Raw genomic sequence first — 56,201 nt, 5'->3', positions numbered from 1 at the left:
TTCGACGGCACGTAATTGGCGATAAAACCGGCGCGGAATATCCCCATCGCCAGCTGCAATACGCCGGCGATCAGGATCGATGCCAGCAATATTTCAAACGCACCGAGTTTGGTAATCGATGCCAATACGACGGCGGCCAGGCCGGCGGCCGGCCCGCTGACGCTCGTGTGCGAGCCGCTGATCAGCCCGACGATAATACCGCCGATAATCCCGGAGATTATTCCGGAAAATAATGGCGCTCCGGAGGCAAGCGCAATGCCGAGGCAAAGCGGCAAGGCGACGAGAAACACCACGATGCCCGCGGGGACATCGTACTTCAGGTTGTTGATATTCATGGCGACACGCGTTCGAAAGATGAAACCCAGTCGTGACGCGCCAGCCCCCATTCCACGGCTCTTCAAGAATCCTTGGCGTATTTATTCGTGGTGGCAGTGCCGCCCGACTGATGGGGCACTGCGCCGGCATGAATGGCTTGATGGGCGACCGAGATTATTGTCCAGCTCGCTTTACCATGACGGATAAATGTCACGGCTTTCCATCGGCGGGACACAATATAACATGCGTTTTTTGCGCCGCGCAATCGGATATTTGGTCACCTTTTTGAGGAGTATCAGTTTCCAAACTCTACAATTTAACGTGGAGATATTTTAATTTTCAATCAGAAATCCGGTACCCAGCAAATATGCGGCCTCGCAAAGGAAATTCATCGGATGAATAACGCTCATCACCGATGAATATGACGAATAAAAATAAATAAAGTTTGATCGGCCGGTCACGCGGGCGCCGCCAGCGCTTCGCGACCGCTGGCGCATGACCGCGGCCGCGCTGCGGGCGGATCGGACCGCCCACAAAAAACGCTTGCCAGTCACAAAATCAGTGTTATAGTTCACTACAACACCAGACCATTACATCACCTGGAGGACCCATGTATGTGGAATGACAACGCGCCGATCTACCGCCAGCTGAAGGAGCGGATGGTCGGCATGATGCTCGACGGCTTGCTCAAGCCCGGCGACGCCCTGCCCTCCGTGCGGCAGGTGGCGGCGGATTACCAACTGAATCCGATCACCGTGTCGCGGGCGTATCAGGAGCTGGTCGATGAAACCTTGGTAGAAAAACGAAGGGGGTTGGGTATGTACGTCACTGAAGGCGCCGTCGAAAAACTGCTCGCCAGCGAACGCGAGCGCTTCCTGCGCGAGGAATGGCCGGCGATGGTGGAACGGATCCGCCGGCTCGGCCTGAATCCTGAGCAGTTGCTGCGCGCGGCGCAGGGAGGTGCGGCATGAGCGCCGTCATCACCGCCCGCAACCTCGTCAAGCGCTTCGGCGGCACGACCGCACTGGACGGCACCAGCTTCGACGTGCAGGCGGGCCGCATCGTCGGCCTGATCGGCCCGAACGGCTCCGGCAAGACGACGACGTTGAAGGCGCTCTTGGGCCTGTGCCAGTTCGACGGCGAGCTGTCCGTGCTGGGCATGGACCCGCGCACGCACCGCGACGCGTTGATGAACGACGTGTGCTTCATCGCCGACGTCGCGATCCTGCCCCGCTGGCTGAAGGTGAAGGATGCGATCGACTTCGTCGACGGCATCCACCCGCGCTTCGACCGCAGCAAGGCCGAGCGCTACATCGCCGCCACCAAGCTGGCGCCGAACATGCGCGTGAAGGCGATGTCGAAAGGGATGATCGTGCAGCTTCACCTGGCGCTCGTGATGGCGATCGATGCGAAGCTGCTGGTGCTCGACGAGCCGACATTGGGCCTGGACATCCTGTACCGCAAGCAGTTCTACCAGAACCTGCTGGAAGACTACTTCGACGAGCACAAGACGATCGTCATCACGACGCACCAGATCGAGGAAGTGGAACACATCCTCACCGACGTGCTGTTCATCCGCGACGGCCGCATCACGCTGTCCGCGTCGATGGATGAGATCGGCGAGCGCTACACGGAAGTGATGGTGCACCCGCACGCGGCGGCCGCGGCAACGGCGCTGCGGCCGATGACCCAGCGCACGGTGTTCGGCAAGAGCGTGATGTTGTTCGACGGGGTGTCGAAACAGCAGCTTGAAAACCTTGGCGAACTGCGCACGCCCAGCGTGGCGGACCTGTTCGTCGCCAGCATGAAAGGGAGCTACGAATGAAAACGATGAAATGGCTGGTCCGCCGCGAGGTGTGGGAACACAAGGGCATGCTGGCCTGGGCGCCGCTGGCGGTCGCCGCGCTGATGCTGGTGTTCGTGCTGGTCGCCGCGATCAAGGGCCACGGTGCCACGCTGCAGTTCAACGACGTGCAGATTGAGCCGGACATGACGGTGCAGTTGGGCGCCCGGCAGCAGCAGGCCATGACCGACACGATCGCGACCGTCTTCCCCGTCGGCGCGATACCGCTGTACGCGACGCTGGGCTTCATCGTGTTCTTCTACAGCCTGGGCGCGCTGTACGACGAGCGCCGCGACCGCAGCATCCTGTTCTGGAAGTCGCTGCCCGTGTCCGATACGGCCACGGTGCTGTCGAAAGCGCTGCTGGCGCTGGTCGGCATACCGCTGTTCATCGTGGCGGTGGAACTGGCCACATCCCTCGTGATGCTCGCGATCATGCTGGTGCTGCTGGCCACCAAGGGCGTGTACCTGTTCGGCCCCGTGCTGACGCACCCGCAGTTCTGGCTGGGCCCATTGAAAGTGCTGTCGCTGCTGCCCGTGTATGCACTGTGGGCGCTGCCGGCCGTCGGCTGGCTGCTGCTGGTGTCGGCCTGGGCGCGTTCGAAGCCGTTCCTGTGGGCGGTCGGCGTGCCGCTGCTGACGATGGCCCTGCTGGCGTGGGCAGAGAAAGGCCTGCGGCTGGGCATCGATTCCGGATGGCTGGTCCAGAAGTTCATCGGCCGGCTGCTGATCAGCGTTGCACCGGGCACGTGGCTGATGGCGGACAATGTCATCCACCGCGCCCGCGATCTCGACATCGCCGCCAATGTGCGTGGCCCGGTGGCGGCGTCCGACCTGATCTTCCAGTCGTCGTGGGCGGCCGTTGCCACGCCGGAAACGATCATCGGCGCGCTGGCGGGCATCGGCATGATCGCCGCGGCGATCTGGTTGCGCCGGCGCCGCGAAGAAACGTAAAAGCTCAGCTGTAAGGCCAGTCTTACATGACGATCAGAGGTGCACCGATGCCGCACGCCGGCATCGGTTGAGATAATGGCAACCATTCACCAACGCCCGGCCGCTGGCCGCGCGTTGGTTCTTGCTTTAAGGATGGTTCCAACAATGAAAATAGTCGACCAACGCTACCTGGCGGACCGCAACCGCTACTGCACCGAGCCGTGCCTGCTGGCCATTCTCGACCTGGGTCACCCCGTGACCGCGGCGGACATGCAACGCCTGCGCGGGGAATTGAAGAACGCCCTGCCCGGCCTGCGCCAGGGCCGCAGCCTGATCGGCGTGGTAGGCGAAGATGCGGACACGCCGGATACGGGCCTGCAGCTGGCCCGCCTGATCCAGAGCGTCGCCATCGAACTGCATCGCCTGACGGGCGACGACGTGATGGTGGGCTTTGTCGGCCGCGTGCCGAAGATGGCCGGCCGCTACCGGCTGATCCTGCCCTTCCGCTGCGGCACCGTTGCGCACGCCGCACTGACGCTGGCTATCGACCTGGTCGGCGCGTTGCTGGACGGGCGCACGTTCGCGCTGGACGAAGGCCTCGCCGAACTGCGCCGCATCGCGGCAGCCAACCTGCCGCCGGCGCCGCCGGACAACGCTATTCGAATTGCCGCTTGAACTCTTCGAACTGCTCGGCCAGCGCCGCGTAATCGGCGCGCAACTGCTGCACCTCCAGCTCCAGCTGGGCCACGCGGTCGCCGCGCGACGCGCCACCCGGCGCCACGGCCGCCGTGCCGTAGCCCGCCTCTTCCCGCTGCAACTGCACTTCGCCGCCCAGCAGCTGGCCGTAGCGCGGCTCCTTCGTGCCGGGCGCCAGCGCCAGCTTCGCGACGAGCGGCGGGTATTTGTCGATCAGGAACTGCAACGCCTGCTCGACGTCCGCCACCGACTTGAATTCATGCAGGCGGCCCGTGCGCGTGCGGATCTCGCCGGCGGTCTGGTGGCCGCGCAGCATCAGCACCGTCAGCACGGCCAACTTGTCCTGCTCCAGCGACCACTTGATGCGCATCCGGTGCTCATACTTCGTGACGCGCGCGCCGGCGGCCGTCACCGCATTGACGAGGCGGCGCTCGGTCAGGCGCGCCAGCACGTCGGCCACCGTGTCTTCCGAGATTTGCATCACGGGATCGCGCGACGACAGCTGGTTGCAGCCGTTCGTCAGCGCGTTCAGCGACATCGGGTAGTTATCCGGCGTCAGCGCCTCCTTCTCCGCCAGCACGGCGAGCACGCGGATCTCGAACGGATCCAGTACGTCGTTGTTCTCCTCGGCCATCATCACCTCTTTTTTTAGTCGACCAGCTTGTTCAATTGGGCGGGATCGGGCTTGCCGACGGCCTCGATGTCCCCGCATTGCAATCCGTTTGCCTTCAAGAGCGCGACGATGCGCTCGATCTGCTGTTCCTGCGCGGCGGCGTGGTTGATCAGGCCGTGCAGCGCCTTCGACAGCGGATCGTCGCCGTTCGGCGTGACGCCGTACGCGGCGAACAACCTGTTCGCAGTGCCTTCGCGTTTCTGCACGATCTGGGCCGGATTGCCGACCGCGGTGGCGCCCGGCGGCACGGGCTTCAGCAGCACCGCGTTCGAGCCGATCTTGGCGTACTCGCCCACGGTGAAACCGCCCAGCACCTTGGCGCCCGCGCCGACGATGACGCCCCGCTCCAGCGTCGGGTGGCGCTTCGCCCCCTGCTCCAGCGACGTGCCGCCCAGGGTCACGCCTTGGTAGATCGTGCAATCGTCGCCGATCACGGCCGTCTCGCCGATCACGACACCGAAGCCGTGGTCGATGAACACGCGCCGCCCGATCACGGCGCCCGGGTGGATCTCGATGCCGGTGAAGATTCGCGCCAGGTAGCCGATGTAGCGGCCCAGCCACTTCATCCGGTGATGCCAGCACCAGTGCGCCCAGCGGTGCGCCACGATCGCATGCAGGCCGGGATAACACGTCAGCACCTCCCACGCATTGCGGGCGGCGGGATCGCGCTCGATGATGGCGCGGACGTCTTGGCGCAGGTAGCGGAACATGGACATCACGGTCGTTGTGGAAACAACCATGGTAGCGCATCCGCTCCCATATTGCAGGCGCCCCGCCGGATCAACCTTCCTTGGCGATGCGCTGGCGGCGGGCCTCGTACAGGCAGACGCCCGACGCGACCGACACGTTCAGGCTCTCGACCGAGCCGAACATCGGAATGCTGACCAGCTGGTCGCACGTCTCGCGCGTCAGGCGGCGCATGCCCTCGCCTTCCGACCCCATCACGAGCGCCGTCGGGCCCGTGAAGTCGGCTTCGTACAAGCCCTTGTCGCCGTCGTCGGACGTGCCGATGACCCAGATGTCGCGCTCCTTCAGCTCGCGCAGCGTGCGCGCCAGGTTCGTCACGGTGATGTAGGGCACGGTCTCGGCCGCGCCGCTGGCGACCTTTGCGGCCGTCGCGTTCAGGCCCACCGCGCGGTCCTTCGGCACGATCACGGCATGCGCGCCGACGCCGTCGGCCACGCGCAGGCAGGCGCCCAGGTTGTGCGGATCGGTGATGCCGTCCAGGACCAGCAGCAGCGGCGGGCCGTCGATCGCGTCAAGCAGCTCGTCGAGATTGCGGGCCAGCGCCAGCTGCGACGCGAACGCGATCACGCCCTGGTGGCGGCGCGTGCCGACGATCTTGTCGAGGCGCGCGGCATCGACCGGCATCACGCGGACGCCGGCGGCCTTCGCGTGGGCGATCAGGTCCTTCATGCGGCGGTCGTCGCGCGTCGCGTCGACGAAAATCTCCTCGACCGACGAGGCTTCGTGGCGCAGGCGCGAGGTCACGGCATGGAAGCCGAAAATCATTTTGTTCTTGGACATGGTACTTGGTTCTTATGCGCGGAGCGGCTCCGCAAAGGAAGCGCCGCGCGCCGGGAAGCCCGGCCGCGGCGCGGGGATATCATCGTTTCTTCTTGGCCTTGCCGGCAGCCGGCGACTTCGCGGGTGCCTTGGCAGCCGACTTCGCGGCGGTCTTCGCCGTCGTCTTCTTGTCGGCGCGCTTGGCCGGAGCGGCCGCCTTCGTGCGGCTCTTCGGCTTTTCGTACTCGACCTGCGGCAGCAGCGAGATCGACGGCGCCGGGCCGGAACGCGGTGCCGGCTCGTCGCGCCGCGCCGCGCCCTTGCGGGACGTGGCGCCTTCGTTGCCGCCCGGCGCCGCACCGCGTGCGCCGCCCTTGCCGGCGCCACCGCGACCGCCGCCCGAACGGCCGCGGCGCGGCTTGGCGTCGTCCGCACCGAACTCGTCGGACTCGAACGATTCGTAGGCACGCTTGCCGCGCGGCGGCGCGATCGCATCCGTCTCGCTCGGCGCCAGGCGCAGGTCGATCTTGCGCGACTCCAGGTCGACGCGGACGACCTGCACGGTGACGCGATCCGTCAGCTGGTAACGCTTGCCGGTGCGCTCGCCGCGCAGCTCGTGGCGCGCGTCGTCGTACTGGAAGTAGTCGGCACCCAGGTCCGTCACGTGCACCAGGCCTTCGACGAACAGCTGGTCCAGCTGCACGAAGATGCCGAACGTCGTCACGCCGGTGATGATGCCGGAGAATTCCTCGCCCAGCTTGTCCTGCATGAAGTAGCACTTCAGCCAGGCCTCGACGTCGCGCGACGCTTCGTCGGCACGACGCTCGTTGGCCGAGCAGTGCACGCCCAGCGCGTCCCACACGGTCATGTCGCGGGCCGCTTTCGGTTCCTTGCCCTCGGCCTTGTCCTTCAGCTGCTGGCGGCGCGTCGCGTTCGACACGGTGGTGTTCAGCACACCCTTGTCGGCGATCTTCGGCTCGTACTTCTTGCCTTGCAGGATGGCCTTGATCGCGCGGTGCGTCAGCAGGTCCGGGTAGCGCCGGATCGGGCTCGTGAAGTGCGCATAGGCTTCGTACGCGAGACCGAAGTGGCCGATGTTGTCCGGGCTGTAGACGGCCTGCTGCATCGAGCGCAGCAGCATCGTCTGCAGCAGGTTCGCATCGGGGCGCTCCTTGATCTTCTTCATCAGCTCGGCGTAGTCGCGCGCCGCCGGCGTATCGCCGCCGCCCAGGGACAAGCCCACCTGCTTCAGGAACTCGCGTACCTGCGTCAGCTTCTCTTTCGTCGGCGCCGCGTGGATGCGGTAGGTGCCGGGGTGCTTGTGGCGCAGCAGCAGGTCGGCCGCGCACACGTTCGCGGCCAGCATGCATTCCTCGATCAGCTTGTGCGCATCGTTGCGCGTGCGCGGGATGATCTTCTCGATCTTGCCGGCCGGGTTGCAGACGATGTACGTCTCGGTCGTCTCGAAGTCGATCGCGCCGCGCTCCAGGCGCGCCTTCTGCAGCGCGTGGAACACGGCGTACAGGTTCTGCAGGTGCGGCACGAGGTGGGCGCGTTTCGCCGCTTCCGGGCCCTTCGTGTTCGACAGGATCGCCGCCACTTCGTTGTACGTGAAGCGCGCGGCCGAGTGCATCACGGCCGGATAGAACTGGTAGGCCTTGATGTCGCCGGTGGCCGTGATGACGGCGTCGCAGACGAGCGTCAGGCGGTCCACGTTCGGGTTCAGCGAGCACAGGCCGTTCGACAGCTTCTCCGGCAGCATCGGGATCACGCGGCGCGGGAAGTAGACGGACGTGCTGCGTTCCAGCGCGTCGGTATCGAGCGCATCGTTCGGCTTCACGTAGTGCGACACGTCGGCGATCGCGACGATCAGGCGGAACGCATTGGTGCGGCCGATCTTGACGGGTTCGCAGTACACGGCATCGTCGAAGTCGCGCGCATCCTCGCCGTCGATCGTCACCAGGGGCACGTCGCGCAGGTCGACACGGTCGCCCCAGTCCTTCTCGTGCACGACATCGGGCAGCTTCTTCGCCTGCGCCAGCGCGCTTTCCGAGAACATGTGCGGCACCCCGAACTTGCGCACCGCGATCTCGATTTCCATGCCGGGATCGTCCATGTCGCCCAGCACCTCGACGATGCGGCCGACCGGCTGCTTGAAGCGGGCCGGCTGCTCCGTCAGTTCGACGCTGACGATCTGGCCGCTCTTGGCCTTGCCGGGCGTGCCCGTCAACAGGATGTCCTGGCCGATGCGCTTGTCTTCCGGGGCCACGATCCACACGCCGTTATCCTTCAGCAGGCGGCCGATGATGTGGGTCGTGCCACGCTCCACCACTTCGACAATCGTGCCTTCAGGCCTGCCGCGGCGGTCGTAACCCGTGACGCGGGCCAGCACCTTGTCGCCATGCAGCACCTTCTGCATCTCGCGCTCGGACAGGAACAGGTCGTCGCCCGGTTCGTCCGGGATCACGAAGCCGAAGCCGTCACGGTGCGCGGAGACGCGGCCGGCAACGAAATCGGAATGGTCGGCAAGCACATAGAAGCCGCTGGCGTCGGAGCGGATCTGGCCGTCGCGCTCCATCGCGCTCAGGCGGCGCGTCAGCACCGCGTGCGATTCCGGATTGACTTGCAGGGACAGCGCGAGCGTACGCAGGTCGAGCGGCGCATTGGCACTGCGGAAGATGCCGAGGATTTCCTCGCGGCTGGGAATGGTGTGGATCGTCTGGTTCAAAACTGTTCTTTGATCTTATTAGGAAGGTCTGGGTCTATGGTGAAGGTGGCAGCGTAGTGTACCGGAGGTCCGTCGGTTTGCCTAACGGGTGCCAATCGGAACACTTGATGCGCGCAGATCAGGCGGATGCAAGCTGCCCTTTGACAACTGCCAGGATTGCTCTATAATTCGGTCTCTCGCAGCGATGCGGGAGTGCAGTAAAGAGTCGATGTGCAGTGTGGAATGAAAGTTCATCTGGCGCAAAACTCTCCAAAGCACTATAATAGCAGATGCAGTGCCCACGTGGCGGAATTGGTAGACGCGCATGGTTCAGGTCCATGTGCCGCGAGGTGTGGGGGTTCGAGTCCCTCCGTGGGCACCACTCTACCGGATATGCAAAGAATGGCTCCGATCGAAAGATCGGGGCCTTTTTTTCATTTCCAAAGGCTCCGTCGAAAGTTCGGGGTCTTTTGTCCTTTCCCCAAAGGCTCCGATACCAAGATCGGCGCTTCTTTTCGTTCCCGCTGTTTTTTCATTTGCGTGGTTTGGCCCCGCCCTTTTGCGACGACGGCGCCGTCGGCAGCCTTTACGCCTGCCGCCATCCGCGCTGCATGCGCATGCACGCGCCCCTCTGGCGCCACGGCCGCGCACGCTTCTTGCCTGCTCCCTGTCGTCCAATCGAAGGGAGTTCGCCATGAAAACCATGCTTTCCGCACTGACGCTGATCACCGCAGCGGCCGCCGGCAGTGCCGATGCGGCACCCGTGTTCAATTTCCAGTTCATCCCCGGCACCTCCGCCGAGGCGCAACAAGGGTTCCTCGCCGCCGCCGCACGCTGGTCCAGCCTGCTCGACGACGACGTGACGATCAACATGACGGTCGGCTTCAACCCGCTCGATCCCGGCATCCTGGGCCAGGCCCAGTCGGCCCGTCAGCTGTACAGCTACAGCACCGTGCGCGACGCGCTGGCGGCCGATGCCAAATCCGCGTACGACGCCACCGCCGTCGCTCACCTTCCCACCGGCGGCAGCTTCGGCATGCTGCTGAACTACACCGCCAACAACCCGAACGGCATGGGCAGCCCGGTGCCGTATGTGGACAACAACGGCAACGCCAACAACACGAACCTGCGCATCACGACGGCATCGGCGCGGGCGCTGGGCCTGGCCACCGCGCCGCAGACAATCAGCGGCTGCATCGGTTCGTGCGACGGCTTCATCCAGTTCAGCAGCAACTACACGTTCGACTTCAATCCGAACGACGGCATCGATGCCGACGCGTTCGATTTCGTCGGCGTGGCCGCCCACGAGATCGGGCACACGCTGGGCTTCATCAGCGGGGTCGACATCCTGGACTACAACTCCACCGCCCCCGATTTCTACAACGACGATGAATTCACCTACGTCACCACGCTCGACATGTTCCGCCATTCCGCGCAAAGCACGGCCAGCGGCGTGATCGACTGGACCGCGGACGAACGCGACAAGTATTTCTCGCTCGATGGCGGCGCGACGCAGGGCCCGCTGTTCTCCACCGGCGTGACGCATGGCGACGGCCGCCAGGCCAGCCACTGGAAGGACGACCTGTTCATCGGCCTGATGGATCCGACCGCCGGCATGGGCGAGCTGCTGCAGATCTCGCAGAACGACGTGATGGCGATGGACGTGATCGGCTGGGACGTATCGCCGATTCCGGAACCGTCGACGGCCGGCATGCTGGCGGCCGGGCTGATGCTGCTGGGAGGCCGCAAGGTGCGTAAATCGAAATTATTTCGCAAAAGCACAAAATGACCATTGACGGATCCGGTTTCGTTCTTTAAGATGCGTGCCTTCTGTTGCTGAACACCGCAACGAAGTAAAGAAAACAGGGCCCACGTGGCGGAATTGGTAGACGCGCATGGTTCAGGTCCATGTGCCGCGAGGTGTGGGGGTTCGAGTCCCTCCGTGGGCACCACTCTACCGGATACGTTGGAAAAGCCGTCGGTTCGCAAGGACCGGCGGCTTTTTCATTTGTGGTTGGGCGCACGCGGAACCTGCTGCGCGTTGCAGGGCCGGCCTGCGGTGCTCCGCAGCGGCGGACCGGCCGTACCCAAGTACGGCTGCGCGCCTCGGCCACCCCTGCTGCCGCTCGCGACGGTTCCGCGCGGCCCAGATGCGACGTTATTTGCCCGTCGCGCCACCTGGCTTGTTGATGGTCTACACTAGACTGTAGGACCCATCCGATGAACCAGCCACCCCTTTCCGACATGCCGCACACGATCCTGATCGTGAGCGCCGCCGAGTTCCCCGCGCTGGAACAGGCCCTGGCACGCGCGGGCTTTCGCGTCAGTGTCGTCAACCGGGGCGACACCGCCCTTGCGGCGATCGCCCGCGACGGCGCCGCCGCGCCCGACCGCGTCGCACTGGTGCTGCTCGACGCGGCGCTGGCCGGCAGCGCGAAGATGGAGCTGTGCGCCCCGCTGGCCGACGCCGCGCCGGTGCTCGTGATGTCGGCGGCACCGTCCGACGAGGAACGGGAACATGCGCTGCGCGCCGGCGCGGCCGGCTACCTGCGCCTGCCCTGCGCGCCGGGCGACGTGGTGGAAAAAGTCACCGTCGAACTGACGGCGCGGCATGCCTGGCTGCCGGCCCACGACGCCGGCCCGCTCGATACCGGCACCCTCGAAGTGAACTATCACGCGCTGCTGGCGGGCTCGCCGGATGCGATCATCCTGTTCGACGCCGCGGCCGGCCTGCCGGTCGACGTCAACCGTAACGCCGAGCGGATGTTCGGCCGCGGCGGCGACGAGTTGATGCACATGCACTTGACGGACCTGTGCCCGCCGCGCCAGCCGGACGGCACGCCATCGGAGCAGCTGGTGGAGACGCTGGTGGCACGCGGCCTGTCCGGCGACATCCGCATCTTCCCATTGACGTTCCAGCACAGCAGCGGGCGCCACATCGACGGCGAGATCCGCCTCGTCGTGCTGGAGAAAAACGGCATGCGGCTGCTGCACATGCGCGTCGCGGACGTGACGGGCCTGCGCATCGCCGAGGCGCTGCGCATGGGGCAGAACCGGCTGCTGGAGATGATCGCGCGCGGCGCACCGCTGGGCGACATCCTGGACAAGCTGCTGCGCCTCGTCGAAGGCCAGGCGCCGGGCCTGGTGTGCACCGTGCTGCTGCTGGACGACGACGGCGCCACGATCCGCGGCGGCGCCGCGCCCAGCCTGCCGCCCGAATTCATCGCCGCCCACGAAGGGCTGCGCATCGGCCCCGAGGTCGGCTCGTGCGGCCGGGCGATGGCGTGCCGCGAAGCGGTCGTCGTCGCCGACATCCGCACCGACCCGCTGTGGCAGGACTATCGCGAACTGGCCGAGCGCCACGGGCTGCGCGCCTGCTGGGCGATGCCGATCATGACGGACCGCCACACGGTGCTCGGCTCGTTCGCGATGTACTACCGCGACGTGCGCCTGCCGCGTGCCGACGACGAGCGGCTGATCGGCGTGGCTGCGCATTTGGCCGGCATCGCGATCGAACGCACGCGGCGCGAGGCGGAACTGGCGCGCCACCGCCACCACCTGGAGGAACTGGTGGCCGCCCGCACGGCCGAACTCCGCGCCGCCAAGGAGCGCGCCGAAGGGGCCAGCGTGGAACTGGCGGCGGCGCTGGAAGACTTGCGCAAGACGCAGGACGAACTGGTGCGGCGCGACAAGCTGGCGGCGCTTGGCTCCCTGGTGGCCGGCGTCGCCCATGAACTGAACACGCCGATCGGCAACAGCCTGACGATCGCCAGCGCGATGAGCGAGCACCTGGCGACGCTTCGCCAGCGCTTCGATGCGGGCCTGCGGCGCTCCGACCTGGAACACTACCTGGAGCATGCGGCGGAGGCGGACGACGTCGTCGTGCGCAACCTGCGCCGCGCCGCCGCGCTGATCACGAGCTTCCGGCAAGTGGCCGTCGACACGGCCAGCTCGCAGCGGCGCCAGTTCCGGCTGGACGAATTCATCGCCGAACTGGTGCTGCCGCTGTCGGCCGGCACGCCGCCGCCCCGGCCGCGCGTGGTGCAGGACGTGGTGCCAGGCCTCGTGATGGACAGCTATCCCGGGCCGCTGGGCCAGGCCATCTCGGCGCTGTTCGAGAACGCCGTGCTGCACGGCCTGGCGGGCCGCGACGACGGCGTCATCACGCTGGCCGCGCGCGCGGGACGGGATGGCACGATCGAATTGACCGTGGCGGATAACGGCGCCGGCATCGCCCCCGAGCACCTGGAGCGGGTGTATGATCCGTTCTTCACGACCCGGCCCGGCGCCGGCGGTTCCGGCCTTGGCCTGCACGTGACGCACAATATCGTCACCGGCGTGCTGAAAGGCCGGATCGCCCTCGACAGCCGCCCCGGCGCCGGCACCACCTTCACGCTGACCCTGCCCGCGATCACGCCCACCACCACAACGGCCTCCGCACCCCGATGAAGAAATTGAAACATGTCCTGATCCTGTGCGGCCTGCTGGCCGCGGGAGCCGCCGCGTCCGCCCCCGCGCCGTGGTGGCTGTGGGAGAGCATCCATGGCGACGCCAAGGTGTGTTCGCAAACCTCGCTCGGCCCCGGTTGGCGCAAGCTGCTCGGCCCTTACAAGGATTCCCGTTGCGAGAAGTTGATTCGTGCTCAATAATGCAACGGATAGCGCTTTTTCACGACGAGGAGGAGACATGTTTCAGAATCCCGAGCAGTTCGCGCAAGCGACGAAAGCCCTGTTCGAGTTCCAGCTCGAAACCTTCAACACGCTGACCAGCAAGGCCGTCCAGGGCCTGGAACAGGTGGTGCAGCTGAACATGGACACCGCCAAGAGCGGCCTGGAGCGCAACCTGGAGACCGGTCGGGAGATCAGCCAGGCGCCCGATCCGAAAGCAGCCATGGCCGCGGCCAGCGCGCGCATGCAGAACCTGACCAACGTGGCCGACTACAACCGCCAGCTGAACCTGATCCTGGCGGACATCCGCAACGAATTCACCCGCGCGGCCGACGCTCATATGGCCGAGGCGAAGAGCAATCTCTCGGCACTGATCTACGACGTGACGACGAACGTGCGCCCGGGCTCGGAGAATGCCGTGGAGATCGTCAAGACGGCGATCGACAATGCGTTCCGCGGCTATGAGCAGGTGACGAAGGCGACGCGCGACGCGGTGGCCGCGTTCGAGGAGCAACTGGCCAAGGCTGCCGCCGCGGCACAGCAGCAGCGCGCCGCGCAAAGCGAGGGCCAGGGCGAGACGCGCCACTAGAAGCGCCGCAAAAAAGGGCTGGGCAAGCGCGGGAAGACGCGATAGACTGTATATAAATACAGCCTTTTCCGTCCCCGCCGCTTTTGCAATTTCCGATAGCAAGCACGATAGCAAGCCCGATCGCAGTCCCGATGAAACCCGCCCTGGAATCGAGTCCCGGCAATCCGCTGGCGCATTTGCCGTTTTATTACCTGGACAATTTCCACCGGGTACTGGACTGGATCGGCGACCGTTACGCCGACCTGCTCGATGGCGAGGAGCAGGCGTTCCTCGCCGGCTTCCCCGCCCTGCCCCAGCCGTCGCGCGCGCTGTTCGTGCGCATGGTGATGCGCAAGGGGCAGCTGTTCCGCGCGTCCAAACTCCAGTACGACGAAATCGGCTGCCCGCGCGCGGCCGCGGCGCCGCTGGCCGATGCCGGCTGGGTCGTCGCCGATCCCGCCGTCACGCTCGACGAGCTGTTCGACCTGCTGCAAAAGCCGGAGATCTGCCGCGCGTTCGCGTTGCCGGCCGGGTTGAAGGCCGCGCGCAAGGATGCGCAACTGGAAGCGCTGCGCGCCGCGCATGACGGCGCCCGGCCGTTTTCCGGCTGGTTCGACGGCGACGCGGCGTACCGCATCGTCGCCAAGCCGCTGTGCGACCGGCTGCGCCTGATCTTCTTCGGCAACTACCACCAGGACTGGACGGAATTCGTGCTGTCCGACCTGGGCGTCTACCGGTTCGAGAAAGTGGAGTTCGCCGACGCGGCGCGGGGTTTCCGCACCCGCCGCGACATCGACGAATACCTGCAATTGCACGCGTGCCGCGAGCGCTTCGGCAACGGCGAACATCCTGCCGACGTGCTGCACGATGTGCCGCCGCCGGGCACCGACAACGAGTGGCTGAAGAGCCGGCGCGACAAGCTGCTGTTCCAGTTGGGCCAGCAGTTCGAGAAGCTGCGCGACTGGGCCGGCGCGCATGCCGTGTACCGCGAGTGCGGCTATCCCGGCGCCCGCGCCCGCGCGATCAGGGTGCTGGAAAAGGACGAGCGCTACGGCCCCGCGTGGGAGCTGCTGCAGCACGCGCTGCGCGAACCGGAGAGCGAGGCGGAGCGGCAGCACCTGCTGCGCATGGCGCCGCGGCTGGCCCGTCACCTGGGGCATCCGCGCACGGCCGCCGGCCGGCTGGCGCCGCCGCGCCGGCTCGACCTGGCGCTGCCGCAGCCGGATGGCGACTGGTGGGTGGAAGGCGTCGTGCGCGACCACCTATGCCGCGACGACGCGCCCGTGTTCTACGTCGAGAACGCGCTGATCAATTCGTTGTTCGGGCTGTTGTGCTGGGATGCGGTGTTCGCGGCGATCCCCGGTGCGTTCTTCCATCCGTTCCATCACGGCCCGGCCGACCTGCACAGCGCCGACTTCCACCGCCGCCGCGCGGATCGCTTCGCCGCGTGCCTCGCGCAGCTGGACGACGGCAGCTATGTCGACACGATCCGGCACAACCTGGTGGCGAAATACGGCATCTCGTCGCCGTTCGTCTACTGGAACGCGCTGGACGAGGACTTGCTGGAACTGGCACTGCACTGCATACCGCCGGCGCACCTGAAGCACGCATTCCTGCGCATCCTGCAGGACGTGAAGGCGAACCGCGCCGGCTTCCCCGACCTGATCCAGTTCTGGCCGGCCGAGCGGCGCTACGCGATGATCGAGGTGAAGGGCCCGGGCGACCGGCTCCAGGACAACCAGCTGCGCTGGATCGACTATTGCGCGCGGCACGACATGCCCGTCACCGTGTGCTACCTGCAGTGGACGCAACAGTGACGAGCGTTGCAGTGACCAGCGTTGCAGTGAGCCCCACGTACACCGTGGCGGTGCGCACCCTGTGCGAGTTCACCGCGAAGACGGGCGACCTGGACCTGCGCTTCACGCCGTCGCCGACGGCCCAGGAAGGCATCGCCGGGCATGCCGTCGTCGCCGCCCGGCGCAGTGCCGACGACAGCGGTTACGAAAGCGAGATCGCGTTGTCCGGAACGTACGGTCCGCTGCACGTGCGCGGCCGCGCGGACGGCTACGACCCGGCCCGCAATCAGCTGGAGGAAATCAAGACCTTCCGCGGCGACCTGGAACGGATGCCGGCCAACCATCGTGCGCTGCACTGGGCCCAGCTGAAGGTGTACGGCCATCTGCTGTGCGCGGCGCGCGGCCTGGAGCGGGTGCGCCTGGCCCTCGTCTACTTCGACATCGGCTCGCAAAAGGAAACGGTGCTGACGGAAGACCACGACGCGGACGGGCTGCGCGCACTCTTCGAAGGGCAATGCGCCAGCTTCGTCGCATGGGCCGAACAGGAGCTCGCGCACCGTGCCGCGCGTGATGCGCAGCTGCGCGCGCTGGCGTTCCCCCACGCGGCATTCCGGCCCGGCCAGCGCGAGCTTGCCGAAGCGATGTACAAGGCCAGCGCGCGCTCGTGCGCGCTGCTGGCGCAGGCGCCGACCGGCATCGGCAAGAGCGTCGGCAGCCTGTTCCCGCTGCTGAAGGCCGCCGCCGCGCATGGCCTGGACAAGATCTTCTTCCTGGCCGCGAAGACATCCGGCCGGCGCATGGCGCTCGATGCCGTCGCGACGATCCAGGCCAGCGCGCCGCTGCTGCCGCTGCGCGCATTGGAACTGGCCGCGCGCAACACGGCATGCGAGCATCCGGACAAGGCCTGCCACGGCGAATCGTGCCCGCTGGCGCAAGGCTTCTACGACCGGCTGCCAGCCGCCCGCGCCGCCGCGCTGGAGCAGCCGATGCTCGATCGCGCGGCCGTACGCGAGGTGGCGCTGGCGCACAACGTATGCCCGTACTACCTGCAAAGCGAATTGGTGAAGTGGGCGGACGTCGTCGTCGGCGACTACAACTACTACTTCGACGTGACGGCGATGCTGTACGCGCTGACCGTGATGAACGAGTGGCGCGTCAGCGTGCTGGCGGACGAGGCCCACAACATGGTGTCGCGTGCCCGCAAGATGTACTCGGCGGAGCTGGAACATGCGGGCCTGCGCGTGCTGCGCAAGACGGCGCCGGAAGCGTTGAAGAAGGCGCTGGACCGCGTGCACCGGCAATGGTCCGCGCTGGAGAAGGAACAGGACGGCGAGTACGCGGCCTATGCGGAGTTGCCGGACAAACTGGTTGGCGCGCTGCAGACGGCCGCCACCGAGATCGGCGACTACATGGCCGAGAACCCCGCGTGGTTCGATGCGGACGTGCTGGACTTCTACTTCGCCGTGCTGCACTTCACGCGGCTGGCCGAGAGCTTCGGCGAGCATTCGATCTTCGACGTCACGCTGTCGGGCAGCGGCACGCGGGCGAACTCGGTGCTCTGCCTGCGCAACATCGTGCCGGCCCCGTTCCTGAAGGCGCGCTTCGACGCGGCACGTTCCGTCGCGCTGTTCTCCGCCACGCTGAGCCCGTGGAACTACTACAGCGACACGCTGGGCATGCCGGCCGATACGGCGTGGGTCGACGTCGCGTCGCCGTTCCAGGCCGCGCAGCTGTCGGTACGCATCGCCGGTCACATCTCCACGCGCTACCAGCACCGCGACCGCTCGCTCGCGCCGATCGCCGCGCTGATGGCCGAGCAGTACGAGCGCACGCCGGGCAACTACCTGGCGTTCTTCAGCAGCTTCGACTACCTGGAGAAGGCCGCGGACCTGTTCGAAGAGCGGCACCCGCACGTGCCGGTATGGCGCCAGCCGCGCCGGATGGACGAAACGGAGCGCGATGCCTTCCTGGCCCGCTTCACGGAAGACGGCCGCGGCATCGGCTTCGCCGTGCTGGGCGGCGCATTCGGCGAAGGCATCGACCTGCCCGGCGCCCGCCTGATCGGCGCGTTCATCGCCACGTTGGGCCTGCCGCAGATCAACCCCGTCAACGAAAAGATCCGCGAACGGATGCAGGCGATCTTCGGCGCCGGCTACGACTACACGTACCTGTACCCGGGCCTGCAGAAGGTCGTACAGGCCGCGGGCCGCGTGATCCGCACGACGACGGACGAAGGCACGGTCCACCTGATCGACGACCGCTTCGCCCGCCCGGACATTCGCGCACTGCTGCCGGCATGGTGGCACGTTCCACACGACCGCTGAGCCCGTGTCCCCCTGGGGTCAGACCCCAGAAGGACACGAGCACAGCCGCGTGGCGACGCGTCTACAGCTGAACTCGTGTCCATTTTCAGGGTTGACCCCACGGTGGACACGGGCTCGGCCTTGGACGGCCGCACTAGCCCATCGCGGCGCGGATCTTCTGGTAGCCGCTGCGGCTGATCGGCAGCTTGGTGCCGTCGGCGAGGATCGCGGCGTGGCTGTCCTTGCCGGCTGGTTCGATGCGGGCCACCTGTTCGACGTTGACGACGTACGAGCGGTGGATGCGCAGGAAGCGGTCCGCTTCCAGTTGCGCGGCCAGGTCGGCCAGCGTCTGGTTCTTCAGGTATGCCTTGCCGTCCGCGTGGATCCGCACGTAGTCGTCCTGCGCCTCGATCCACGCGATCTTCGCGCTGGGGATCACGTGCACCTTGCCGCCATCGCGGATCAGGATGCGGCCCAGCGGCTGCGTGCGCGATGCCGCCGCTTCCTGCAGCACGGCCTGCTGCCGCGGCAGTGCGCTGGCCAGGCTGGCACGCGCGTGCGCAAGCGCCTGGTCGAAGCGCTGCTGGCTGAAGGGCTTCAGCAGGTAGTCCAGCGCGTGGATTTCGAAGGCGCGGATCGCGTACTGGTCGAACGCGGTCGCGAAGATGAAGCGCGTCTTGCCGCCGACGAGTTCCGCGACTTCGAAGCCGTCCAGCTTCGGCATCTGGATGTCCAGCAGCACCAGGTCGGGCTGCAGTTCCGTGATCGCCTTCACGGCTTCGAAGCCGTTCGCGCATTCGGCCACCACGTCGATGTCCGCATGGGCCTGCAGGTACTCGCGCATGACGGCGCGGGCCAGTTCCTCGTCGTCGACGACGATCAGTCGCATATCACTCCTCGCTCGTGGTTCGCGCGGGCAGGCGGATCTCCACCGAGAACGTGTCCCCTTCCCGCTTCCATTCGATGTCCGCCTCGTTCGGGTAGGCGCAGGCCAGCCGCTGGCGGACGTTGGCAAGGCCGATGCCGCCGCGGCGGGCCGCCGGCATGTCGGGATCGACGGCATTGCTGACAGTGATCGACAGCCGCGCGCCGTCGCGCCACGCCGCTACCAGCAGCAGCCCGCCTTCCGTCAGCTGCCCGATGCCGTGCTTGATCGCGTTCTCGACGAGCGGCTGGATGATCATCGGCGGCACCAGGCAATCGAGCGCGCCCTTCTCCAGCGCTTCCTCGGTGACGAGGCGCTCGCCGAAGCGCACCTTTTCGATGGCGAGGAAGTCGCGCACCAGCTCCATCTCCTGCGCCAGCGTGATCTTGCGGTGCGCGGCCAGGCCCAGGCTGCGGCGGAAGAATCCGGCCAGGCGCACCGTCATCTCGCGCGCGCCTTGCGGATCGCGCGACGTCAGCGCGCTGATCGAATTGAGGCTGTTGAACAGGAAGTGCGGGTCGATCTGCGTGCGCAGCATGCGCAGCTCGGCATCCTGCGCCATCAGCTTCGACTCCAGCTCGCGCCGTTCGGCGTTGCGTGCCCTGCCCGATTCGATCGCCAGGTAGTTGATCGCCGCGAGCAGCCCGTACAGCAGCGCGCCGAGCGCGAACAACAGCGCCTGCAACTGCGGCGGCAACGGCATGCCGGCCCAGTGCGTGGCGAATGCCAGACAGAGTTCGTTCCAGCCGCCAAGCACCGCCAGCCACATGAAGCCGGCCAGCATGGCCGCGGCGCACAGCACCAGCACGACGAGGGCCGGGGCGCGGCTGCCGAGCGGGTTGGCGCGGCACAGGTAGTACGCCGAGAAGCCGGCCGCGATGCCGTACACCAGCGCGCCGGGCACCGCGAACAACAGTGCGTTGGCCAGCGGCGCCGGTGCGAGCACGGCGCACACGCCGCCCAGCACCACGCCGATGATCAGCCACGCCAGCAGGTACAGCAGCGGGCCGCGGCGCACTTCATTGAACCATCTCATCGCGACAATGCCATCAGTTGCTGATCTCCAGTCCACCCATGATCGCATGCCCGCGCACGATGAGGCGCTTGCTGCCGTCCTTCGGGCGCAGCGTGGTTTCCTCGAAGCCGCCCAGCATCGGCACGCCTTCCAGCACCACCGTCCAGTCGACCGGCACCTTGATGTCGATGCCGCCCATCAGGGCAAAGACGTGCAGCACCGCATCGCCCTCGATCGATGCTTCGCGCAGGTCCAGCTCGCAGCCGCCCATGATCGCCGTGACCTCGCCGCCGGCAAAGCACTGCGACGCGATGCGCCGCTTGTAGGCGCCCAGCACGGCCGTCGCGTAGACGACGTCCTCGGCATTCGCGTCCACCTTCAGGTTCTCGGCCCCCATCATGCGGCTGCCGCGCGCCGTCGACCGGAACACGACGAGCACGCCGGCGGCGATCATCGCGAGCGGCGCCAGCACGTTCCAGCCGATGTGGAAGAGGCCGAACCCACGCAGCAGCAGCACGCTGCCGAACAGCAGCAGCAGACCGCCGACGATCGTCGCATTGGTCGAACGGGACTGCATGATCTTCAGGATGCCGGCCACGATCAGGATCACGGGCCAGAACTGCGCGCTCATGTCGAAGTCCAGCCAGCCCAGGTTATCGAGCAGGAACATCAGCCCGATCGCGATGACGGCCACGCCCACGACGACCTGCGCGGCGGGACTGTGTTGGCGCCGGGTGCTCATGCTTCCTCCTTGCCCGGCGCGCCCAGATAGCGCCTCGCGATCGGCTGCAGCACCATGCCGGCGCCGACGACGATGATCAAGAGCGGCCAGCTGTTACCGACCGACAGGCCCCACAGCCCTTCGAAGCTGACGTAGAACCAGGCCGCGAACAGCACCTGCGATAGCCCGTCGACGAACTGCTTGCCGTTCGTCGGCGGCACCATGTTGGCGATGCCGAATGCGGCCAGCACGAATGGCCAGTAATGCCACAGCGAGGCCACCGCCTCGGGATCGTCGCGGTTCATCAGGTAGGCCACGCCGAGCGCGACCAGGGTCACGCCGACGATCATCTGATGGCGCCGCCTGTGCAGTGTCGGCCTTCTCGCCAGTCCGGCCACGAGCCTGGGCCGTAATTTGGAGTGCGGTTCGGTGTTCATGTGTTCCCCCATCGGATCGATGACGGAACGATACGCAAGAACGGTGGCCGCGGCCACGCTTTTTCGGCGAACGGCGGTGCGCTGCCGGTGAACGGCGAAGTTCTCGGTGGATGGAGGGAGGGCTGAGGGAAGCGGAAGGGAAAAGAAGGGAAAACCAGGGCCCGCGGCGGCGGAAAACGGTGCGCGCGGGCCGGGGCGGGGTCAGGCGGCGCGGCCAGGCATGCCGTAGCCCTTCACTTCATTGCGGTACTTGGCGCGGGCGATGGCCTGCTTTTCGGCCTCCATCGCCTTGTTGAAGGCCCGGGTGCGCTTCTTTTCTTCCTTGCCACGCATCTGCGCGACGTCCTTGTTGCCGATCTTGTGCGTCATCGTGTTCTCCTTTTAAGTCCTGCCATCGTGTTTTTCATCGAACATCACCAGGCCCCAGCCGAGCTGGCGCCGGATCTCTTCCGGCGTCGGCGGCGGTGCCCCTTCGTGATTCCTGCGTTCCAGGTATTCGCGCACCACTTCCTTCGAGGGATGGTTCGTCTGTGCCGTCGTCATGATGACCTCCTTGTCGTTCGCGACCGTCATTCCACGAAGATGTGGCGTGTCGCAGCCTGGCCCAAAAGTATTCTGGTGCCGGCGCTTGAGGCGACCGGCTTGCCTGCGTGACGAGCGACCTGCTTCGTTGTTCTGATCGTTGGCGCATCGGTCACGCAACTCCATCTTATAAACGCACCCCTGCCGCGACGGTGCGCCAGCGAACAAATCGCCTGGCGCTTTAGCGCGTGTACGTGTGGGATTGGGATTACAGCTTTTGCTGCAGGAATTCGAGGAAGCAGCTGATACGCTGCGCGAGCTGGGTGTTGCGGTAGTAAACCGCGTGGATCTGTTGGCGGTAGCCCGTATTGGCTGCTGCCAGCAGCGGCACCAGCCGACCGGCGGCGATGTCCGCGCGGGTCATGAAGTCGGCCAGGCAGGCGATGCCCTGGCCGGCCAGCGCGAGCTGGCGCAACGTCTCGCCGGACGATGCCGACAGCGCCGGCGTCACCGCCAGCGTATCGCCGGCGCCGTGCCGCAGCGGCCAGGTATTGCCCTGCTCGTACTGCACAAAGCCGAGCAACGCATGCTGCGCAAGGTCTTCCGGCGCCTGCGGCGTACCGTGCCGCGCCAGGTAAGCGGGACTGGCAAGGATGTGCAGCGGGCTCGACGTCAGCGGCCGCGCATGCAAGGTCGAGTCGGTCAGCGTGCCGATGCGGATCGCGATATCGGTGCGGTGCTCGATCAGGTCGGCGATGCGGTCATTGGACGTCAGCTCGAGCCGGATCTCCGGATACAGCGCACGGAACTCGCCGACGTGCGGGACAACGCAATGCAGCATGAAGGGCGACGCCGCGTCGACGCACAGGCGCCCGGCGGGCTGCTGGCGCCGGATCCGGATGCATTCCTCGACCTCCTCGATCGAGGCCAGGATGCGGCGCGCCTTGTCGAGGAACAGCTGGCCTTCCTCGGTCAGCTCCATCCGGCGCGTCGTGCGTGTCAGCAGCGAAGTCTGCAGTTTCTCCTCGAGCCGGCCCAGCGCGCGGCTCACCCCGGAAGTGGTCTGCCCGAGGTGGACGGCGGCGGCGCTCAGCGAACCGCTGTCGACGACGGTCACGAAGGTCAGCAGATCGTCCGAATTGATGTCCATGCACAATTATAACGGTCACCCGAAGCAGCGCTCTCCGGAGCGTTTCCGGGGCTATTTCGTTGCTAGTTGAACACTCAGCAATAAAAATATTTTTCTTGACCTTTCGGTCAAGCTCAGCTCCGCCCCGAGGTCTCCCAGCGGCGTCGCATCCGCCCAACTAACACGCTTCATCAGTGAAGTACTTTTGTAAGGGGCAGAGATATATTGACAATGTTGGCAGTTATGAAAACTTATGTTTTCAATAGGCCATTGATACATGGGTTGCGGCTGCCGACACCAAGCTACTACTACTTCGTCACAACACAAATGAATCGAGGGGTAATTCAAATGAAGAAAGCTTTATTGAGCAAGGTAGCCGGCTCCCTCCTGCTATCCGCAGGTGTGCTCGCCTCAGGCGCTGCGTCCGCGGATACCACGCTGACGTTCGACGCTGCCGGTAACGCCTATTTCGGCGCTACCCACGCGATGGACGGCGCTTACGATGATGTCTTCCTGTTCTCCGTCGACACCGACAGCTTCGCCCAGGGCACCGCCGTCAACGGCGTCACCCGGATCAACGGCGACTTCCTGTCGAACTACGGCATTTCCAACATCCAGTTCTTCTGGCAAAACGGCGATACCCGCACGAACCTGGACACCACGTTCTCGTCCGACGGTTACATCACCTTCTCCGCCAACAATGGCCTGGCATCCGGGAACTACGGCTTCATCGTTTCCGGTGCGACCGCCCTGCCTGGCATGGGCGGATCCTACGCCGGCAACCTGAACATTACCCCTGTTCCGGAACCGGCAACCTATGCGATGCTGGGCGTCGGCATCGGCCTGCTGGCCCTGACGGCTCGCCGCAAGACCAATAACAAACTGGGCTGATCGGATCAGGACCCGTGGAGAACCCGCTTCGGCGGGTTTTTTTACGCCCGGATCTGTTGGAAAAAAGGCACTTGGCCGTGGGTTTTTCGCCTCCTCCTCGACGACCCCGCCCTTCTGCCGGGCGATGACTTTGTTATAAGATGCGCCTACTTTAACAAGTCCTGAAAGGAAACCGCATGCTGAGACAGAAATTCGCGCACTACTTCCTGGCCCTGGCGACGCTGCTGTGCGTCGTTGCTGGCGCCCACGCGCAACAAAAGCTGCCGAACATCACCATCCTCGCCACCGGTGGCACGATCGCCGGCACGGGCGCGACCAGCACGACGACGGTCGGGTACACGGCGGCCACCGTCGGCGTGCAGCAGCTGATCCAGGCGGTGCCGGAACTGTCGAAGATCGCCAACGTGAAGGGCGAGCAAGTATTCCAGATCGCCAGCGAAAGCATGACGAACGAGCACTGGCTGACCCTGGGCAAGCGCGTCAACGCGCTGCTGGCGCAGAACGACGTCGACGGAATCGTGATCACGCACGGCACCGACACGATGGAAGAAACGGCGTATTTCCTGAACCTCGTCGTGAAAAGCCGCAAGCCTGTCGTCCTCGTCGGCGCAATGCGCCCATCGACGGCATTGTCCGCGGATGGTCCCATCAATCTGTATAACGCCGTCGTCGTCGCCGGCAGCCGCGATGCGATCGGCAAAGGCGTGATGGTCGCGATGAACGACCAGATCCATTCCGCCCGTGACGTGACGAAAACGAATACGTCCACGCCGGACAGTTTCCGCACGGCCGAATTGGGCCTGATGGGTTATATCCAGGGTGGCAAGGCGTTCTTTTATCGCACCTCGACGCGCAAGCATACGGTCGACACGGAATTCGATATCGCCAACCTGACGGCACTGCCGCAGGTCGATATCGTGTACGGCTATGCGAACATGAATACCGTGGCGCTCGATGCATTGGTGGCCGCGGGCGCGAAAGGCATTATCCATGCAGGCGTCGGCGACGGCAGCCTTGCCGCCCGCGTCAAACCGGGCCTCATTGCCGCCCGCAAGAAAGGCACGATCATCGTTCGCGCCAGCCGCGTCGGCCAGGGTATTCTGGCCCGCAATGGCGAAGCCAATGACGACGAGCTGGATTTCGTCGCTGCCGATACGCTCAGCCCGCAAAAAGCACGCATCCTGCTGATGCTGGCGCTGACGCGCACCAACAGCACTGCGGACATCCAGCGCATGTTCTACACGTACTGAGCTGTCTTCTCATGCCAGCGGTTAGCGCGCACGCGCCAGCAGCTGGCATGGCGTCACGGCTGATCCAGGGCGGCACGCGCAGCCCGCACCACTTCCCGCCCCAGCCGTTCCAATGCTGGCGATTGCACCCGCCACGCATGCCAATACAGCGGCACGTCCGTATGGCGCCCCGGTGCCAGGTCCACCAATTCTCCCTTGTCCAGCAAATCGCCATATTGTTGTGGCGGCACCATGCCATAGCCGAGGCCAAGTCGGATCGCCTGCAGGAAGGGATCGCTGGCCGGAACATAATGCAGAGGATAATGCCCCGGCATCAGCCCCAACTCCCGCTCGATGAAATCGGATTGCAGTCTATCCTTGCGGGAAAATACGATCACGGGTGCGGTCGTTGCCGACGCGCGATTCCATCCGTCGGGAAAATGGCGCGCAGCGAATTGCGGTGACGCCAGCATCCGATAGCGCATCGCACCAAGCGGTTCGACAATACAGCCGCGCATCCCCTCCCCCTCGCTGGAAATACCTGCGACCGCCTCGCCTTTTTCCAGCAACGCATAGGTGTAATTCTGCTCGTCCAGCACGATGTCGAGCGTCAACCGCTGCGCCAGCAGGAAATCGGCAATACCCGGCAATAACCACGTCGCCAGCGAGTCGTTATTGACGGCGATCGGAATGCGCAGCGGCGTATTGTCGTCGGCCTGCAGGCCGGAAAGAAATTCCTCTTCCAGCAAGCGATTGCGCCGTAAATACACGAGCAGGCGCTGGCCGGCTGCCGTCGCGCGGCATGGGCGGCTGCGGATCAGTAAAGGCGAGCCGAGCGCAGTTTCCAGCGCGGCGATCCGTTGCGAGACGGCCGACGGCGTCACGCGCAACTGGGCCGCCGCCCCGTCGAAGCTGCCGCTCTCGAGCGCCGCGAGGAACGCATCGCACTGCCGGGTATCGAGGGTCATATATAAGCGAAATTAATGGATACTGAAACATCTTAACCCAGCTTCATTTATTGCCACGCGAACGGGACAATGAGCGCCTGATCAACAAGCAAGCGAAGGCGGCGGCAATGACGACGACACAGGTGTATCTGAGCGGACTGGGGCTGGGCGCCAGCCTGATCATGGCGATCGGCGCGCAGAACGCGCACGTGTTGCGGATGGGCGTGCGGCGCAGCCACGTGGCGTTGACGGTGGCCGCGTGCATCGTCGTCGACATCGTGCTGATCGCTGCCGGCGTCGCCGGCGCGGGCGCGCTGATCGAAGGCTCGCCGCTATTGCTGGCCGCCGCGCGTTGGGGCGGCGCGGCGTTCCTCGCCTGGTATGGCCTGCGCAGCTGGCGCGCGCTGTTGACGCCGAAGGAGTTGCGCGTGGCGGCCGACGACGCACCGATCACTGCCGCCGCCGCGCTGGTGAGCGTGCTGGCCATGTCGCTGTTGAATCCCCATGTCTACCTGGACACGCTGGTGCTGCTGGGTTCCGTGGGCGGGCGTTATCCGGCCGGCGAGCGGGCAGCGTTCTCGGCGGGCGCGATGACGGCGTCGTTCCTGTGGTTCACGGTGCTGGGGTTTGGCGCCGCGCGGTTCGCAGGCGTGCTGGGCCGCCCGGTGGCGTGGCGCTGCATCGAGGCGCTGACGGGCGCGGTGATGCTGCTGCTGGCGGCCGGCCTCGTCGCGGACGCCCTGTGATCAGGCCTGGCGGTGTCCGCACTCGCCGCAGAATTTCGTGCCGGGCTGCAGCATCGTCGAACACGCGGTGCATGCCACCAGCTGCGCCATCTTGTGGCCGCATTCGGGGCAGAATTTCGCGCCGTGCGTCTCGGCCCGGCATTGCGGGCAGACCAGCTGCATGTCCTGCTTCACGTCGTGGCGGGTGCCGCGGCTCTGGCCTTCGACGTCGGCCCGCTCGGCGGCCGCGCGCACCTCGCCTTGCGCACGGGCTTGCGTGATCTTCACCTGCACGTTCGGCGCGCAGTTGAAGCACAGGCCGTTGGCGGTGTCGAAGCATGGCTCGCAGACGTATTGATAGCAATTGCCGCAGCGGTTGAAATGCTCCTTGGCGTCCGCGATCGCTTCCTTGAACGCTTCATCGCGTGCGCTGTGCCAGCCGGCCTCGGCCATGCCGCCCAGCACCGTGCTCGCACTGCCCAGCAAGCCGCCGAACAGATTGGCCCCCTTCTGCAACCAGCCGGTCGCCTGGCCGCTGCGATACGGCTTGAAGTGGGTACGCCAACGGTCGTTGCAGCGCTCGCAAGAGAACTCGAACTGGAAGCCGGCGTCGACGCCGCTTGAGTTGCTCAAGTCGTGATAATTGTCGGCAAACCGGATCTCACCCGCCATGACACTCCTCCCTAACTGAAGCGTGCCATTATAACAAAGGCAATACTCAAAAGGTGACTGGCTGTCGCGTAGCCGCGTCACCGGTAAGGTTGCGGAAGCGCTTGACCTCAAACCTACTAGTAGGTAGGATGCACCGCATGAACACATCTTCTACCGCGGACGCGATCCTCGCCTGCGCCCAGTCGCTGATCGTCACGGGCGGCTATAACGGCTTCAGCTATGCGGACATCGCCGCCGTGGTCGGCATCCGCAAGCCGAGCATCCACCACCATTTCCCCAGCAAGGCGGACCTGGTGACGACCCTGGTGACGCGTTACCGGCAGGCGGCCGAGGAAGGCATCGCCAACCTGGAACACGCGATCCCCGCCCCGCTCGACCAGCTGCGCGCCTACATCGGATACTGGAAGACCTGCATCGGCGATGCCAGCGCGCCGTTCTGCGTGTGCGCGCTGCTGGCCGGCGAGCTGCCCGTGCTGCCCGAAGAAGTCGCGCTGCAGGTGCGCGGCTATTTCCGCTTCTTGTCCTGCTGGCTGACGGGTGTGCTGGAACGGGGCGCCGCGCAAGGCACGATCGCGTTGACCGGCACGCCCCGCGTCGAAGCGGAAGCGTTCATGGCCACCGTGCACGGCGCAATGTTGTCGGCCCGCGCGTATGGCGACACCGGCATGTTCGGCACGATCATGGAGCCGCAACTGGAACGCCTGGAGGTCAAACGGTAAAACACGGTATCGCGCAGCCGTCGTGCTGCGCACCGAACACTGGAGCATCGATCTCGCCCATTCCCGGCGCACTGGACGAGATCGCTGTTTATTTGCACCACCACCTACCAACTAGTAGGTTTGTTATGAATGACCTCGAAAGGAACCACCATGGATGATTTACAGGCGACCACCTCGCACACCCAGCGGCAGTGGCTGCTGAACTACTACTTCGCGCGTGCCGCGTTTTCCGTCGCGTGGGTGCTCGCCGCGTTGAAGCTGGCACCGCACGCGCCGGGCCTGCAGGCCGCCCTGCTCGTCCTCTATCCCGCCTGGGATGCGGTGGCGAACCTGATCGATGGCCGACGGAGCGGCGGGCTGGCCCAGAACCGCACCCAGGCCATCAACGTCGTCGTCAGCGTAGCGGTAACGCTCGCGGTCGGCGCCGCGCTGGGCGACATGCACCGCGTGCTCGGCGTCTTTGGCGCGTGGGCGATCCTGGCCGGGCTGCTCCAGCTGGGCACCGCGTGGCGCCGCCGGAAGTCGTCGGACGCGCAGTGGCCGATGATATTGAGCGGTGCGCAGTCTGCCCTGGCCGGTACGACGTTCATCCTGCAGGCGCGCATGCCTGCCGAGCCGACCCTGTCGACCATTGCCGGGTATGCGGGATTCGGCACTTTTTACTTTCTGGTGGCGGCAGCGACGCTCGCCGTCCGGCGCAGGACTGCCGGCAAGGTGTGAAGGTAGCGACCGGCGGATGGCCTGCCCAGCTGGGTTCGAACCAGCGACCTACGGCTTAGAAGGCCGTTGCTCTATCCAGCTGAGCTATGGGCAGTGCGAACGGAAGGTCCGTAGAACCGAAAAGCGGGCCGGTGCCCGCTTTGGGAGCAAAATGATAACCGCTCGGCGCCGGCAGCGTCAATGCAAGGCCCAACGCTCCGGCATTGGGCTGATGAGGCCATTTGTGGCAGCGGGCGCGGCCGGGATCAGGCGGCCAGCGGCGTTTCGATCTTGTCGGCGATGCGGCGCGCGCACTTTTGCGCCACGTTCGCGTCGCGCGCCTCGACCATCACGCGGATCAGCGGTTCGGTGCCGGAAGCGCGGATCAGCACGCGGCCCGACTCGCCCAGCTCGCGCTCGACGAGCTCCTTCTCGGCCACCATCGCCGGGTTCTTCTGCCAGTCGAAGCCGGCCGGCACGCGCACGTTGATCAGCGTTTGCGGGAACAGTTCCAGTTCACCGGCGATCTGCGCCAAGGTCAGGCCGCTGCGCTTCAGGGCCGACAGCACCTGCAGCGCGGAGATGATGCCGTCGCCGGTCGTGTGCTTGTCCAGTGCCAGCAGGTGGCCGCTGCCCTCGCCGCCCAGGATCCAGCCCTTCTCCTGCATCACTTCGAGCACGTAGCGGTCGCCGACCTTCGCGCGCGCGAAGCCGATGCCCTTTTCCTTGAACGCTACTTCCAGCGCCATGTTCGTCATCAGGGTGCCGACGGCGCCTTTCACCTCGCCCGTCGCCAGGCGATCCATTACCATCACGTACAGCAGCTCGTCGCCGTTGTACAGGCGGCCGTTGGCGTCGCACATGATCAGGCGGTCCGCATCGCCGTCCAGCGCGATGCCCAGGTCGGCGTCGTGCGCCAGCACGGCCGCGGCCATTGCCTTCGGTGCCGTCGCGCCATGGCCTTCGTTGATGTTGAAGCCGTCCGGCTTGTTACCGATCGGGATCACCTCGGCGCCCAGCTCGTGGAACACGTGCGGTGCGATGTTGTAGGCGGCGCCATGGGCGCTGTCGACGACGATCTTCAGGCCGCGCAGGTCCAGCTCGTTCGGGAACGTGCTCTTGCAGAATTCGATGTAGCGCCCCTGGGCATCGTCCAGGCGCTTGGCGCGGCCCAGTTTATCGGAGGCCACGCAGCCCATCGGCTGGTCGATCGCCGCCTCGATGGCCAGCTCGACGGAGTCCGGCAGCTTGGTGCCCTGCTCCGAGAAGAACTTGATGCCGTTGTCCTGGAACGGGTTGTGCGAAGCGGAAATCACGACTCCGGCCGACAGGCGCAGCGCGCGCGTCAGGTAGGCGATCGCCGGCGTCGGCATCGGGCCGGCCAGCATCACGTCGACGCCGGCGGCGGCAAAGCCCGCTTCCAGCGCCGCTTCCAGCATGTAGCCGGAGATGCGCGTGTCCTTGCCGATCAGGACGGTCGGCCGCGCCGTGCCGGCCGTCGCCGTACGCGCCAGGACCTTGCCGGCGGCATAGCCCAGGCGCATCACGAAATCCGGCGTGATCGGCGCTTCGCCGACCAGGCCACGGACACCATCGGTCCCGAAATATTTACGTGCCATGTTCTTCTCTTCAGTTAGGTTCACTCAGTTGTCCATTGGCCGCGTGCCACACTTTCAGTGCGTCGACCGTTTCCGCGACATCGTGCACGCGAACGATGCCCGCGCCATGCGCCACCGCCGCCAGTGCACCGCCGAGGCTGCCTGCGAGCCGCTGCTCGACAGGCTTGCCGGTGACCGCGCCGATCATCGACTTGCGCGACAGGCCCGCCAGCAGCGGTACGCCCAGTTCAAGCACCATGCGGCGGCCGGCCTTCAGTAATGCGTAATTATGCTCGGTCGTCTTGCCGAAGCCAAAGCCGGGATCGATCCACAGGCGACGCCGATCAATACCCCCAGCGGTCAGCGCGTCGATCCGCTCGCGCAGGAAGGCGATGACTTCGCCGACGACGTCGGCATAGGCAGGTTTATCCTGCATTGTTGCAGGTTTGTCAAGCATGTGCATGATGCAGAGCGCGCAGTCCGTGTCGCGCACCGCGTCGATCGCGCCCGGGGCGCGGAACGCATTGATGTCGTTGATCATGTCGACGCCGGCCAGCACGGCTTCGCGCATCACCTCCGGCTTGTACGTATCGACGGAAATCGGCGTGCCGCACTCGCGCAGCGCGTACAGCACGGGCAGCACGCGGCGCAGCTCTTCCTCCAGCGGCACGCTCGGCGCGCCGGGACGGGTGGATTCGCCGCCGACGTCGATGATGTCCACGCCATCGCGGATCATCTGCTCGGCATGGGACAGCGAAAAGTCCAGCGACGCGAACCGGCCGCCGTCGGAAAAGGAATCGGGGGTGACGTTCAGGATGCCCATCACCAGTGCGCGGTTGCCCGGCACCTGGTAGCGGCCAAAGGGGATGTGGGACATGGCTTGCAACAAAAAATGAAAAGGGCGAGGATCGCTCCTCACCCTTTCGATGACGGCATTAGCGGTGTATCAGGCCGGTGCGGTGGCGTTCGGGGAAGCCGCCGGTCCGTCGCCGGAAGGCGTCTTGCGCAGCGTGACACCGGCTTTCGGCGGACGCGGCTCCTGGCCGGCCATGATGTCGTTGATCTGGTCCGCGTCGATCGTTTCCCAATCGAGCAGCGCCTTCGTCATCATTTCCACCTTGTCGCGGTTCTCTTCCAGCAGGTGGCGCGCCAGCGCGTACTGCGTGTCGAGGATCTTGCGGATCTCGGCATCGACCTTCTGCTGCGTCGCTTCCGAGATGGTCTTGTTGGTACCGCCCAGGAAGCCTTCGTTCTGCTCGTCCTCGTAGACCATCACGCCCAGCGTATCGGACATGCCGAACTTCGTGACCATCGAACGGGCCAGCTTGGTGGCGCGCTGGAAGTCGTTCGAAGCGCCGGTGGACATCTGGCCGACGAACAGTTCCTCGGCGATGCGGCCGCCGAACAGGATCGAGATCTCTTCCAGCATCTTGTCCTTGTAGCCGGAGATGCGGTCGTGTTCGGGCAGCTGCCACGTCAGGCCCAGTGCCCAGCCGCGCGGCATGATCGTGACCTTGTGGACCGGGTCGGCCTTCGGCAGCAGCTTCGCGACGACGGCGTGGCCGGACTCGTGGTACGCCGTGTTGCGGCGTTCCTCTTCGCGGATCACCATCGACTTGCGCTCAGGGCCCATGAAGATCTTGTCCTTCGCGTCCTCGAAGTCCTGCATGTCCACCAGGCGCTTGCTGCGGCGCGCGGCGAACAGCGCCGCTTCGTTGACGAGGTTGGCCAGGTCGGCGCCCGAGAAGCCCGGCGTGCCGCGGGCCAGGATGTCGGCCTTCACGTCGGTGCTGATCGGCACCTTGCGCATGTGGACGTTCAGGATCTGTTCGCGGCCGCGGATGTCCGGCAGGCCGACGGAGACCTGGCGGTCGAAACGGCCCGGACGCAGCAGCGCTTTATCGAGCACGTCGGCACGGTTGGTGGCCGCGATCACGATGACGCCCGAGGAAGCCTCGAAGCCGTCCATCTCGACCAGCAGCTGGTTCAGCGTCTGTTCGCGCTCGTCGTTGCCGCCGCCCATGCCGGCGCCGCGGTGACGGCCGACCGCGTCGATCTCGTCGATGAAGATGATGCAAGGCGAGTGCTTCTTCGCGTTCTCGAACATGTCGCGCACGCGGGAGGCGCCGACGCCGACGAACATCTCGACGAAGTCGGAACCGGAAATCGAGAAGAACGGCACCTTCGCTTCGCCGGCGATCGCACGCGCCAGCAGCGTTTTACCGGTACCCGGAGGACCGACCATCAGCACGCCGCGCGGGATGCGGCCGCCCAGTTTCTGGAACTTGGTCGGGTCTTTCAGGAAGTCGACGATCTCGGTGACTTCCTCTTTCGCCTCGTCGCAGCCGGCGACGTCGGCAAACGTGACGGTGTTGTTCGTTTCATCGAGCATGCGCGCCTTCGACTTGCCGAAGGAGAAAGCGCCGCCCTTGCCGCCGCCCTGCATCTGCCGCATGAAGAAGATCCACACGCCGATCAGCAGGAGCATCGGGAACCACGAGACGAATACCTGCTGCAGGAACGACGGCTCTTCCGGCGGACGCACGTCGAAGCGCACGCCGTTGTCGCGCAGGTCGCCGATCAGGCCGCGGTCGAGGTAGGTGGACGTCGTGCGCACGCGCGTATCGTCCGTCTTCGTTGCCGTGATCGTGTTGCCCTCGATGACGAGGTCCTTGACGCGCTTCGCCTTGATCTCATCCAACAGGTCGGAATACGCGATGGTCTTGGCGCCGCCGGAGATGCTGTGGCTGTCGAACTGCTTGAACAGCATAAATAACAACAGCGCAACGACAACCCAGATGGCGGATTTGGAAAACATGTTATTCACGAAAACTCCTTGGATGCTCGCGCACCTGTTACCTGTAGCAGAATTCCGATTTTACCCGCATTAGCCAGCCCGTGCTACAAAGCAGCCTAATGGTGCGCAAAAGCCGCAGCGCACGTGCAAAAAAAGCCAAAAACGCACCCGGAAGGGTCCGCACGGTGTCGATGTGCGGCTTGTGGCGCCGATTACAAGCCCGTTCTCAAGATTTTTCCTGCTGTGTGAGGAAAAATCCGGCCCGCCGCATCTTTTTTTGGTATCAGCTTTGCGCCGGATGCTTCAGTCCGCGGCCCAGCAGGAAGATTTCGGACGATTTGTCGCGGCTCGCCTTCGGCTTTTTCTGGGTTACCGTTTTGAATTCACCGCGGAACTTCTCGACGATCTGGGAAAACCCCATGTCCTTGAAACACTTGACCAGCAGCGCGCCGGACGGTTTCAGGTGCAGCTGCGAGAATTCGATCGCCAGGTCGATCAGGTCTTCCATCCGCGCCGCGTCGGCCGTCGCGATGCCGGACAGGTTCGGTGCCATGTCCGACAGCACCAGGTCCGCCTTGCGGCCTTGCAGGACCTCGCCCAGCTGGTCGAGGATGTCCTGCTCGCGGAAGTCGCCCTGGATGAAGTGCATGTCGGCGATCGGTTCCATCGGCAGGATATCGAGGCCGATCATCGTGCCGTTGATGCCGCCGCCCTCCTTGCCCGCCAGCTTGCGGCGGGTGTACTGACCCCAGCTGCCGGGGGTGCAACCCAGGTCGACGATGACCTGGCCGGGCTTGATCAGCTTCTCGTCCTCGTCGATCTCCTTCAGCTTGTAGGCGGCGCGGGCGCGGTAGCCATCCTTCTGCGCGGCTTTGACGTACGGGTCGTTGATGTGGTCATGCAACCAGTTTTTGTTTAATTTGTTCTTTGCCATTCGCGTAGAATACTGCTTTTAAAGGAACCACCAAAAAATCTTATGTTGAATCTGACACCCGTTGAGCGCAGCGCCCTGCGCGCAGAAGCCCACGCGCTCAAGCCGATCGTCCTCATTGGGGAAGCCGGCCTGACCGAGGCCGTGATGAAGGAAATCGAACTGGGCCTCGACTCGCACGGCCTGATCAAGGTGCGCGTGTTCGGCGACGACCGCGAAGCCCGCATCGAGATGTACGAATCGATCTGCGAACAGACCGGCGCCGCGCCCGTGCAGCACATCGGCAAGCTGCTCGTGCTGTACCGCCCGAAGAAGGAAACCGAGAAAGCCCGTCCCGCGAAAGCCGGCAAAGGCATGCGCATGGTCACGATCGTCAAGCCCAGCGCCAGCGGCACCAAGAAGCCGACCGTCAGCAAGGTCATGCTGAAGGGGAACGAGCGCGTTACCGAAGGCGGCACGATCAAGCGCGCCAAGAAGCGCCAGAGCAGTACGAAGAAAAGCTCGCTGGGCTGATCGAAAAAAGCGGCTTGGCCGCTTTTTTTTACGCCACCCGCAAGCTGGGAAACCTATTACACCCAACGGCAACGGCCGGGGTCAGGAAGGAGTATCAGCCTGCAGGCTCATACCGTTCCGCGGGCGCGGAGCATGCTCCGCGAAATCCCCGCTCCACCCCGCCCGGTCTGACCCCAGGGTTTGCTTCTGGGTTGGGATTTCGCGCCAACGGCCCTAACCTTAAAAATAGGTGTCAGACACCTATTTTCACTGCTTCACGATCAGCCAGCCCGCCAGCAAGCTCTGCACCAGGTAGATCACGCTCGAAACCCCGTGCAGCATGCCGAAGCGCTCCTTGCCCGCGCTCTCCATCACGCCGCCCGGCCCCGCCGCGGCCTTCAGGTCCGCCATCATCGGCTGCAAGCCGAAATGGCTGACGACCGTGCCCAGCGCCATCGCGGCGATCAGGGCGAGCACCGTGCGGCGGCGTTTCGGGGTCCAGTCGGGGGTGGCGAATTGCAGCAGCACCAGGAGCGCCAGCGCGCAGCCCAGCGACAGCATCGCCTCGGCATGGAACATCGAGCCGGCGATCTGGCCGGCCAGCACGCGGTCGGACAGCGTCGCGAACAACGTCGGCGCGACGAGGTAGCCGACCGTCCACAGGCTGCCGGCCCACAATACCGCGACGAACAGCCGCACCTTCGCCAGCATCAGACGTAGCGTACTTCGAGGATTTCGTATTCGCGCGGGCCGCTCGGGGCCTGCACTTCGACGACGTCGCCACCGGACTTGCCGATCAGCGCACGGGCGATCGGCGACGTGACGGAGACCTTGTTCAGTTTGATGTCCGCTTCGTCGGTGCCGACGATCTGGTAGCTGACCTTCTGGCCCGACTCCAGGTCTTCCAGGTCGACGGTCGCGCCGAACACCACGCGACCATCCGCGTCCAGGGTGGCGGGGTCGATGATCTGCGCGGAAGACAGCTTGCCTTCCAGTTCCGCGATGCGGCCTTCGACGAACGCCTGGCGCTCTTTCGCCGCGTCGTATTCCGCGTTCTCGGACAGGTCGCCGTGCGAGCGCGCTTCGGCGATCGCATCGATGACGATACGGCGTTCCTTCGTCTTCAGCTGGTGCAGTTCTTCCTTCAGGAGTTCGGCGCCGTATTTGGTGAGTGGAACAGAATTCATGTGTCGTCTCATAAAAAAAGCACAGAGCCCGCGCCATGCTTCGGCGCGGGCTCTGTATGTGTAGTCAGGCTGTTACAGCAAGGCCTTCGCAGCGGGCATTGCAGCCCGCCGTCGAATCTCAGTCCAAGGCTTAGTGTAAGGTTTTATGCAGCCCTTGTAAATCGTACACCTGCAACTCGTCCAGGTGACGAATACCGGCCACGGCCGCCTCGGCACCCGCGATCGTCGTGTACGTCGTCACGCGTGCGGCGAGGGCCGACGTACGGATTGTACGCGAGTCCGTAATGGCACTGCGTTTCTCCTCGACCGTGTTGATGACCAGCGCGATCTCGTGGTTCTTGATCATGTCCACCACGTGCGGGCGGCCTTCGACGACCTTGTTCACCGGCGTGACGGGAATGCCCGCCGCCGCGATCACGGCCGCCGTGCCCTTCGTCGCCACCAGCGTGAAGCCCGCTTCGACCAGGTCGCGCGCGACTTTCACGGCGCGCGGCTTGTCCGAGCCCTTCACGGACAGGAACACCTTGCCCGACTTCGGCAGCTTGACGCCGGCGCCCAGCTGCGACTTGACGAACGCCTCGGCAAACGTCTGGCCCACGCCCATCACTTCGCCCGTCGACTTCATCTCCGGGCCGAGGATCGTGTCGACACCCGGGAACTTCACGAACGGGAACACGGCTTCCTTGACGCTGTAGTACGGCGGCACGACTTCCTTCGTGATGCCCTGCGCCGCCAGCGTCTGGCCCACCATGCAGCGCGCGGCGATCTTCGCCAGCTGCAGGCCAGTGGCCTTCGACACGTACGGCACCGTGCGCGATGCGCGCGGGTTCACTTCCAGCACGAACACCACGTCCTGCAGCTGGCCGTCGATCTCCTGCTTCTGGATCGCGAACTGCACGTTCATCAGGCCGACCACGTTCAGGCCCTTGGCCATCAGCGCCGTCTGGCGCTTCAGTTCATCGATGGTCTCCTGCGACAGCGAGTACGGCGGCAGCGAGCATGCCGAGTCGCCCGAGTGGACGCCGGCCTGTTCGATGTGTTCCATCACGCCGCCGATGAACGTCGTTTCGCCATCGGAGATGCAGTCCACGTCGCACTCGATCGCATCGTTCAGGAAGCGGTCCAGCAGCACCGGCGAATCGTTCGACACCTTGACCGCTTCGCGCATGTAGCGCTCCAGGTCGCGCTGCTCGTGCACGATCTCCATCGCGCGGCCGCCCAACACGTACGAAGGACGCACCACCAGCGGGTAGCCGATTTCCTGCGCGAGCTTCAACGCTTCTTCTTCCGTGCGTGCCGTGCGGTTCGGCGGCTGGCGCAGGCCCAGGTCCTGCAGCAGCTTCTGGAAGCGCTCACGGTCTTCCGCGGCGTCGATCATGTCCGGCGACGTGCCGACGATCGGCACGCCGTTCTTTTCCAGGTCCAGCGCCAGCTTCAGCGGCGTCTGGCCGCCGTACTGCACGATCACGCCGACGGGTTTTTCCAGGTCGACGATTTCCAGCACGTCTTCCAGGGTCAGCGACTCGAAGTACAGGCGGTCGGACGTGTCGTAGTCGGTCGACACGGTCTCCGGGTTGCAGTTGACCATGATGGTTTCATAGCCGTCTTCGCGCATCGCGAGGGCCGCGTGCACGCAGCAGTAGTCGAACTCGATGCCCTGACCGATCCGGTTCGGGCCACCGCCCAGCACCATGATCTTCTTCTTGTCCGTCGGATTCGATTCGCATTCCTCGTCGTACGTGGAGTACATGTACGCGGTGTTCGTCGCGAATTCGGCGGCGCACGTGTCGACGCGCTTGTACACGGGGCGGATGCCCAGTGCGCGGCGCTTCTCGCGCACGGCCGTGTCGGTCGTCTGCAGCAGATAGGCGAGGCGGCGATCCGAGAAGCCCTTCTGCTTCAGGCGGAACAGCGTGTTCTTGTCCAGGTTATCGAGCTTCTGCGTGTCGAGCCACAGTTCCAGGTCGACGATCTCCTTGATCTGCACGAGGAACCATGGGTCGATTTTTGTGAGCTGATGCACCTCTTCCAAGGTGAAGCCTTGCGCGAACGCGTCGCCCACGTACCAGATGCGCTCCGGACCCGGCTCGCCCAGTTCCTCTTCCAGCTTCTCGCGGTCGATCGTCTTCTGGTTCAGGCCATCCACGCCTACCTCGAGACCGCGCAGCGCCTTCTGGAACGATTCCTGGAACGTGCGGCCCATCGCCATCACCTCGCCCACGGATTTCATCTGCGTGGTCAGGTGCTGGTCGGCAGCGGGGAATTTCTCGAACGCGAAGCGCGGGATCTTCGTGACGACGTAGTCGATCGACGGTTCGAACGAGGCCGGGGTCGCACCGCCGGTGATCTCGTTGCGCAGCTCGTCGAGCGTGAAGCCGACTGCCAGTTTCGCGGCCACCTTGGCGATCGGGAAGCCGGTCGCCTTCGAGGCCAGCGCGGAAGAACGGGACACGCGCGGGTTCATCTCGATGACGATCATGCGGCCGTCCTTCGGGTTGATCGCGAACTGCACGTTCGAGCCGCCCGTGTCGACGCCGATCTCGCGCAGCACGTTCAGCGACGCGTTACGCATGATCTGGTATTCCTTGTCCGTCAGCGTCTGTGCCGGCGCCACGGTGATCGAGTCGCCCGTGTGCACGCCCATCGGGTCCAGGTTTTCGATCGAGCAGATGATGATGCAGTTGTCCGCCTTGTCGCGCACCACTTCCATCTCGTACTCTTTCCAGCCCAGCAGCGATTCCTCAATCAACAGCTCGTTGGTCGGCGATGCTTCCAGGCCGCGCTTGCAGATCTGCTCGAACTCTTCCTCGTTGTAGGCGATGCCGCCGCCCGAACCGCCCATCGTGAACGACGGGCGGATGATGGTCGGGAAGCCCACTTCGCGTTGCACGGCCCACGCCTCGTCCATCGAGTGCGCGACGCCCGAGCGTGCGGAACCCAGGCCGATCTTCGTCATCGCGTCCTTGAACTTGGAGCGGTCCTCGGCCTTGTCGATCGCTTCCGGCGTGGCGCCGATCAGCTCGACGTTGTACTTGTCCAGCACGCCGTTGCGGTGCAGGTCCAGCGCGCAGTTCAGCGCCGTCTGGCCTCCCATCGTCGGCAGGATCGCGTCCGGGCGTTCCTTCGCGACGATCCGCTCGACGACCGGCCACGTGATCGGCTCGATGTAGGTCACGTCGGCCATTTCCGGGTCCGTCATGATCGTCGCCGGATTGCTGTTGACGAGGATGACTTTGTAACCCTCTTCGCGCAGTGCCTTGCAGGCCTGGGCGCCGGAGTAGTCGAATTCGCAGGCCTGGCCGATCACGATCGGGCCGGAGCCGATAATCAGGATGCTCTTGATGTCAGTACGTTTTGGCATTTATTTCTTCTCCGCGGCTTCCATCATCGAGATGAAGCGGTCAAACAGGTACGATACGTCGGTGGGGCCAGGCGATGCTTCGGGGTGGCCCTGGAAGCAGAACGCGGGCGTGTCGGTGCGGGCGAAGCCTTGCAGCGAGCCGTCGAACAGCGACACGTGGGTGACGCGGCAGTTCTCCGGCAACGTCGCGGCGTCCACGGCGAAACCGTGGTTCTGCGACGTGATCAAGACGTGCTTCGAATCCAGGTCCTGCACCGGGTGGTTGGCGCCGTGGTGGCCGAACTTCATCTTCAGCGTCTTCGCGCCGGATGCCAGCGCCATGATCTGGTGACCCAGGCAGATGCCGAAGGTCGGGATCTTCTTCGCCATCAGTTCGCGCGTGGCGCGGATCGCGTAGTCGCACGGTTCCGGGTCGCCTGGGCCATTGGCCAGGAAGATGCCGTCCGGGTTCAGTGCCAGCGCATCTTCCGCCGTCGACTGGGCCGGCAGCACGGTGACCTTGCAGCCGCGCTCGGCCAGCATGCGCAGGATGTTGCGCTTGACGCCGTAGTCGAACGCCACGACGTGGAAGCGGGGGTTCTCAACCTTGCCATAGCCTTCGCCCAGCTTCCATTCCGTCTCGGTGAATTCATACGGGGTCTTCGTCGACACGACCTTCGCCAAGTCCATGCCCGCCAGGCCAGGGAACGAACGGGCCAGCTCGACGGCCTGCGTCACGGAAGGTTCATTGCCCTGCGTGCCCGTCAGGATCGCACCGGCCTGCGCGCCCTTTTCGCGCAGCAGGCGCGTCAGCTTGCGGGTATCGATGCCGGCGATGGCGACGACGTTCTCCGACTTCAGGTAGTCGGACAGCGATTGCGTGGAGCGGAAGTTCGAGGCCAGCAGCGGCAGGTCGCGAATGATGAGGCCGGCCGCGTGCACCTTCGATGCTTCGACGTCTTCCGGGTTGATCCCGTAATTACCGATGTGCGGGTACGTCAGCGTGACGATCTGGCGCGAGTAGCTCGGGTCGGTCAGGATTTCCTGATACCCGGTGATGGCGGTGTTAAAGACGACTTCGCCCGTCGTGTGACCGGCGGCGCCAATCGAATAACCTTTGAAGACGGTACCGTCGGCAAGAGCCAGGATGGCTGGTACGGCGGGGCCAGAAAAAAATGGCGGCAAGGGCAACTCCTGAGAAAGTTACCGTAGCAGCGCCACGTCAGACCACCCGCGATAAAAAACAAGCCGGGCAAAGCCTGGCTGCGGGTCAGATGATGATGGGATGAGTTGGTAGGCGCTACGACGGATATGAATTGGCTAAACCTTTGAATTATAACTCAAAGAAGGCATCCCGGCAATGGCGGAATGCCCATGGCCCGCCTATTCTCCCGCGCACGCCGCGCCGGCGGCGCAAGCTAGGCGCCGTGTGCTCAGCGCGCCGGCAGCAGCTGTTGCCGCTCCAGGTCCGCCGCCACCAGCCGCGCCAATTCGGCGGCCCCGGCGCGATTGGGGTGCAGCGTGTCGCCGCTCATGTACAGCGCCAGCGTCGCCTCCGGCCCGATCTGGGTGAAGTAAGCCGAGGCCAGCACGTTCAGGTCGACAAATGGCACGTGCTCCTCTTCCGCCAGCGCCAGCGTGGCATGGCGGTACCAGCGGTTCACCGAGCTGTGCACGCCCTCGGCATTGAAGTCCGTGGCGCGGCCTTGCGGCGTGACGAGGACCGGCGTGGCGCCCGTCGCGGCGACCTGGCGCACCATGTCGCGCATGATTTCCTTGAACTCCACCTCGGTCGTCGCGTTCTTCGGATTCGTGTCGTTGATGCCCATTTCCAGCAAGAACAGGTCGCCGGATTTGCCGTACTTGACGATCGTCTCGAGCTGGCCCCCATCGCGAAAGCCCCGCGCGATCTGGCCGCCGGTGGCGATATTGCGCACCTTGAACGCGTCGGGGCTGACGTAGTCCGGCAGCATCTGCCCCCACCCGCCCTGCACGCTCGTCGCCAGCGGGTAGTAGTTGGCGACCGTCGAATCGCCGCCCACCCAGATCGTCGGCCCCAGCTCCGGTTTCGGCGACACCATCCGGATGTCCAGCGCGCTCAGCGTGAATGCCGCGCCGGCCTTGCCCTCGGTGACGAGCAGGTTCAGCTGCCCATCCGTCACGGGAATCTCGAACGCGTCCTTGGCGTTATTGCCGGTCATGTTCATCACCTGGAACACGCCCTCGGCGGCCACGCTGGCGCGGGTGGTATTGCCAAGCGTGACCGACACCTCGTACAGCCCGGGCTTCAGGTCGACGTTGAACGTGTTCGTGCTCTTCGTGCCGAACTGCAGGAACCGCACGGCGTCGCCGCCCACACCGGTGCCGCTGGCCGCCACGTTGGCCATGTTTTCCGGGGTGTTGAAGCCGTAGTGCTTGTCAGGCGTATACGCATCCTCGGCGCGCACGCCGAGATGGCCCGGCTCGACGCTGCCATTGCCGAAGTCGAAGTGGTAAGGGCGATGGCCATACGCCGCCGGGTCCGCCAGGCAGGCGCCCGTGCTCGCGCCCAGCAGCGTGGCGGCAAGCACCTTGCCGATCGTCCGCGCGCGCAGGCGCCGCAAGACACGCAGTATTGCAACCATCGATGGCCTCCTTGTTGAACAGGGAACGGTGCGAGGCATTTAACCGTGCCCGTCATGCCGGGTCAACGAGGCGGCGAAGGATAATCGCGCGATTGATCGTTTGGCGCGTCGGCGCGGACGGCGGGGATGCCGCCGCCGGAAATCAGAGGGCGGAGCGCCGGCCCATGCGCCAGCCCAGCAGAGCGAAGCCGGCCGCCAGCATCGCCCACGTGGCCGGCTCCGGCACGGGCGCCACGTCGACGGTCAGCTGCGCGTTGCGCACCGCTCCCAGCGCATACGAGGTGGCGAAGTCGGTGCCGTCATAGGCCGCTTCGGCATAACCCTCCGCCGCGCCCAGCAGCGCCACATAGAACGAGCGGCCATACGGCAGGCTGCCGGTCGTGCTGGCGAACGCATGCTCGCCATCGAAGTCGAGGTAGCGCACCGGCGGCGCCGCGTGATAATCGTCCGTTTCCCACAGCACCCAGTTGAGCGACACATCGTTGCGGGCCACGCCGGCGACGCCGTTCAGCTCGCCCGGCGCCAGCACGCCGTACGCGCTGCCCGACAGCGTCAGGTTCGTGATGCGATAGCCTTCCTGCACATCGATCCGCAGCGTGCTGGTGTGATAGCCGCCGTTGCTGGTGCCGTTGCCGAACAGGTCGTAGGCGCCGTGGTAAGGGCCCAGGTCGTCGTTGAGCGTGTCGAGGGAGATGGCGCTCGACTCCGGGCCGGACGACGCGAGGCTGATGCCCCAGCGGTCCGGCGCCGGGCCGTCGACATAGGTGATGGTGAAGCCGGTCGTGGCCACGCTGGTGGCGGCCAGCGCGGCGCCGGGTGCGGCCAGCGCGGCGGCGAGAATGGCGGTTGCTGCGGTTGCTGCTCTCTGCATCGGGGGCTCCGTGTTATTGAAATATGTTATCAACATCACCATAACACGGAAGCGCAGCGAAAATAGTCACCAAAATACACAGTGCCCCGAGTGGGCGGGTACCGTCAGCGGCGCCGCAGCCGCGCGGCGGTACCGAGGAGGCCCAGCCCGGCCAGCAGCATCCCGTACGTGGCCGGCTCGGGTACCGGTGCCACGTACACGGACAGCGCGATGTCCTGCAGGCCGATGCCGGCATACGAAGCGGCGACGCCCAGGCTGCCGTCCGGCAGCTCGTAGACGACAGCCTGCGCTGCCGCCGCCGCGCTGGCGAAGAAGTCCAGCGTGAAGTCCTGGCCGTACGCGGTACCCATTGGCGGCGCCAGCGAAAACATCTGCAGGCCGGCGAGGTCCTGCAGCGCCAGCGCATCGAGTGGTTCGCTGCCCGACGGCGTGGCGCGCGACCAGGCCAGGTCGAACGTCGTGGTCGCCGTGCCGACACGGTCCTCGTGCACGCCGGCTTCGATGCCGCCGTACACGCTGCCCTCCCACGCCAGGCCGGTGATCCGGTAGCCGTCTGCCACGTGGAACGTGTAGCTGCCCCACGTCGAGCCGGTGACGCCGCGGCCGTTGCCGTCCGTATCGAACGCTTCCAGGTAGCCGCTGGCGGCCTGGCCCGTGATGTCGCTGGCCATGCTGTCGAATGCGATCCGGTAGGAGGACTCGCCGTTCGACACGAGGTGGATCTCGCCGGCGCCGGCGCCGCCGCCGTACGCCATCGTGAATGCCTGGGTCTGCACGCTCGATGCCGCATGGGCGCCGGCGCCCAGCAGCGAGGATAGGCCCAGCAGTGAGTTGACGATTGCCTTGCGCATCATCGCCCTCCCGATCAGCGGCGGCGGTAACGGCGCGCGGCGGCCAGGCCGGCCAGGCCCACCGTCAGCATCGCCCACGTGCCCGGCTCGGGTACCGGCGACACGTTGACGGTCATCCGCAGCCAGTTGAGATTGCCGGCCGCCTGCGAGCCGAGCCAGTACTGCTCGCCGCTGATCTCGTCATAGTAGAACACGCTCTCGGCGCCGACGTCGACGCTGCCGTGCAGCGCCACCACGGTCTCCCCTTCCAGCGCCATCGGGCCGGTCGTTACCTTGAACTCCTGCAGGCCGTGCAGGTCGGTCGCGCTGGCGTTGTCGAAGTAGCCGCCGCCCGCGTTAACGCTGAAGTTCATCGCGTTGTTGGCGTCGCCGGGCATCGTCCACTGGGCCGGGTACAGCTCGCCGGCAAAGTTGCCGTTGACGGTGATGCTCGTGATCCGGTAGCCGGCCTTGACGGCCAGGCCGTAGTACGCGTCGAAGCTCTTGTAGTCGTAGCTGTATTGCTGGTAGGAGGAATCGGTCGACGCGATGAGGTTCGGTTCCATGCCCTCCAGCCAGAACGTGGTCGAGCCCGGTGCTTCGGACAACACGCTGATGTTCACCACAGGGTCCAGCTCATTGCGGGTCAATGTGAAGCCGGTTGCTTCATAGACGGGGATATTGTCCGCATACGCCGTGCCTGCGCACAGCAGCACGGCGGCGGAAAGCGCGCGCGCGAGTAACTGCATGGTTCCTCCAAATGATGTGAGTGAGAAGCCACGCAGTCTAATTGCCGCGCCTGGTTTAATCCTCTCGGAATTATCTTAAAAGCTATACAAATTTGTAATAACTCAGCGCTTGCGGACGGCGCAGCCAACAAGGGCGAAGCCGGCCAGCAGCATCGCATACGCGGCCGGCTCGGGTACGGGGGACACCTCGACGTGCAGCACCAGGTCGCGGATCTGCGCGCTGGCGAACGAGCCCGCATACGCGCCGTCGCCCTCGACGCCCCACGCTTCCGCGGAGATGGCGCCGGACAAGCCCAGCTGGGCGGGCGCCGTCAGCGACAGGCCGCCCGTGCCGACGTCCACCGTCTGCTCGGCATTGAAATTGTCGTACTGGTTCCAGTACGACTGCGGGTCGGGCGCCCACAAGGTCATGTAGAAGGCTGCGAAATTGGCTGCGCGGCCAGGCGGGAAATCGGGCAGCTGGCCGGGCGCGTAGTCGCCGAACGCCGTACCCGTGACGGTCAGGCTCGTCACGCGATAGCCCGCGTGGACGTCGAGCCCCAGCAGCGCCCAGTCTGAGCGGCTGTCCCACGAACCCAGGCCCGTGACGTCGTTCGCTTCGATGCGCTGCAGGTGGTTGTTGAGGGAGACAAGGTCGATGCTGTACGTATTGCCGGACTGGCCGGCCAGTGCGATGTTCCAGTCCTCGGGCAGCGGCCCGTCGAGGAAGGTCAGCGAGAATGCGGTGGTATCGATGCTGGTATCGGCCAGCACGGGGGAGGACAACAACATGCCGAGCATCAGCCCGGCCACTGTCTGTTTCATGGCACCTCCGTCAAGGATCGGTGCCGCCGCCAGCCGGCGGGATGCCGGCCATGGGCGGGCGCCGGCTTTCAGCTTAGCAGCCGAGGCCGGCAAGTCCAGGCGGACAACAGCGCTGCGGCGGCCGCGCAACGCCTTCAGCGCTTGCCCGCCGCGTCCCGCCGACGCCGCGCCGCGGCACCGGCCAGTGCCAGCCCGCCCAGCAGCATCGCATACGTGGACGGTTCGGGGACCGGCGCCACCTGGACCGTCAGCACGATGTCGCCCATCGACAGGTACGCGTCGGACGAGAAGTCGCGGTAGCCGGAGATCTCGCCGTTCGAGATGTTCTGCAGGGTGCCAAGCGCGCGCGCGTCGACCCGCGTGTACAGGTCGAGCGTTGCCGCCCCCTGCAACGCGACCGCCGCCTGCTGCGCCAGCGTGGCCTGCCCTTCCAGGTTGTCGATCCGCGCGCCAGGCAGCGCCGTCGGCACGCCGCCCTGGGTCAGCGACCACTCGAAGCTGCCGGAGTTTTCCGCATAGCCGGGGCTCACCGAGCACCACGTGCCGGGGCAATGGTCGGGCATGCCGACGAACATCGCGCCATTGACCGATGCGGACAGCGCGAGCGACGTGATGCGATAGCCGGCATGCACGGTCGTCGCCAGCTGGGTAAAGCCAAGATCGCCGCCTTGGCTGGGATTGAAGTTGTCGGGTGAACCGGCTGCCGCGTCGGCCAGCGGTCCCGCGTGATGCAACGCGATCGTGACCGTGCCGCCGCTGTCGGACAGCACCGTCATGTCGAACAGATTGGGATAATAGCCGTCCGACCAGCCGAGGGTGAACGAGCCCGTGTCGATCGTCGTGGCCGCGTGTGCGGCCGGGTTGGCAAGCAATGAAGTGCCGAGCAGCAGCCCGGCGATGATCATTCTCATGGCGTCTCCGAACAGTGAGGGAATGCGGGCGGATTGCCCGCGTTTCACGATAGCACGGCTCGGTTAGCTTCGATCAGGGAGGTGTCTTTATTACAACAAAAGGCGCCCTGCCCGCTCAGCCCAGCGCCGCGATCCCCGCCTTGGCGATCTGCGCATCTTCCGCCGACTTCACGCCCGACACGCCGACCGCGCCGATCGTGTGGCCGTCGACGACGATGTTCACGCCGCCTTCCAGCAGGCCTTCCACTTCCGGCGCCGTCATGAACGCGACGCGGCCGTTGTTGATGATCTCTTCGTAGATGCGCGTTTCGCGGCGGCCCAGTGCCGACGTCTTCGCCTTGGCCGGCGCGATGTACGACGTCAGCGGCGCCGCGCCGTCCAGGCGCTGCTGCCACAGCAGGTGGCCGCCGTCGTCGACGATCGCGATCGACACGGCCCAGTTGTTGGCCAGCGCTTCGCTTTCCGCGGCAGCGGCGATCTTCTTGACGTCGGCGAGGGTGAGGTAAGGCTTGCTTTGCATGGGTTTCCTTGTTGTTCGGGGTGAATCAGCGGGTGGCCACGGCCGGCGATTCGCGGCGGGCTTTCAGTTTCTGCTTGAGCTGGGGCATCAGCGCCAGCGTGGCCTTCTCGCCCGCCTGCATCGCGCGGGCGCGGCTGGCGAAATCGTTGCTGGCCATATTGCCGAGCGGCGGCTGGATCACGACGTCCGCATCGCGCAGCTCGTACTGGTTGATGCGCTGGCCCATGATCGAGAACGTCTGCATGATGACTTCCAGCGACGACACGGCGGCCTGCGCCTCCGTCTGCGTGCTGATGTTGACGGCGATGATGAACTCGGCGCCCATCTCCTTCGCGAAGCGCACCGGCACCGGGGCGACGAGGCCGCCGTCGACATAGGTGCGGTTGCCGATCGTGACGGGCTGGAACACGCCCGGCACGGCCGAGCTGGCGCGCACGGCCATGCCCGTGTTCCCGCGCGTGAACAGGATCGGCTGGCCCGTCTTCAGGTCGGACGCGACGGCGCCGAACGGCAGCTTCAGCTTCTCGATTGGGCGGTTGTGTACGGCCTTGTTGACATAGCTTTGCAGCGCTTCGCCCTTCAGCACGCCGGATTTGCTGCCGAACAGCGGCAGCGCCCAGTCGGAGATCGCCGCCTCGTCCATGTCGTAGGCCATCTTCTGCAGGCTGTGGGCATTGTTCCCGGCCGCGTACAGCGCGCCGACGACGCTGCCGGCACTGGTGCCGACGACGATGTCCGGCACGATGCCGTTCGCTTCCAGCGCCTTGATGACGCCGATGTGGGCAAAGCCGCGCGCCGCGCCGCCGCCCAGCGCCAGGCCGATCTTGACCTTGCGCAGCGGTGGCGGTGGCTGGTTGGTGGGCGTGGAGTCAGTCACGGCCGGCGGGATCACGGGCGGCACGGCCAGCGGCGTTTGACCAGGCACGGCGGGCGTGGCCTGGCCCGGTACGGCCGGGTTGCCTGGCGCCGTGGCCGGTGTGGGTGTCGTGACGGGAGTGGTGCTGGCGCAGCCGGCCAGCACGGCCGCTGCCAGCAAGCTGGCGATCAGTCTTTGCAAGGACATCGATTCAATCTGCTTGGGTGCGAACGCCGGGCCGCGTGACGGCGGCCCGGTCGTCAAACGGCAGATTGTATCAGTTCGCCGCCAGCGCCGGGATCGCCTGATGAGGCGCGGCGGACAGCGCCTTCGGCAGGTTCACCGTGAACGTGCTGCCCTCGCCCGGCTCGGAAGCGATCGACAGCGTGGCGTTATGGCGCAGCAGCACGTGCTTGACGATCGCCAGGCCCAGGCCGGTGCCCTGCGTCTCGCGCGAGCGGCTCTTGTCGACCCGGTAGAAGCGCTCGGTCAGCCGCGAGATGTGCTCCGGGCTGATGCCGATGCCCGTGTCGCGCACCGTGAAGCGCACGCCGGCGGCCGTGTCGTCCCAGCTCAGGTGCACTGCGCCGCCGGCCGGCGTGTAGCGCACGGCATTCGCGGCCAGGTTGCCGAACGCGCTGTACAGTTCGTCGAAACTGCCCATCACGTCGCTGCCCTGCACTTCCAGCGTGATCTCGTGCTTGCCGGCCGACAGCGCCTGGGCGTCGCGCAGCACCTTGTCGAGCAGCTTGTGGACGTCCACGCGTTCCGGGCGCATCGGGTGGTCGATCGATTCCAGGCGGGACAACGTCAGCATGTCCTCGATCAGATGCTGCATCCGGTAGGCCTGCTCCATCATCAGCTTCAGGTGGGCCTGGCGCGTGGCGGCATCGAGCTGCTCGGAAGCGGCGATCTCGAGGAAGCCGACGATCACCGTCAGCGGCGTGCGCAGCTCGTGCGACGCGTTGGCGATGAAGTCGCGCCGCATCATGTCGGTGCGTTCGGTTTCCGTGATGTCGTGCGTGACGAGGATCTGGCGGCGGTTCTCGAACGGGATGATGTGGACGATCAGCTTCCGGCCGCGGAACGACAGCGTCAGCGGCTGGTCGTAGCGGCCCAGGATCAGGTAATCCATGAAGTCCGGGCTGCGCACGAGGTTCGTCACGCGCATGCCCTTGTCGCGGTCGTGCCGCAGCCCCAGGTGTTCTTCGGCGGCCGGGTTGCACCATTCGAGGAACAGCACGTCGTCCATGATGACGACGCCGTCCGGCAGCAGGTGCATCGCCTGGCGGAAGCGGGCCAGCCATTCGGTCAGCTCGGCCTGGTTCTTCTCGTCGTCGCGCCGCAGCCGGTACAGCCGCGAGAACACGCCGGTCCATTCGCCCCAGCCGTCCGGCAGCTTCGAGCTTTTCGGATCTTCCAGCCAGCCGGACAGCTCGTACAGGTAATGCAGCTGCACGAGCACCATCGCACCGGCGGCGAGCAGCGCGACCCACAGCGCGGTGACGGGGCCGAACCACCACCACAGCAGGCCGACGCCGACGGCGACGAACGCGAGGCGCAGCGCGACCGGTACCCAGAACAGCAGCTTGGGGTTCATGCGCGGCCTTTACGCTTTCTCGGACAGCATGTAGCCGACGCTGCGCACGGTCTTGATCAGGTGCTCGGCCTCCTTCAGCGCCTTGCGCAGCCGCAGCACGTGCACGTCCACCGTGCGCTCCTCGATCACGACGTGGTCACCCCACACCTTGTCCAGCAGCTGGCTGCGCGAGAACACGCGCTCCGGGTGGGCCAGGAAGAACTTCAGCAGCTTGTATTCGGCATGGCCGATGTCGATCTTCGCCTCGCCCAAGGTGACCGTGCAGCTGACGGGATCGAGCGTGACCGGGCCGGCGCGCATCGCCGTGTCGGCGTGCTCGGGGCTCTTGCGGCGCAGCAGCGCACGGGCCCGGGCCAGCAGCTCGCGCGGCGAAAACGGCTTCGTGATGTAGTCGTCGGCGCCGCTGTTCAGGCCCGCCAGCTTGTCCTCTTCCATGCTTTTCGCCGTCAGCATGATGACGGGGATGTCGGCGAAATGACGGTCGCCGCGGATCCGGGCCAGGAGGCGCAGGCCGCTCTGGTCCGGCAACATCCAGTCCAGCAGGATCAGCTGGGGCTTGCGCTCATGGATGAAGTCCCATGCTTCCTGCGTGCTCTGCACCGAGCACACGTTCCAGCCCGCCTCGCGCAGCGAGAACGTCACCAGTTCGACGATCGCCGGTTCATCCTCAACTATCAGTACTGTCGTCTTGTCCGCTGCCATCGTGTTGTCAGTCTTCCCTCGTTTCCGTGGTTTCTCCCGCCAGCGAGCGGCTGTGCCGGATGTCGCGGCCTTCCACCACATAGATCACGTACTCGGCGATGTTCTTCGCATGGTCGCCGATGCGCTCGATGGCCTTGGCCACCCACATCGTGTCGAGCGCAGCCGAGATTGTACGCGGATCCTCCATCATGAACGTGATCAGGTTGCGCATGATCGTGCGGAACTCGTGGTCGATCACGGCATCCTGGGCGATCAGTTGCAGCGCCACGGTCTGGTCGTTGCGCGCGAACGCGTCCAGCGCGTCGTGCAGCATGTCGGAAGTCGCCGTCGCGATGTTGCGCACCATTTCGTAATGGTTGACCGTGACGGCGCCGCGGCTGTGCAGGCTTTTCGCGGTGCGCGCGATTTTCGTCGCTTCGTCGCCGATGCGCTCCAGGTCCGTGATGACCTTGATCGTGGCCATGATCGTGCGCAGGTCGTTCGCGGCCGGCTGGCGGCGCACGATCAGGTGACTGCACTGGTCGTCCAGCTGCACTTCGAGCTGGTTGACGGCGTCGTCTTCGCGGATCACGCGCTCGGCGCGGTCGGTGTTACCGATGCGGAAGCACGTCATCGCATCGAGGAATTGCGTCTCGACCATGCCGCCCATCAGCAGCACCTTGGAGCGGATCGCTTCCAGGTCGTGGTCGTACGCCTTGGATGAATGTTCGCCCATCATGGCTGTTCTCCCTTATTGTAATCAGCCGAAGCGGCCGGTGATGTAGTCCTGGGTTTCCTTGCGGGCCGGGTTCATGAAGATCTGGTCCGTCTCGCCGAATTCGACCAGCTCGCCCAGGTACATGTAGGCGGTGTAGTCGGAGCAGCGGGCGGCCTGCTGCATATTGTGCGTGACGATCGCGATCGTGTAATCCTGTTTCAGTTCGCTGATCAGTTCCTCGACCTTCGACGTCGAGATCGGGTCCAGCGCGGACGTCGGCTCGTCCAGCAGCAGCACGTCGGGCTTGACGGCCACGCCGCGGGCGATGCACAGGCGCTGCTGCTGGCCGCCGGACAGCGACAGGCCGCTCTTGCCCAGCTTGTCCTTCACTTCGGTCCACAGCGCGGCCTTCTTCAGCGCCCATTCCACGCGCTCATCCATCTCGCCTTTCGACAGGTCTTCGTACAGGCGCACGCCGAACGCGATATTGTCGTAGATGGACATCGGAAACGGCGTCGGCTTCTGGAACACCATGCCCACTTTCGCGCGCAGCATGTTCACGTCCAGCCCCGCCTCCAGGATGTTGCGGCCGCGGTAGGCGATCGTGCCTTCGGCGCGCTGGCCCGGGTACAGGTCGTACATGCGGTTCAGCGTGCGCAGCAGTGTGGACTTGCCGCAGCCGGACGGGCCGATGAAGGCCGTCACCTGGCGCTCGTGGATGTCCAGGTTCACGCCGTGCAGGCTGCGCGTTTTGCCGTAGTAGAAATTGAGGTTCTTGATCTCGATGATCTTCGATGCCTGCTTCGCCGATGCGGTCGTCGCTTGCGCGTTCATGTGTGCGTTCTCTTGGTAGCTAGTGTTAATTCGGGATCTTCTGCGTGAAGACCGTGCGCGACAGGATGTTCAGCAACAGCACGCTGAACGTGACGAGCAGTGCGCCGCCCCAGGCCAGCGCGCGCCAGTTGTCGTAAGGGCTCATCGCGAACTGGTAGATCACGTACGGCAGGTTCGCCATCGGCGCGTTCATGTCGGTGCTGAAGAACTGGTTGTTCAGCGCCGTGAACAGCAGCGGCGCGGTTTCGCCGGACACGCGGGCCACGGCCAGCAGCACGCCCGTCACGACGCCGGCCTTGACGGCACGCAGGCGCACCATCATCGCCACCTTCCAGCGCGGCGCGCCCAGCGCGAACGCGGCTTCCAGCAGGCTGTTGGGCACGAGGCGCAGCATGTTGTCGGTGGTGCGCACGACGACGGGCACCGCGATCAGCGCCAGCGCCAGCGAACCCGCATAGCCGGAGAAGTGCTTCACGTTGGCGACGTACAGCGCGTAGACGAACAGGCCGATGACGATCGACGGCGCGGACAGCATGATGTCCGTGACGAAGCGCGTCAGTTGCGCGACCTTGTTCTCTTCGCCGTATTCGGCCAGGTAGATGCCGGCCAGGATGCCGATCGGCGTCGATACGACCGTCGACAGCAGCACCATCAGCAGGCTGCCGACGATGGCGTTCAACAGGCCGCCGCCGTCGGTGCCGGGCGCCGGCGTGCTTTGCGTGAACATGGCTGGGGTCAGCGCGGCGAAGCCGTGGATCAGCAAGGTGGCGAGGATCCACAGCAGCACGATGACGCCGACGGACATTGCCGCCACCGAAAGCGCGATGCCGATGCGGTGCGTCCACAGACGCTTGCGGTAGACAGGATTCATGGTTTGCATTACTTGACGCCTTCCTTGCGCGACATCCCCGCCAGCATCAGCTTCGCGGCCGACAGGACGATGAACGTGATGATGAACAGGATCAGGGCCAGCGAGAACAGCGACGCCACGTGCAGGGGCGTTGCCGCTTCGCCGAATTCGTTGGCCAAGGTGGACGCGATCGAATTACCCGGTGCGAAAAGCGAAGCGGACAGCTTGTTGGCGTTACCGATGACGAACGTGACGGCCATCGTCTCGCCCAGCGCGCGGCCCAGGCCCAGCATGACGCCGCCGACGACGCCCGTCTTCGTGTACGGCAGCACGATCTTGCGCACCACTTCCCAGCGCGTGCAGCCCAGGCCGTACGCGGATTCCTTCAGCACGGCCGGCACGATCTCGAACACGTCGCGCATCACGGACGAGATGAACGGGATGATCATCACGGCGAGGATCAGGCCCGCGGTGAGGATGCCGATGCCCATCGTGGGGCCGGAGAACAGCACGCCGACGATCGGCAGCTGGCCCAGCGTGGCCTTCAGCAGCGGCTGGACGTAGTCGCCGAACAGCGGCGCGAACACGAACAGGCCCCACATGCCGTAGATGATCGACGGCACGCCGGCCAGCAGCTCGATCGCCGTGCCCAGCGGGCGCTTCAGCCACACGGGGCAGATCTCGGTGAGGAACAGCGCGATGCCGAAGCTGACGGGGAACGCGATCAGCAGTGCGATGCCGGCGGTGCCCAGCGTGCCGACGATGGCGATCAGCGCGCCATACTGGTCGTTGATCGGATCCCATTCGACGCGGGTGATGAAGCCGGGGCCGAACTCCTTCAGCGCCGGCCACGCGCCCATCGCCAGCGACACGATGATGCCGATCAGGACGAACAGCACGGACAATGCGAACAGCATCGTCACCTTGTGGAAGAACCAGTCCTGGATGCGCTGGCGGCGCATCACGGACTGCATCGCCGCCTGCGAGACGGTGGATGCCGCCTGCGGCTCCGCCGCGGGGACGGTAGAGATTTCTGCACTCATGGACATTTTTGTTGGGTTTTGATTTGGGCTAGCCGGGAGATCCGTGTTGGCGTTTTGGAGGCCTCGAGAACCGTCGCGAGCGGCAGCAGATTTGGTTGAGAAGCGCAGCTGTACTCGAGTACAGCGAGCATCGGAGACCAAAGCTGCAACGCGCAGCAGGTTATCGAGCCTCCCTCCACAGAACCCCCGGCTAACCCCCTCGGCGGGGGTGCCGAGGGAGCATGGATATTTCTTAGTACAGGGCCTTGCCGGAAGCGTCTTTCAGGTTTGCCTTCCAGGCGGACTGCACTTGCTTGACGACGGTGTCAGGCAGCGGCACGAAGTCCAGTTCGGTGGCAGCCTTGTCGCCGTTGGCGAAGGCCCAGTCGAAGAACTTGACGACTTCCTTGCCCTTGGCGGCGTCGGCCTGCTGCTTGTACATCAGGATGAACGACACGCCGGTGATCGGCCACGAAGCCTTGCCCACTTGGTCGGTCAGCACGACGCCGAAGCCCGGGGTCTTGGTCCACTCGGCATTCGCGGCGGCGGCCTTGAATGCGTCGTCGTCCGGCTGCAGGAACACGCCATCCTTGTTCTTCAGCTGGGTGTGCGCGATCTTGTTCTTCTTCGCGTAAGCCCACTCGACGTAGCCGATCGCGCCCTTGATACGCTGCACGTTGGCGGCCACGCCTTCGTTACCCTTGCCGCCCACGCCGGTCGGCCATTTCACGGCCGTGTTGGCGCCGACTTTCGTCTTGAATTCCGGGCTCGTCTTCGACAGGAAGTCCGTGAACAGGAACGAGGTGCCCGAGCTGTCCGCACGGTGCACGACGGTGATGTCTTCGGCCGGCAGCTTCACGCCCGGGTTCAGCGCGGCGATCGCCTGGTCGTTCCACTTGGTGATCTTGCCCAGGTAGATGTCGGCGACGACCGGGCCGGTCAGCTTCAGCTGGCCCGGCGCGATGCCGTCCAGGTTGACGACGGTGACGACGCCACCCATGATGGCGGGGAACTGCATCAGGCCGGCTTCATCGAGCTCTTCGGCCTTCAGCGGCATGTCGGATGCGCCGAAATCGACGGTCTTCGCCTTGATCTGCTTGATACCTGCGCCGGAGCCGACGGAAGCGTAGTTCAGGCCATTGCCGGTGGCGGCCTTGTACGCCTCGGCCCATTTGGCATAGATCGGGTACGGGAAGGTAGCACCGGCGCCGGTCATGTCCGCTGCGGCGGCGGTAGTGAAGGCCACTGCTGCGGAAGCGCCTACTACGAGGGAGGCCAACAACTGTTTCATACGCATATCAAAGTTCCTCTTTCAAGGGGTTAAGGTTTTTGAATGCTGCGCAGTCTATGCGGCCAATGTGACAGCTTTATGACATATTTGATCCAGATTGAAATATTTCCGGATTTCGCTTGTCATATGACGGCTGTCACGCATGTCATATTCGGCCTAAGTCCTTGAAAATGCAAAGGAAGCTCGATGTAATAATTGCTCGCATGCCACTTGCACGTGTCATCTTGTTGTCATATTTCCTATCTACACTGTCATGAGCGCCAGCGCTGCCCTTGGTAGCGCTAGAATGTTGCCCGAATGAATAGAAGAAAAGACAAGCAGATGAAGCCCGAGACACGTACGGAAGCGACCCGTCATGGTATTTTCCTGGACCGCGAACTTTCTCAACTGGCCTTCAACCGCCGCGTGCTGGCGCAGGCCGAGGACCCATCCATCCCCGTGCTGGAGCGGCTGCGCTACCTGTGCATCGTCTCGTCCAACCTCGACGAGTTCTTTGAAGTACGGGTCGCCAGCCTGCTGGCCGCGGCCAGCGTGGACGGGAAGCTCTCCGAGCACCCTGCCCTGACCGCCAACCTGAACCGCGTCTCCGGCGAATGCCATGCGCTGGTGGCGCGGCAGTATGAAATCCTCAATACCGAAGTGCTGCCGCTGTTGAAGGAACATGGCGTGCACCTGCTGCGCCGCACGGAGCTGAACGACGCGCAGAACGCGTGGCTGAAGGACTATTACGAGCGCGAAGTGCGCCCGCTGCTGACGCCGATCGGCCTGGACCCGGCCCACCCGTTCCCGCAGGTGGTCAACAAGAGCCTGAACTTCATCGTCGCGCTGTCCGGCAAGGATGCGTTCGGCCGCGGCACGGCGATCGCGATCATCAAGGCGCCGCGCGTGGTGCCGCGCGTGATCAAGCTGCCGGACGAGCTGTCGGAAAACGGCGTGTCGTTCTGCCTGCTGTCGTCGATCATCCATGCGAACATCTCGGACCTGTTCGCCGGCCGCGAAGTGCTGGCCTATTCGCAGTTCCGCGTGACGCGCGACTCCGACCTGTGGGTCGACGAGGACGAGGTGAAGAACCTGCGCCAGGCGCTGAAGGGCGAGCTGCAGGGCCGCCAGTTCGGCCGCTCGGTGCGGCTCGAGGTGGCGAAGAACTGCCCGCCCGAGCTGTCGCAATTCCTGCTGGACCAGTTCGACCTGGACCGCACCCGCCTGTACCAGGTGGACGGCCCCGTCAACATGGTGCGGCTGAACGAGATGATCGACCACGCGAAAAAGCCCGAGCTGCGCTTCGGGCCTTTCGTGCCGGGCGTGCACCCGACAGGCGGCGACATCTTCGCCACGCTGAGGAAGCAGGACATCCTGCTGCACCACCCCTACCAGTCGTTCCAGACGGTGATCGACTTCATCCGCAGCGCCGCCACCGACCCATGCGTCGTGGCGATCAAGCAGACCGTCTACCGCACCGGCATGAACTCGGACTTGATGGAAGCGCTGATCCTGGCGGCGAAGCTGGGCAAGGAAGTGACGGTGGTCGTCGAGCTGATGGCGCGCTTCGACGAGGAAGCCAACATCAACTGGGCAGATAAACTGGAGCAGGCCGGCGCGCAGGTCGTGTACGGCGTCGTCGGCCTGAAGACGCACGCGAAAATCGCCCTCGTGATCCGCCGCGAAGGCACGGGCGAGCACACGGAGCTGCGCTACTACGCCCACCTGGGCACGGGCAACTACCACCCGACGACGACGAAGTTCTATACGGACTTCGGCCTGCTGACGAGCGAACCGGACATGGGCCGCGACGTCAACGAAGTGTTCATGCACCTGACCAGCCTGGCCAAGCCGCAGAAGCTGCAGCACATCTGGCTGGCGCCGTTCGCGCTGCAGAACGAGATCATCAAGGCGATCCGCAACGAGGCGAAGATCGCCAAGTCCGGCAAACCTGGCCGCATCATCGTCAAGGTCAACGCGCTGGTCGACGAATCCGTGATCCGCGCGCTGTACGCCGCCTCGCAGGACGGCGTGAAGATCGACCTGATCGTGCGCGGCGCGTGCACCTTGCGCCCCGGC

Annotated in this window: 55 protein-coding genes and 3 tRNA genes (2 of these 58 only partly in view); 19 read left to right on the top strand and 39 right to left on the bottom strand. The window is 65.2% G+C overall.

The features are described from left to right. Both IP92_RS20045 and IP92_RS20040 read right to left on the bottom strand, forming a co-directional pair. A protein-coding gene (locus IP92_RS20045; protein ID WP_145878361.1) for a bifunctional SulP family inorganic anion transporter/carbonic anhydrase crosses the window boundary here: on the bottom strand, positions 1-335 show its 5' end (the start). Its footprint begins 1,885 nt before the window's first position; only the first 335 of its 2,220 coding nucleotides appear in the window; its start codon is at positions 333-335; its stop codon lies off the left edge, out of view. Between the two features lie 312 nt (positions 336-647). Beyond that, complete coding sequence (locus IP92_RS20040) at positions 648-890, bottom strand: hypothetical protein (RefSeq protein WP_145878360.1); 243 nt, start codon at positions 888-890, stop codon at positions 648-650. A gap of 39 nt (positions 891-929) precedes the next feature. Between IP92_RS20040 and IP92_RS20035 the strand changes: the two genes are divergently transcribed. From IP92_RS20035 to IP92_RS20020, 4 genes are all read left to right on the top strand, one after another. Continuing rightward, complete coding sequence (locus IP92_RS20035; protein ID WP_145878357.1) at positions 930-1,286, top strand: GntR family transcriptional regulator; 357 nt, start codon at positions 930-932, stop codon at positions 1,284-1,286. Continuing rightward, entirely contained in the window at positions 1,283-2,140 is an 858-nt protein-coding gene (locus IP92_RS20030) for an ABC transporter ATP-binding protein (RefSeq protein WP_145878355.1), read from the top strand. The genes IP92_RS20035 and IP92_RS20030 overlap by 4 nt, the downstream gene beginning before the upstream one ends. After that, positions 2,137-3,111, top strand: a complete 975-nt coding sequence (locus IP92_RS20025) for a hypothetical protein (protein ID WP_145878353.1) — start codon at positions 2,137-2,139, stop codon at positions 3,109-3,111. The genes IP92_RS20030 and IP92_RS20025 overlap by 4 nt, the downstream gene beginning before the upstream one ends. A gap of 144 nt (positions 3,112-3,255) precedes the next feature. After that, the gene (locus tag IP92_RS20020; RefSeq protein ID WP_145878352.1) at positions 3,256-3,765 is read left to right on the top strand and encodes a cyanophycin synthetase family protein; all 510 of its coding nucleotides are present in this window, start codon (positions 3,256-3,258) and stop codon (positions 3,763-3,765) included. Here the strand turns inward: IP92_RS20020 and IP92_RS20015 are convergent. The 4 genes from IP92_RS20015 to rnr all read right to left on the bottom strand — a co-directional run bounded on the left by IP92_RS20015 (position 3,746) and on the right by rnr (position 8,693). Next, a complete protein-coding gene (locus IP92_RS20015; protein WP_371860952.1) occupies positions 3,746-4,420 on the bottom strand; it encodes a YceH family protein in 675 nt (224 codons plus the stop codon). The genes IP92_RS20020 and IP92_RS20015 overlap by 20 nt on opposite strands. A gap of 14 nt (positions 4,421-4,434) precedes the next feature. After that, positions 4,435-5,169, bottom strand: a complete 735-nt coding sequence (gene cysE, locus IP92_RS20010; RefSeq protein ID WP_145878736.1) for a serine O-acetyltransferase — start codon at positions 5,167-5,169, stop codon at positions 4,435-4,437. A gap of 70 nt (positions 5,170-5,239) precedes the next feature. After that, positions 5,240-5,971 carry a 23S rRNA (guanosine(2251)-2'-O)-methyltransferase RlmB gene (rlmB, locus tag IP92_RS20005; protein WP_199272018.1) on the bottom strand — a complete coding sequence of 244 codons (732 nt, stop codon included), beginning with the start codon at positions 5,969-5,971 and terminating at the stop codon, positions 5,240-5,242. 94 nt (positions 5,972-6,065) lie between these two features. Next, positions 6,066-8,693: a ribonuclease R gene (rnr, locus tag IP92_RS20000; protein WP_145878345.1), complete on the bottom strand. Its 2,628-nt coding sequence runs from the start codon at positions 8,691-8,693 to the stop codon at positions 6,066-6,068. Between the two features lie 276 nt (positions 8,694-8,969). Between rnr and IP92_RS19995 the strand changes: the two genes are divergently transcribed. From IP92_RS19995 to IP92_RS19965, 8 genes are all read left to right on the top strand, one after another. Then, a tRNA-Leu gene (locus tag IP92_RS19995) sits at positions 8,970-9,054 on the top strand. A gap of 312 nt (positions 9,055-9,366) precedes the next feature. After that, complete coding sequence (locus IP92_RS19990; protein WP_145878343.1) at positions 9,367-10,461, top strand: NF038122 family metalloprotease; 1,095 nt, start codon at positions 9,367-9,369, stop codon at positions 10,459-10,461. A 78-nt stretch (positions 10,462-10,539) separates the two neighbouring features. Next, positions 10,540-10,624: transfer RNA gene (locus IP92_RS19985), tRNA-Leu, on the top strand. 268 nt (positions 10,625-10,892) lie between these two features. Further along, on the top strand, positions 10,893-13,121 hold the full coding sequence (locus IP92_RS19980) for an ATP-binding protein (RefSeq protein WP_145878341.1): 2,229 nt from the start codon (positions 10,893-10,895) through the stop codon (positions 13,119-13,121). After that, positions 13,118-13,321 (top strand): hypothetical protein, encoded by a 204-nt coding sequence (locus tag IP92_RS19975; RefSeq protein ID WP_145878339.1) that lies wholly within the window; start codon positions 13,118-13,120, stop codon positions 13,319-13,321. Before IP92_RS19980 ends, IP92_RS19975 begins: the two co-directional genes overlap by 4 nt. Positions 13,322-13,358: 37 nt before the next feature. Then, the gene (locus IP92_RS19970) at positions 13,359-13,928 is read left to right on the top strand and encodes a phasin family protein (RefSeq protein ID WP_145878337.1); all 570 of its coding nucleotides are present in this window, start codon (positions 13,359-13,361) and stop codon (positions 13,926-13,928) included. A gap of 131 nt (positions 13,929-14,059) precedes the next feature. After that, the gene (locus IP92_RS29960; RefSeq protein WP_158206845.1) at positions 14,060-15,724 is read left to right on the top strand and encodes a VRR-NUC domain-containing protein; all 1,665 of its coding nucleotides are present in this window, start codon (positions 14,060-14,062) and stop codon (positions 15,722-15,724) included. A gap of 11 nt (positions 15,725-15,735) precedes the next feature. Beyond that, the gene (locus IP92_RS19965; protein ID WP_229418871.1) at positions 15,736-18,027 is read left to right on the top strand and encodes a helicase C-terminal domain-containing protein; all 2,292 of its coding nucleotides are present in this window, start codon (positions 15,736-15,738) and stop codon (positions 18,025-18,027) included. A 133-nt stretch (positions 18,028-18,160) separates the two neighbouring features. Here the strand turns inward: IP92_RS19965 and IP92_RS19960 are convergent, their stop codons facing one another. The 7 genes from IP92_RS19960 to IP92_RS19940 form a co-directional block, all read right to left on the bottom strand. After that, positions 18,161-18,895, bottom strand: coding sequence for a LytR/AlgR family response regulator transcription factor (locus tag IP92_RS19960; RefSeq protein WP_145878333.1), 735 nt, complete (start codon positions 18,893-18,895; stop codon positions 18,161-18,163). Position 18,896: 1 nt separating this feature from the next. After that, entirely contained in the window at positions 18,897-19,967 is a 1,071-nt protein-coding gene (locus tag IP92_RS19955) for a sensor histidine kinase (protein ID WP_145878331.1), read from the bottom strand. A gap of 13 nt (positions 19,968-19,980) precedes the next feature. Further along, the gene (locus IP92_RS19950) at positions 19,981-20,688 is read right to left on the bottom strand and encodes a LiaF transmembrane domain-containing protein (protein WP_145878329.1); all 708 of its coding nucleotides are present in this window, start codon (positions 20,686-20,688) and stop codon (positions 19,981-19,983) included. Next, complete coding sequence (locus IP92_RS19945; RefSeq protein WP_145878327.1) at positions 20,685-21,017, bottom strand: LiaF transmembrane domain-containing protein; 333 nt, start codon at positions 21,015-21,017, stop codon at positions 20,685-20,687. The genes IP92_RS19950 and IP92_RS19945 overlap by 4 nt, the downstream gene beginning before the upstream one ends. A gap of 288 nt (positions 21,018-21,305) precedes the next feature. Beyond that, the gene (locus IP92_RS30255) at positions 21,306-21,473 is read right to left on the bottom strand and encodes a hypothetical protein (protein ID WP_199271843.1); all 168 of its coding nucleotides are present in this window, start codon (positions 21,471-21,473) and stop codon (positions 21,306-21,308) included. 12 nt (positions 21,474-21,485) lie between these two features. Further along, positions 21,486-21,647 carry a hypothetical protein gene (locus IP92_RS30250; protein WP_199271842.1) on the bottom strand — a complete coding sequence of 54 codons (162 nt, stop codon included), beginning with the start codon at positions 21,645-21,647 and terminating at the stop codon, positions 21,486-21,488. Between the two features lie 247 nt (positions 21,648-21,894). Continuing rightward, a complete protein-coding gene (locus tag IP92_RS19940) occupies positions 21,895-22,776 on the bottom strand; it encodes a LysR family transcriptional regulator (RefSeq protein WP_145878325.1) in 882 nt (293 codons plus the stop codon). 327 nt (positions 22,777-23,103) lie between these two features. On the opposite strand from IP92_RS19940, the gene IP92_RS19935 reads away from it, so the two are divergent. Together IP92_RS19935 and IP92_RS19930 are read left to right on the top strand one after the other, a co-directional pair. After that, on the top strand, positions 23,104-23,646 hold the full coding sequence (locus IP92_RS19935; protein ID WP_158206844.1) for an FxDxF family PEP-CTERM protein: 543 nt from the start codon (positions 23,104-23,106) through the stop codon (positions 23,644-23,646). A gap of 176 nt (positions 23,647-23,822) precedes the next feature. Continuing rightward, a complete protein-coding gene (locus IP92_RS19930) occupies positions 23,823-24,896 on the top strand; it encodes a type II asparaginase (protein ID WP_145878319.1) in 1,074 nt (357 codons plus the stop codon). A 53-nt stretch (positions 24,897-24,949) separates the two neighbouring features. On the opposite strand, the gene IP92_RS19925 is transcribed toward IP92_RS19930, so the two are convergent. Beyond that, the gene (locus IP92_RS19925; RefSeq protein ID WP_145878317.1) at positions 24,950-25,843 is read right to left on the bottom strand and encodes a LysR family transcriptional regulator ArgP; all 894 of its coding nucleotides are present in this window, start codon (positions 25,841-25,843) and stop codon (positions 24,950-24,952) included. Positions 25,844-25,950: 107 nt separating this feature from the next. On the opposite strand from IP92_RS19925, the gene IP92_RS19920 reads away from it, so the two are divergent. Beyond that, positions 25,951-26,568: a LysE/ArgO family amino acid transporter gene (locus IP92_RS19920; protein ID WP_145878314.1), complete on the top strand. Its 618-nt coding sequence runs from the start codon at positions 25,951-25,953 to the stop codon at positions 26,566-26,568. Here IP92_RS19920 and IP92_RS19915 read toward each other — a convergent pair whose 3' ends face one another. Further along, a complete protein-coding gene (locus tag IP92_RS19915) occupies positions 26,569-27,219 on the bottom strand; it encodes a zinc ribbon domain-containing protein (protein WP_158206843.1) in 651 nt (216 codons plus the stop codon). 137 nt (positions 27,220-27,356) lie between these two features. Here IP92_RS19915 and IP92_RS19910 point away from each other — a divergent pair, with 137 nt between their 5' ends. Together IP92_RS19910 and IP92_RS19905 are read left to right on the top strand one after the other, a co-directional pair. Continuing rightward, positions 27,357-27,938, top strand: a complete 582-nt coding sequence (locus IP92_RS19910; RefSeq protein WP_145878310.1) for a TetR/AcrR family transcriptional regulator — start codon at positions 27,357-27,359, stop codon at positions 27,936-27,938. 150 nt (positions 27,939-28,088) lie between these two features. Continuing rightward, positions 28,089-28,658, top strand: coding sequence for a DUF308 domain-containing protein (locus IP92_RS19905; RefSeq protein WP_145878307.1), 570 nt, complete (start codon positions 28,089-28,091; stop codon positions 28,656-28,658). 17 nt (positions 28,659-28,675) lie between these two features. Here IP92_RS19905 and IP92_RS19900 read toward each other — a convergent pair. The 5 genes from IP92_RS19900 to IP92_RS19880 all read right to left on the bottom strand — a co-directional run bounded on the left by IP92_RS19900 (position 28,676) and on the right by IP92_RS19880 (position 33,966). Beyond that, positions 28,676-28,752: transfer RNA gene (locus IP92_RS19900), tRNA-Arg, on the bottom strand. 151 nt (positions 28,753-28,903) lie between these two features. After that, positions 28,904-30,256, bottom strand: coding sequence for a phosphoglucosamine mutase (gene glmM, locus IP92_RS19895; RefSeq protein ID WP_145878304.1), 1,353 nt, complete (start codon positions 30,254-30,256; stop codon positions 28,904-28,906). A 10-nt stretch (positions 30,257-30,266) separates the two neighbouring features. After that, on the bottom strand, positions 30,267-31,112 hold the full coding sequence (folP, locus tag IP92_RS19890; RefSeq protein WP_229418870.1) for a dihydropteroate synthase: 846 nt from the start codon (positions 31,110-31,112) through the stop codon (positions 30,267-30,269). Between the two features lie 69 nt (positions 31,113-31,181). Continuing rightward, positions 31,182-33,062, bottom strand: coding sequence for an ATP-dependent zinc metalloprotease FtsH (ftsH, locus tag IP92_RS19885; RefSeq protein ID WP_145878302.1), 1,881 nt, complete (start codon positions 33,060-33,062; stop codon positions 31,182-31,184). Positions 33,063-33,315: 253 nt separating this feature from the next. Continuing rightward, on the bottom strand, positions 33,316-33,966 hold the full coding sequence (locus IP92_RS19880) for an RlmE family RNA methyltransferase (protein ID WP_145878300.1): 651 nt from the start codon (positions 33,964-33,966) through the stop codon (positions 33,316-33,318). A 42-nt stretch (positions 33,967-34,008) separates the two neighbouring features. On the opposite strand from IP92_RS19880, the gene yhbY reads away from it, so the two are divergent. Beyond that, entirely contained in the window at positions 34,009-34,476 is a 468-nt protein-coding gene (gene yhbY / locus IP92_RS19875; RefSeq protein WP_145878298.1) for a ribosome assembly RNA-binding protein YhbY, read from the top strand. 246 nt (positions 34,477-34,722) lie between these two features. Here the strand turns inward: yhbY and IP92_RS19870 are convergent, their stop codons facing one another. From IP92_RS19870 to pstS, 19 genes are all read right to left on the bottom strand, one after another. Beyond that, positions 34,723-35,166, bottom strand: coding sequence for a DUF4149 domain-containing protein (locus tag IP92_RS19870; RefSeq protein WP_199271841.1), 444 nt, complete (start codon positions 35,164-35,166; stop codon positions 34,723-34,725). After that, complete coding sequence (gene greA, locus IP92_RS19865) at positions 35,166-35,642, bottom strand: transcription elongation factor GreA (protein ID WP_107141710.1); 477 nt, start codon at positions 35,640-35,642, stop codon at positions 35,166-35,168. Before greA ends, IP92_RS19870 begins: the two co-directional genes overlap by 1 nt. A gap of 130 nt (positions 35,643-35,772) precedes the next feature. Continuing rightward, a complete protein-coding gene (carB, locus tag IP92_RS19860) occupies positions 35,773-39,003 on the bottom strand; it encodes a carbamoyl-phosphate synthase large subunit (RefSeq protein WP_145878296.1) in 3,231 nt (1,076 codons plus the stop codon). Beyond that, positions 39,004-40,167 carry a glutamine-hydrolyzing carbamoyl-phosphate synthase small subunit gene (carA, locus tag IP92_RS19855; protein WP_145878294.1) on the bottom strand — a complete coding sequence of 388 codons (1,164 nt, stop codon included), beginning with the start codon at positions 40,165-40,167 and terminating at the stop codon, positions 39,004-39,006. Positions 40,168-40,415: 248 nt separating this feature from the next. Next, on the bottom strand, positions 40,416-41,606 hold the full coding sequence (locus IP92_RS19850; RefSeq protein ID WP_145878291.1) for a rhamnogalacturonan acetylesterase: 1,191 nt from the start codon (positions 41,604-41,606) through the stop codon (positions 40,416-40,418). Between the two features lie 142 nt (positions 41,607-41,748). Further along, positions 41,749-42,477: a PEP-CTERM sorting domain-containing protein gene (locus tag IP92_RS19845; protein WP_158206842.1), complete on the bottom strand. Its 729-nt coding sequence runs from the start codon at positions 42,475-42,477 to the stop codon at positions 41,749-41,751. A gap of 104 nt (positions 42,478-42,581) precedes the next feature. Further along, positions 42,582-43,331 (bottom strand): PEP-CTERM sorting domain-containing protein, encoded by a 750-nt coding sequence (locus IP92_RS30550; RefSeq protein ID WP_145878287.1) that lies wholly within the window; start codon positions 43,329-43,331, stop codon positions 42,582-42,584. An 11-nt stretch (positions 43,332-43,342) separates the two neighbouring features. Beyond that, positions 43,343-44,056, bottom strand: a complete 714-nt coding sequence (locus tag IP92_RS19835) for a PEP-CTERM sorting domain-containing protein (protein ID WP_229418869.1) — start codon at positions 44,054-44,056, stop codon at positions 43,343-43,345. A gap of 102 nt (positions 44,057-44,158) precedes the next feature. Then, the gene (locus IP92_RS19830; protein WP_145878284.1) at positions 44,159-44,860 is read right to left on the bottom strand and encodes a PEPxxWA-CTERM sorting domain-containing protein; all 702 of its coding nucleotides are present in this window, start codon (positions 44,858-44,860) and stop codon (positions 44,159-44,161) included. Positions 44,861-44,994: 134 nt separating this feature from the next. Continuing rightward, the gene (locus IP92_RS30545; RefSeq protein ID WP_229418868.1) at positions 44,995-45,771 is read right to left on the bottom strand and encodes a PEPxxWA-CTERM sorting domain-containing protein; all 777 of its coding nucleotides are present in this window, start codon (positions 45,769-45,771) and stop codon (positions 44,995-44,997) included. Between the two features lie 115 nt (positions 45,772-45,886). Continuing rightward, on the bottom strand, positions 45,887-46,291 hold the full coding sequence (locus IP92_RS19820; protein WP_145878282.1) for a GlcG/HbpS family heme-binding protein: 405 nt from the start codon (positions 46,289-46,291) through the stop codon (positions 45,887-45,889). A gap of 25 nt (positions 46,292-46,316) precedes the next feature. Then, on the bottom strand, positions 46,317-47,354 hold the full coding sequence (locus IP92_RS19815; RefSeq protein WP_229418867.1) for a patatin-like phospholipase family protein: 1,038 nt from the start codon (positions 47,352-47,354) through the stop codon (positions 46,317-46,319). 70 nt (positions 47,355-47,424) lie between these two features. Further along, positions 47,425-48,747: a phosphate regulon sensor histidine kinase PhoR gene (gene phoR, locus IP92_RS19810; RefSeq protein ID WP_145878279.1), complete on the bottom strand. Its 1,323-nt coding sequence runs from the start codon at positions 48,745-48,747 to the stop codon at positions 47,425-47,427. Between the two features lie 9 nt (positions 48,748-48,756). Continuing rightward, positions 48,757-49,449, bottom strand: coding sequence for a phosphate regulon transcriptional regulator PhoB (phoB, locus tag IP92_RS19805; protein ID WP_145878277.1), 693 nt, complete (start codon positions 49,447-49,449; stop codon positions 48,757-48,759). A 7-nt stretch (positions 49,450-49,456) separates the two neighbouring features. Beyond that, positions 49,457-50,167 (bottom strand): phosphate signaling complex protein PhoU, encoded by a 711-nt coding sequence (gene phoU / locus IP92_RS19800; RefSeq protein WP_145878274.1) that lies wholly within the window; start codon positions 50,165-50,167, stop codon positions 49,457-49,459. A 21-nt stretch (positions 50,168-50,188) separates the two neighbouring features. Then, positions 50,189-50,980, bottom strand: a complete 792-nt coding sequence (gene pstB, locus IP92_RS19795) for a phosphate ABC transporter ATP-binding protein PstB (protein WP_145878272.1) — start codon at positions 50,978-50,980, stop codon at positions 50,189-50,191. A 25-nt stretch (positions 50,981-51,005) separates the two neighbouring features. Continuing rightward, entirely contained in the window at positions 51,006-51,860 is an 855-nt protein-coding gene (gene pstA / locus IP92_RS19790) for a phosphate ABC transporter permease PstA (protein ID WP_145878269.1), read from the bottom strand. Next, a complete protein-coding gene (gene pstC / locus IP92_RS19785) occupies positions 51,860-52,804 on the bottom strand; it encodes a phosphate ABC transporter permease subunit PstC (protein ID WP_371860951.1) in 945 nt (314 codons plus the stop codon). The genes pstA and pstC overlap by 1 nt, the downstream gene beginning before the upstream one ends. Before the next feature lie 301 nt (positions 52,805-53,105). Further along, positions 53,106-54,149 carry a phosphate ABC transporter substrate-binding protein PstS gene (pstS, locus tag IP92_RS19780; RefSeq protein ID WP_145878266.1) on the bottom strand — a complete coding sequence of 348 codons (1,044 nt, stop codon included), beginning with the start codon at positions 54,147-54,149 and terminating at the stop codon, positions 53,106-53,108. A gap of 315 nt (positions 54,150-54,464) precedes the next feature. Here pstS and ppk1 point away from each other — a divergent pair, with 315 nt between their 5' ends. Next, positions 54,465-56,201: the 5' portion of a polyphosphate kinase 1 gene (gene ppk1, locus IP92_RS19775; RefSeq protein ID WP_145878263.1), read on the top strand. 351 nt of this gene lie beyond the right edge of the window; 1,737 of the gene's 2,088 nt are visible here — the first part of the coding sequence; it begins with the start codon at positions 54,465-54,467; the stop codon falls past the right edge of the window.

The organism is Pseudoduganella flava, assembly GCF_007830495.1.
Lineage (GTDB): Bacteria > Pseudomonadota > Gammaproteobacteria > Burkholderiales > Burkholderiaceae_D > Rugamonas > Rugamonas flava.
The sequence above is the reverse complement of the archived record's forward strand: the minus strand, read 5'-3'. Positions and strand labels throughout refer to the sequence as shown.

Bases quoted from the DNA above. Each gene is read 5' to 3' on its own strand.
- IP92_RS19955 (WP_145878331.1), bottom strand. From the start codon at position 19,967: ATGAGATGGTTCAATGAAGTGCGCCGCGGCCCGCTGCTGTACCTGCTG.
- phoB (WP_145878277.1), bottom strand. From the start codon at position 49,449: ATGGCAGCGGACAAGACGACAGTACTGATAGTTGAGGATGAACCGGCG.
- pstS (WP_145878266.1), bottom strand. From the start codon at position 54,149: ATGCGTATGAAACAGTTGTTGGCCTCCCTCGTAGTAGGCGCTTCCGCA.
- IP92_RS19920 (WP_145878314.1), top strand. From the start codon at position 25,951: ATGACGACGACACAGGTGTATCTGAGCGGACTGGGGCTGGGCGCCAGC.
- IP92_RS20035 (WP_145878357.1), top strand. From the start codon at position 930: ATGTGGAATGACAACGCGCCGATCTACCGCCAGCTGAAGGAGCGGATG.
- greA (WP_107141710.1), bottom strand. From the start codon at position 35,642: ATGAATTCTGTTCCACTCACCAAATACGGCGCCGAACTCCTGAAGGAA.
- IP92_RS30250 (WP_199271842.1), bottom strand. From the start codon at position 21,647: ATGACGACGGCACAGACGAACCATCCCTCGAAGGAAGTGGTGCGCGAA.
- IP92_RS30255 (WP_199271843.1), bottom strand. From the start codon at position 21,473: ATGACGCACAAGATCGGCAACAAGGACGTCGCGCAGATGCGTGGCAAG.
- cysE (WP_145878736.1), bottom strand. From the start codon at position 5,169: ATGTTCCGCTACCTGCGCCAAGACGTCCGCGCCATCATCGAGCGCGAT.
- IP92_RS20020 (WP_145878352.1), top strand. From the start codon at position 3,256: ATGAAAATAGTCGACCAACGCTACCTGGCGGACCGCAACCGCTACTGC.
- IP92_RS19990 (WP_145878343.1), top strand. From the start codon at position 9,367: ATGAAAACCATGCTTTCCGCACTGACGCTGATCACCGCAGCGGCCGCC.
- IP92_RS19975 (WP_145878339.1), top strand. From the start codon at position 13,118: ATGAAGAAATTGAAACATGTCCTGATCCTGTGCGGCCTGCTGGCCGCG.
- IP92_RS19870 (WP_199271841.1), bottom strand. From the start codon at position 35,166: ATGCTGGCGAAGGTGCGGCTGTTCGTCGCGGTATTGTGGGCCGGCAGC.
- phoR (WP_145878279.1), bottom strand. From the start codon at position 48,747: ATGAACCCCAAGCTGCTGTTCTGGGTACCGGTCGCGCTGCGCCTCGCG.
- IP92_RS20030 (WP_145878355.1), top strand. From the start codon at position 1,283: ATGAGCGCCGTCATCACCGCCCGCAACCTCGTCAAGCGCTTCGGCGGC.
- IP92_RS19960 (WP_145878333.1), bottom strand. From the start codon at position 18,895: ATGCGACTGATCGTCGTCGACGACGAGGAACTGGCCCGCGCCGTCATG.
- folP (WP_229418870.1), bottom strand. From the start codon at position 31,112: ATGTCCCACATCCCCTTTGGCCGCTACCAGGTGCCGGGCAACCGCGCA.
- IP92_RS19850 (WP_145878291.1), bottom strand. From the start codon at position 41,606: ATGGTTGCAATACTGCGTGTCTTGCGGCGCCTGCGCGCGCGGACGATC.
- IP92_RS19940 (WP_145878325.1), bottom strand. From the start codon at position 22,776: ATGGACATCAATTCGGACGATCTGCTGACCTTCGTGACCGTCGTCGAC.
- IP92_RS29960 (WP_158206845.1), top strand. From the start codon at position 14,060: ATGAAACCCGCCCTGGAATCGAGTCCCGGCAATCCGCTGGCGCATTTG.
- IP92_RS19970 (WP_145878337.1), top strand. From the start codon at position 13,359: ATGTTTCAGAATCCCGAGCAGTTCGCGCAAGCGACGAAAGCCCTGTTC.
- IP92_RS19830 (WP_145878284.1), bottom strand. From the start codon at position 44,860: ATGAAACAGACAGTGGCCGGGCTGATGCTCGGCATGTTGTTGTCCTCC.
- yhbY (WP_145878298.1), top strand. From the start codon at position 34,009: ATGTTGAATCTGACACCCGTTGAGCGCAGCGCCCTGCGCGCAGAAGCC.
- IP92_RS19925 (WP_145878317.1), bottom strand. From the start codon at position 25,843: ATGACCCTCGATACCCGGCAGTGCGATGCGTTCCTCGCGGCGCTCGAG.
- pstA (WP_145878269.1), bottom strand. From the start codon at position 51,860: ATGCAAACCATGAATCCTGTCTACCGCAAGCGTCTGTGGACGCACCGC.
- IP92_RS19930 (WP_145878319.1), top strand. From the start codon at position 23,823: ATGCTGAGACAGAAATTCGCGCACTACTTCCTGGCCCTGGCGACGCTG.
- IP92_RS19980 (WP_145878341.1), top strand. From the start codon at position 10,893: ATGAACCAGCCACCCCTTTCCGACATGCCGCACACGATCCTGATCGTG.
- IP92_RS20025 (WP_145878353.1), top strand. From the start codon at position 2,137: ATGAAAACGATGAAATGGCTGGTCCGCCGCGAGGTGTGGGAACACAAG.
- glmM (WP_145878304.1), bottom strand. From the start codon at position 30,256: ATGGCACGTAAATATTTCGGGACCGATGGTGTCCGTGGCCTGGTCGGC.
- pstC (WP_371860951.1), bottom strand. From the start codon at position 52,804: ATGCAGTCCGTGATGCGCCGCCAGCGCATCCAGGACTGGTTCTTCCAC.
- IP92_RS20015 (WP_371860952.1), bottom strand. From the start codon at position 4,420: ATGGCCGAGGAGAACAACGACGTACTGGATCCGTTCGAGATCCGCGTG.
- phoU (WP_145878274.1), bottom strand. From the start codon at position 50,167: ATGATGGGCGAACATTCATCCAAGGCGTACGACCACGACCTGGAAGCG.
- IP92_RS19935 (WP_158206844.1), top strand. From the start codon at position 23,104: ATGAAGAAAGCTTTATTGAGCAAGGTAGCCGGCTCCCTCCTGCTATCC.
- IP92_RS30545 (WP_229418868.1), bottom strand. From the start codon at position 45,771: ATGAGAATGATCATCGCCGGGCTGCTGCTCGGCACTTCATTGCTTGCC.
- IP92_RS30550 (WP_145878287.1), bottom strand. From the start codon at position 43,331: ATGATGCGCAAGGCAATCGTCAACTCACTGCTGGGCCTATCCTCGCTG.
- IP92_RS19915 (WP_158206843.1), bottom strand. From the start codon at position 27,219: ATGGCGGGTGAGATCCGGTTTGCCGACAATTATCACGACTTGAGCAAC.
- IP92_RS19880 (WP_145878300.1), bottom strand. From the start codon at position 33,966: ATGGCAAAGAACAAATTAAACAAAAACTGGTTGCATGACCACATCAAC.
- IP92_RS19815 (WP_229418867.1), bottom strand. From the start codon at position 47,354: ATGTCCTTGCAAAGACTGATCGCCAGCTTGCTGGCAGCGGCCGTGCTG.
- IP92_RS19905 (WP_145878307.1), top strand. From the start codon at position 28,089: ATGGATGATTTACAGGCGACCACCTCGCACACCCAGCGGCAGTGGCTG.
- IP92_RS19910 (WP_145878310.1), top strand. From the start codon at position 27,357: ATGAACACATCTTCTACCGCGGACGCGATCCTCGCCTGCGCCCAGTCG.
- IP92_RS19845 (WP_158206842.1), bottom strand. From the start codon at position 42,477: ATGCAGAGAGCAGCAACCGCAGCAACCGCCATTCTCGCCGCCGCGCTG.
- pstB (WP_145878272.1), bottom strand. From the start codon at position 50,980: ATGAACGCGCAAGCGACGACCGCATCGGCGAAGCAGGCATCGAAGATC.
- IP92_RS19950 (WP_145878329.1), bottom strand. From the start codon at position 20,688: ATGAGCACCCGGCGCCAACACAGTCCCGCCGCGCAGGTCGTCGTGGGC.
- rlmB (WP_199272018.1), bottom strand. From the start codon at position 5,971: ATGATTTTCGGCTTCCATGCCGTGACCTCGCGCCTGCGCCACGAAGCC.
- IP92_RS19945 (WP_145878327.1), bottom strand. From the start codon at position 21,017: ATGATCGTCGGCGTGACCCTGGTCGCGCTCGGCGTGGCCTACCTGATG.
- carB (WP_145878296.1), bottom strand. From the start codon at position 39,003: ATGCCAAAACGTACTGACATCAAGAGCATCCTGATTATCGGCTCCGGC.
- IP92_RS19820 (WP_145878282.1), bottom strand. From the start codon at position 46,291: ATGCAAAGCAAGCCTTACCTCACCCTCGCCGACGTCAAGAAGATCGCC.
- IP92_RS19835 (WP_229418869.1), bottom strand. From the start codon at position 44,056: ATGCAGTTACTCGCGCGCGCGCTTTCCGCCGCCGTGCTGCTGTGCGCA.